General features: G+C 45.6%; 55 protein-coding genes and 3 pseudogenes. 29 read left to right on the top strand and 29 right to left on the bottom strand.

The genetic code is table 11. The features are described 5' to 3' along the window. Nucleotides 1-535: pseudogene (locus QUA99_RS20505) on the top strand (DUF262 domain-containing protein); the annotation flags it as partial. Further along, nucleotides 532-1,230, top strand: a complete 699-nt coding sequence (locus QUA99_RS20500) for an MAE_28990/MAE_18760 family HEPN-like nuclease (RefSeq protein ID WP_333240189.1) — start codon at nt 532-534, stop codon at nt 1,228-1,230. The pseudogene QUA99_RS20505 and the gene QUA99_RS20500, both read left to right, overlap by 4 nt. Here QUA99_RS20500 and QUA99_RS20495 read toward each other — a convergent pair. The 3 genes from QUA99_RS20495 to QUA99_RS20485 all read right to left on the bottom strand — a co-directional run bounded on the left by QUA99_RS20495 (nt 1,227) and on the right by QUA99_RS20485 (nt 5,138). Beyond that, nucleotides 1,227-2,267 (bottom strand): DNA cytosine methyltransferase, encoded by a 1,041-nt coding sequence (locus QUA99_RS20495; protein ID WP_333240187.1) that lies wholly within the window; start codon nt 2,265-2,267, stop codon nt 1,227-1,229. The genes QUA99_RS20500 and QUA99_RS20495 overlap by 4 nt on opposite strands. Before the next feature lie 253 nt (nt 2,268-2,520). Next, complete coding sequence (arsM, locus tag QUA99_RS20490) at nt 2,521-3,489, bottom strand: arsenosugar biosynthesis arsenite methyltransferase ArsM (protein WP_333240185.1); 969 nt, start codon at nt 3,487-3,489, stop codon at nt 2,521-2,523. Between the two features lie 83 nt (nt 3,490-3,572). Continuing rightward, nucleotides 3,573-5,138, bottom strand: coding sequence for a hypothetical protein (locus tag QUA99_RS20485; protein ID WP_333240183.1), 1,566 nt, complete (start codon nt 5,136-5,138; stop codon nt 3,573-3,575). 642 nt (nt 5,139-5,780) lie between these two features. Between QUA99_RS20485 and psaA the strand changes: the two genes are divergently transcribed. The 4 genes from psaA to QUA99_RS20465 all read left to right on the top strand — a co-directional run bounded on the left by psaA (nt 5,781) and on the right by QUA99_RS20465 (nt 12,476). Continuing rightward, entirely contained in the window at nt 5,781-8,075 is a 2,295-nt protein-coding gene (psaA, locus tag QUA99_RS20480) for a photosystem I core protein PsaA (protein WP_333240181.1), read from the top strand. 110 nt (nt 8,076-8,185) lie between these two features. After that, nucleotides 8,186-10,411, top strand: coding sequence for a photosystem I core protein PsaB (psaB, locus tag QUA99_RS20475; protein ID WP_333240179.1), 2,226 nt, complete (start codon nt 8,186-8,188; stop codon nt 10,409-10,411). Between the two features lie 168 nt (nt 10,412-10,579). Continuing rightward, nucleotides 10,580-11,938 carry an AAA family ATPase gene (locus QUA99_RS20470; protein ID WP_333240177.1) on the top strand — a complete coding sequence of 453 codons (1,359 nt, stop codon included), beginning with the start codon at nt 10,580-10,582 and terminating at the stop codon, nt 11,936-11,938. A gap of 1 nt (nt 11,939) precedes the next feature. Continuing rightward, a complete protein-coding gene (locus QUA99_RS20465; protein ID WP_333240175.1) occupies nt 11,940-12,476 on the top strand; it encodes a hypothetical protein in 537 nt (178 codons plus the stop codon). Between the two features lie 124 nt (nt 12,477-12,600). On the opposite strand, the gene QUA99_RS20460 is transcribed toward QUA99_RS20465, so the two are convergent. Next, on the bottom strand, nt 12,601-12,750 hold the full coding sequence (locus QUA99_RS20460; RefSeq protein WP_333240173.1) for a hypothetical protein: 150 nt from the start codon (nt 12,748-12,750) through the stop codon (nt 12,601-12,603). A gap of 359 nt (nt 12,751-13,109) precedes the next feature. On the opposite strand from QUA99_RS20460, the gene QUA99_RS20455 reads away from it, so the two are divergent. Both QUA99_RS20455 and QUA99_RS20450 read left to right on the top strand, forming a co-directional pair. Beyond that, nucleotides 13,110-13,649, top strand: coding sequence for a group 1 truncated hemoglobin (locus QUA99_RS20455; protein ID WP_333240171.1), 540 nt, complete (start codon nt 13,110-13,112; stop codon nt 13,647-13,649). Between the two features lies 1 nt (nt 13,650). Beyond that, entirely contained in the window at nt 13,651-13,992 is a 342-nt protein-coding gene (locus QUA99_RS20450; RefSeq protein ID WP_333240169.1) for a hypothetical protein, read from the top strand. A gap of 108 nt (nt 13,993-14,100) precedes the next feature. On the opposite strand, the gene QUA99_RS20445 is transcribed toward QUA99_RS20450, so the two are convergent. The 4 genes from QUA99_RS20445 to QUA99_RS20430 form a co-directional block, all read right to left on the bottom strand. After that, nucleotides 14,101-14,295 (bottom strand): hypothetical protein, encoded by a 195-nt coding sequence (locus QUA99_RS20445; RefSeq protein WP_333063872.1) that lies wholly within the window; start codon nt 14,293-14,295, stop codon nt 14,101-14,103. Between the two features lie 225 nt (nt 14,296-14,520). Then, the gene (locus tag QUA99_RS20440) at nt 14,521-14,733 is read right to left on the bottom strand and encodes a helix-turn-helix domain-containing protein (protein ID WP_006631308.1); all 213 of its coding nucleotides are present in this window, start codon (nt 14,731-14,733) and stop codon (nt 14,521-14,523) included. An 87-nt stretch (nt 14,734-14,820) separates the two neighbouring features. Further along, a complete protein-coding gene (locus QUA99_RS20435) occupies nt 14,821-15,033 on the bottom strand; it encodes a helix-turn-helix transcriptional regulator (protein WP_333240167.1) in 213 nt (70 codons plus the stop codon). Nucleotides 15,034-15,110: 77 nt separating this feature from the next. Then, complete coding sequence (locus QUA99_RS20430) at nt 15,111-15,329, bottom strand: helix-turn-helix transcriptional regulator (protein WP_333158825.1); 219 nt, start codon at nt 15,327-15,329, stop codon at nt 15,111-15,113. A 131-nt stretch (nt 15,330-15,460) separates the two neighbouring features. Here QUA99_RS20430 and QUA99_RS20425 point away from each other — a divergent pair, with 131 nt between their 5' ends. The 3 genes and pseudogenes from QUA99_RS20425 (at nt 15,461) to QUA99_RS20415 (ending at nt 16,467) form a co-directional block, all read left to right on the top strand. After that, entirely contained in the window at nt 15,461-15,931 is a 471-nt protein-coding gene (locus tag QUA99_RS20425; protein ID WP_333240165.1) for a hypothetical protein, read from the top strand. A 98-nt stretch (nt 15,932-16,029) separates the two neighbouring features. Continuing rightward, nucleotides 16,030-16,128, top strand: a pseudogene (locus tag QUA99_RS20420) (type II toxin-antitoxin system HicA family toxin); the annotation flags it as partial. 120 nt (nt 16,129-16,248) lie between these two features. After that, a complete protein-coding gene (locus tag QUA99_RS20415) occupies nt 16,249-16,467 on the top strand; it encodes a type II toxin-antitoxin system HicB family antitoxin (RefSeq protein WP_333240192.1) in 219 nt (72 codons plus the stop codon). Here the strand turns inward: QUA99_RS20415 and QUA99_RS20410 are convergent. The 8 genes from QUA99_RS20410 to QUA99_RS20375 form a co-directional block, all read right to left on the bottom strand. After that, nucleotides 16,464-16,670 carry a hypothetical protein gene (locus QUA99_RS20410; RefSeq protein ID WP_333240163.1) on the bottom strand — a complete coding sequence of 69 codons (207 nt, stop codon included), beginning with the start codon at nt 16,668-16,670 and terminating at the stop codon, nt 16,464-16,466. The genes QUA99_RS20415 and QUA99_RS20410 overlap by 4 nt on opposite strands. A gap of 285 nt (nt 16,671-16,955) precedes the next feature. Beyond that, entirely contained in the window at nt 16,956-18,278 is a 1,323-nt protein-coding gene (locus tag QUA99_RS20405) for a CO2 hydration protein (protein ID WP_333240161.1), read from the bottom strand. Between the two features lie 177 nt (nt 18,279-18,455). Then, nucleotides 18,456-20,009: an NADH-quinone oxidoreductase subunit M gene (locus QUA99_RS20400; protein WP_333240159.1), complete on the bottom strand. Its 1,554-nt coding sequence runs from the start codon at nt 20,007-20,009 to the stop codon at nt 18,456-18,458. Between the two features lie 107 nt (nt 20,010-20,116). After that, nucleotides 20,117-20,836 carry a carbonic anhydrase gene (locus tag QUA99_RS20395; RefSeq protein WP_333240157.1) on the bottom strand — a complete coding sequence of 240 codons (720 nt, stop codon included), beginning with the start codon at nt 20,834-20,836 and terminating at the stop codon, nt 20,117-20,119. A 104-nt stretch (nt 20,837-20,940) separates the two neighbouring features. Continuing rightward, nucleotides 20,941-22,800 carry an NAD(P)H-quinone oxidoreductase subunit F gene (locus tag QUA99_RS20390; RefSeq protein WP_333240155.1) on the bottom strand — a complete coding sequence of 620 codons (1,860 nt, stop codon included), beginning with the start codon at nt 22,798-22,800 and terminating at the stop codon, nt 20,941-20,943. A 462-nt stretch (nt 22,801-23,262) separates the two neighbouring features. Then, nucleotides 23,263-24,213: a glycosyltransferase gene (locus tag QUA99_RS20385; RefSeq protein ID WP_333240154.1), complete on the bottom strand. Its 951-nt coding sequence runs from the start codon at nt 24,211-24,213 to the stop codon at nt 23,263-23,265. A 499-nt stretch (nt 24,214-24,712) separates the two neighbouring features. Then, nucleotides 24,713-25,828 (bottom strand): phospho-N-acetylmuramoyl-pentapeptide-transferase, encoded by a 1,116-nt coding sequence (gene mraY / locus QUA99_RS20380; protein ID WP_333240153.1) that lies wholly within the window; start codon nt 25,826-25,828, stop codon nt 24,713-24,715. Between the two features lie 130 nt (nt 25,829-25,958). Continuing rightward, on the bottom strand, nt 25,959-26,198 hold the full coding sequence (locus QUA99_RS20375) for a DUF3134 domain-containing protein (protein WP_006631296.1): 240 nt from the start codon (nt 26,196-26,198) through the stop codon (nt 25,959-25,961). Between the two features lie 410 nt (nt 26,199-26,608). On the opposite strand from QUA99_RS20375, the gene QUA99_RS20370 reads away from it, so the two are divergent. Beyond that, nucleotides 26,609-28,285 (top strand): glycosyltransferase family 4 protein, encoded by a 1,677-nt coding sequence (locus QUA99_RS20370; protein ID WP_333240151.1) that lies wholly within the window; start codon nt 26,609-26,611, stop codon nt 28,283-28,285. Between the two features lie 135 nt (nt 28,286-28,420). Further along, complete coding sequence (locus QUA99_RS20365; RefSeq protein WP_333240149.1) at nt 28,421-29,005, top strand: PAP/fibrillin family protein; 585 nt, start codon at nt 28,421-28,423, stop codon at nt 29,003-29,005. 134 nt (nt 29,006-29,139) lie between these two features. Here the strand turns inward: QUA99_RS20365 and QUA99_RS20360 are convergent, their stop codons facing one another. Then, a complete protein-coding gene (locus QUA99_RS20360) occupies nt 29,140-29,379 on the bottom strand; it encodes a helix-turn-helix transcriptional regulator (RefSeq protein WP_333240147.1) in 240 nt (79 codons plus the stop codon). Between the two features lie 163 nt (nt 29,380-29,542). Here QUA99_RS20360 and QUA99_RS20355 point away from each other — a divergent pair, with 163 nt between their 5' ends. The 8 genes from QUA99_RS20355 (at nt 29,543) to QUA99_RS20320 (ending at nt 37,965) form a co-directional block, all read left to right on the top strand. Then, a complete protein-coding gene (locus QUA99_RS20355; protein ID WP_333240145.1) occupies nt 29,543-29,803 on the top strand; it encodes a hypothetical protein in 261 nt (86 codons plus the stop codon). A 230-nt stretch (nt 29,804-30,033) separates the two neighbouring features. Beyond that, nucleotides 30,034-30,702 carry a Uma2 family endonuclease gene (locus tag QUA99_RS20350; RefSeq protein ID WP_333240142.1) on the top strand — a complete coding sequence of 223 codons (669 nt, stop codon included), beginning with the start codon at nt 30,034-30,036 and terminating at the stop codon, nt 30,700-30,702. Between the two features lie 168 nt (nt 30,703-30,870). Further along, on the top strand, nt 30,871-31,173 hold the full coding sequence (locus QUA99_RS20345; protein WP_333240140.1) for a DUF433 domain-containing protein: 303 nt from the start codon (nt 30,871-30,873) through the stop codon (nt 31,171-31,173). Further along, the gene (locus QUA99_RS20340; RefSeq protein ID WP_333240138.1) at nt 31,170-31,298 is read left to right on the top strand and encodes a hypothetical protein; all 129 of its coding nucleotides are present in this window, start codon (nt 31,170-31,172) and stop codon (nt 31,296-31,298) included. Before QUA99_RS20345 ends, QUA99_RS20340 begins: the two co-directional genes overlap by 4 nt. A 102-nt stretch (nt 31,299-31,400) precedes the next feature. Beyond that, a complete protein-coding gene (locus QUA99_RS20335) occupies nt 31,401-31,535 on the top strand; it encodes a hypothetical protein (protein WP_333240136.1) in 135 nt (44 codons plus the stop codon). Nucleotides 31,536-31,696: 161 nt separating this feature from the next. Further along, nucleotides 31,697-32,512, top strand: coding sequence for a PD-(D/E)XK nuclease family protein (locus QUA99_RS20330; RefSeq protein ID WP_333240134.1), 816 nt, complete (start codon nt 31,697-31,699; stop codon nt 32,510-32,512). 118 nt (nt 32,513-32,630) lie between these two features. Beyond that, nucleotides 32,631-35,186, top strand: coding sequence for a DHH family phosphoesterase (locus tag QUA99_RS20325; protein WP_333240132.1), 2,556 nt, complete (start codon nt 32,631-32,633; stop codon nt 35,184-35,186). A 478-nt stretch (nt 35,187-35,664) separates the two neighbouring features. Further along, nucleotides 35,665-37,965: a serine/threonine phosphatase gene (locus QUA99_RS20320; RefSeq protein ID WP_333240130.1), complete on the top strand. Its 2,301-nt coding sequence runs from the start codon at nt 35,665-35,667 to the stop codon at nt 37,963-37,965. Here QUA99_RS20320 and QUA99_RS20315 read toward each other — a convergent pair. Next, the gene (locus tag QUA99_RS20315; protein ID WP_333240127.1) at nt 37,962-38,627 is read right to left on the bottom strand and encodes a PEP-CTERM sorting domain-containing protein; all 666 of its coding nucleotides are present in this window, start codon (nt 38,625-38,627) and stop codon (nt 37,962-37,964) included. The genes QUA99_RS20320 and QUA99_RS20315 overlap by 4 nt on opposite strands. A 558-nt stretch (nt 38,628-39,185) precedes the next feature. On the opposite strand from QUA99_RS20315, the gene QUA99_RS20310 reads away from it, so the two are divergent. After that, nucleotides 39,186-40,427, top strand: a complete 1,242-nt coding sequence (locus tag QUA99_RS20310; protein ID WP_333240125.1) for a protein kinase domain-containing protein — start codon at nt 39,186-39,188, stop codon at nt 40,425-40,427. Between the two features lie 157 nt (nt 40,428-40,584). Here the strand turns inward: QUA99_RS20310 and QUA99_RS20305 are convergent, their stop codons facing one another. After that, nucleotides 40,585-40,803, bottom strand: coding sequence for a DUF4327 family protein (locus QUA99_RS20305; RefSeq protein WP_006631282.1), 219 nt, complete (start codon nt 40,801-40,803; stop codon nt 40,585-40,587). 638 nt (nt 40,804-41,441) lie between these two features. Here QUA99_RS20305 and QUA99_RS20300 point away from each other — a divergent pair. Next, on the top strand, nt 41,442-42,422 hold the full coding sequence (locus QUA99_RS20300) for an aspartate carbamoyltransferase catalytic subunit (protein ID WP_333240123.1): 981 nt from the start codon (nt 41,442-41,444) through the stop codon (nt 42,420-42,422). A 137-nt stretch (nt 42,423-42,559) separates the two neighbouring features. Here QUA99_RS20300 and QUA99_RS20295 read toward each other — a convergent pair whose 3' ends face one another. Continuing rightward, nucleotides 42,560-42,937, bottom strand: a complete 378-nt coding sequence (locus QUA99_RS20295) for an SH3 domain-containing protein (RefSeq protein WP_333240121.1) — start codon at nt 42,935-42,937, stop codon at nt 42,560-42,562. A gap of 651 nt (nt 42,938-43,588) precedes the next feature. On the opposite strand from QUA99_RS20295, the gene QUA99_RS20290 reads away from it, so the two are divergent. From QUA99_RS20290 to QUA99_RS20275, 4 genes and pseudogenes are all read left to right on the top strand, one after another. Then, nucleotides 43,589-44,080 (top strand): molybdenum cofactor biosynthesis protein MoaE, encoded by a 492-nt coding sequence (locus tag QUA99_RS20290; RefSeq protein ID WP_333240120.1) that lies wholly within the window; start codon nt 43,589-43,591, stop codon nt 44,078-44,080. Nucleotides 44,081-44,188: 108 nt separating this feature from the next. After that, complete coding sequence (locus tag QUA99_RS20285) at nt 44,189-44,848, top strand: sigma-70 family RNA polymerase sigma factor (RefSeq protein WP_333240190.1); 660 nt, start codon at nt 44,189-44,191, stop codon at nt 44,846-44,848. A gap of 140 nt (nt 44,849-44,988) precedes the next feature. Continuing rightward, a complete protein-coding gene (locus QUA99_RS20280; RefSeq protein ID WP_333240118.1) occupies nt 44,989-45,576 on the top strand; it encodes a zf-HC2 domain-containing protein in 588 nt (195 codons plus the stop codon). 85 nt (nt 45,577-45,661) lie between these two features. After that, a pseudogene (locus tag QUA99_RS20275) lies at nt 45,662-45,829 on the top strand (winged helix-turn-helix domain-containing protein); the annotation flags it as partial. Nucleotides 45,830-45,849: 20 nt separating this feature from the next. On the opposite strand, the gene QUA99_RS20270 reads toward QUA99_RS20275, so the two are convergent. Continuing rightward, nucleotides 45,850-46,254, bottom strand: a complete 405-nt coding sequence (locus QUA99_RS20270) for a gamma-glutamylcyclotransferase (protein ID WP_333240116.1) — start codon at nt 46,252-46,254, stop codon at nt 45,850-45,852. Between the two features lie 123 nt (nt 46,255-46,377). Here QUA99_RS20270 and QUA99_RS20265 point away from each other — a divergent pair, with 123 nt between their 5' ends. Together QUA99_RS20265 and QUA99_RS20260 are read left to right on the top strand one after the other, a co-directional pair. Next, nucleotides 46,378-46,977 carry a glyoxalase-like domain protein gene (locus QUA99_RS20265; protein WP_333240114.1) on the top strand — a complete coding sequence of 200 codons (600 nt, stop codon included), beginning with the start codon at nt 46,378-46,380 and terminating at the stop codon, nt 46,975-46,977. Nucleotides 46,978-47,158: 181 nt separating this feature from the next. Continuing rightward, a complete protein-coding gene (locus QUA99_RS20260) occupies nt 47,159-47,974 on the top strand; it encodes a phytanoyl-CoA dioxygenase family protein (RefSeq protein ID WP_333240112.1) in 816 nt (271 codons plus the stop codon). Between the two features lie 110 nt (nt 47,975-48,084). Here the strand turns inward: QUA99_RS20260 and QUA99_RS20255 are convergent, their stop codons facing one another. From QUA99_RS20255 to QUA99_RS20220, 8 genes are all read right to left on the bottom strand, one after another. Beyond that, the gene (locus QUA99_RS20255) at nt 48,085-49,356 is read right to left on the bottom strand and encodes a bifunctional sterol desaturase/short chain dehydrogenase (RefSeq protein WP_333240110.1); all 1,272 of its coding nucleotides are present in this window, start codon (nt 49,354-49,356) and stop codon (nt 48,085-48,087) included. A gap of 73 nt (nt 49,357-49,429) precedes the next feature. Then, nucleotides 49,430-49,555: a hypothetical protein gene (locus QUA99_RS20250; RefSeq protein WP_333240108.1), complete on the bottom strand. Its 126-nt coding sequence runs from the start codon at nt 49,553-49,555 to the stop codon at nt 49,430-49,432. Nucleotides 49,556-49,565: 10 nt separating this feature from the next. Further along, complete coding sequence (locus QUA99_RS20245; RefSeq protein WP_333240106.1) at nt 49,566-49,886, bottom strand: transposase; 321 nt, start codon at nt 49,884-49,886, stop codon at nt 49,566-49,568. A 30-nt stretch (nt 49,887-49,916) separates the two neighbouring features. After that, entirely contained in the window at nt 49,917-50,639 is a 723-nt protein-coding gene (locus QUA99_RS20240; RefSeq protein WP_333240104.1) for an IS630 family transposase, read from the bottom strand. A 33-nt stretch (nt 50,640-50,672) separates the two neighbouring features. Beyond that, nucleotides 50,673-51,197 (bottom strand): restriction endonuclease subunit R, encoded by a 525-nt coding sequence (locus QUA99_RS20235; RefSeq protein ID WP_333240102.1) that lies wholly within the window; start codon nt 51,195-51,197, stop codon nt 50,673-50,675. Nucleotides 51,198-51,353: 156 nt separating this feature from the next. Beyond that, a complete protein-coding gene (locus QUA99_RS20230; protein ID WP_333240100.1) occupies nt 51,354-52,295 on the bottom strand; it encodes a hypothetical protein in 942 nt (313 codons plus the stop codon). Nucleotides 52,296-52,298: 3 nt separating this feature from the next. Then, nucleotides 52,299-53,447: a DUF3696 domain-containing protein gene (locus QUA99_RS20225; RefSeq protein ID WP_333240099.1), complete on the bottom strand. Its 1,149-nt coding sequence runs from the start codon at nt 53,445-53,447 to the stop codon at nt 52,299-52,301. After that, nucleotides 53,444-54,601 carry a DUF262 domain-containing protein gene (locus QUA99_RS20220; protein WP_333240097.1) on the bottom strand — a complete coding sequence of 386 codons (1,158 nt, stop codon included), beginning with the start codon at nt 54,599-54,601 and terminating at the stop codon, nt 53,444-53,446. The genes QUA99_RS20225 and QUA99_RS20220 overlap by 4 nt, the downstream gene beginning before the upstream one ends. Nucleotides 54,602-54,806: the final 205 nt, after the last annotated feature.

Raw genomic sequence — 54,806 nt, 5'->3', positions numbered from 1 at the left:
CATCAAAATCTCAAAAATCATTTTCGGGTTCCCTCTCGTATTTTTGCCCGTATCATACCGTAATTCAGCAACGCCATTTATTAAACTATGCCCCTTGTCGGAGGCACTTGTCCGCAAACGGGAACCCGAAGAATTTGTCCTTCGTTTTTTTGCATATTTAAATAATTATAAAAACTTTGACAAACGAGTTAATGAATTTCTTAATGAATATCTAGAAGCACATAACCATAATGGAATTGACCAAGATGGTATGCGCTCTGAATTTCATACAATGTTAGACTTTGTTGAAAAATACTTTTCCAATGGATTTAGCAAATCAAAAGGTCATGTTAAAACACCAAGAATTCGATTTGAGGCAATTTCTGTAGGTGTTGCACTTGCCTTAAGAGAAAAAAATGATCTTGTGCCAAAGTCAATGAAATGGCTTGACTCACCAGAATTCAAGGAATATACTACTTCTGACGCAAGTAACTCTAAACCTAAAGTAATTAAGCGGATTGAATATGTTCGCGATCGACTTCTCGGTAAAGCATGACTAGCACATTATTTCAGGACTTCAATGAACGTTCTAAAGAAGTGAGCAAATATTTTATGTTCTTGAAGAGTTTGGAACAGGGAACTACTAAATTAAGTATGCAAGGTCAGGGAGGAATTTCTAAAATTAAAGAAATTGATTCTGAGTTAATTAAGACGTTAAAAGCTAGTGGTTTTCTGTTGCTCTATAACCTAGTGGAATCAACAATGCGAAACGCGATCCAAGCAATATTTGATGAACTCCAAGGTCAAAGAGTTTCCTACGACCAAATTAGACCTGAACTTAAAAAAATAGTCCTCAAGAACTTAAAGAAGCGAGATCCTGACAAAATATTTTCAAGCATAACAGCTATTTCCATTGACATTATTATTGCTGGTTTTGATAAAGAAGATCTTTTTTCTGGAAACCTTGATGGTAGAAAAATACGAACTACGGCAACTGAGTATGGATTTTTACATAGAACTGACTCTGCCAAAACAGGTGACGGAATAGATTTGTTGATAATTAAGTCAAATAGAAATGATTTAGCACATGGCTTGAAATCTTTTGCAGAGGTAGGGAAAGATAAAACTGCAGATGAGTTATTAGAAATTAAGAATAAGACGGTCACATATTTAAGGCAAATACTGCAAAATATTAAACAATATTTATCAAATCAAGACTACTTGGATTCATCTACTTTCGGCACTCCTTAACTAAAGTCTTCAATATGATTTAGGATGCTTTTGGCAATAACTTGACCAAGTTTGACAGGCACAGCATTGCCAATCAATCGCCCTACTATATCGATCGCCACTGGTTTATCATAGGCTACAAACTGATAGGCTGGCGGAAAGGTTTGTAATAAAGCTGCTTCTCTCAGAGAGATAGCCCTATCTTGTTCGGGATGACCAAACCGACCATTACCAAAACCAAAACACTGCGTAGTGATAGTTGGACTAGGTTTATCCCATTCCATTCTACCATACACTGCTGGATAAGTTTTACCACTTGTTTTTAAGTGGCATTCTGCGATTAAGTTTTTAGGCCAATCTCGCCAAGTTCCTCCAGGTTTGGAAGCACGAATACGACGCTGATTTAATTCAGAAAGTTTACTACATCTATGTAGCCAATCTCTTGTAGAAGCTTGACCCGCAGAAAGGGGTTCAAGGTGTTCAATAGTTTCTCGTACTGTTTTGTAGAGTTCTGGCTGATGTGTCGCTGGAATTAAATTAATTTTGCCAAATTTTGAAGCAAGTAACACTAATCGCTTTCGAGATTGAGGTACTCCATAATCTAGACAGTTAACTTCATAAGATTCAAAGCAATAGTTTAACTTTTTCAACTGGTTAATAAATTCATAAAAAACTGAATGATGTTTTAACTGAAGTACATTTTCCATAGAAATAACATCTGGTTGGGATTCTTCAATCAGACGAGCAAAATCGCGGCATAGTTTCCACTTCAATTGTTGATCGTTGTAGCGTCTTGAATAACTTGAAAATGGTTGACAGGGAGCGCATCCTGCTAAAATGTTTATACTACTTGTAGAAAAATGTTCTCCCAACTCAGAACCGCTGATATTTGCGACATCTTGTAATATAAATTTTGCTTTGTTGTTGTGTTCGTATGGAAATTTACACGCGGGATCGATATCATATCCAGCTTTCACTGGAAGACCTGCTTGTTCAAACCCATGCGTTAGTCCTCCAGCACCACAAAATAAATCTACTGTAGAGATGCTTCTAGTCATTAACTCTCTCTTGTTAGGATACCCGACCCAACAGGGTAGTCTAGCGTATTTGACTACCAACTACAAGACAGCGAGTTAGCACATTGCTTTTACTGATTGTACCTCATGCGGTTGAAAACCTCTCTATACCAGACTGGCAAATATACCGGGCGCTCAGAAATCGCACAGTTTACGGGTACACAGACAAAACCCGCCTGCGCGGTTTCAAGCAGCTTCATTTGTGCAGGCGCGGTTTAAACCGCCGTTTTTTCACCTAACAGCAACCGCCGCCGTTATAATGCCAAGTCGAATCAGTAATCAACACCCGATCCGGCATCAATCCCCCCAAATTCCCAGCAGTTTTATCGCACACCGCTGCCGGAACGCCTCGCTGCAAAATGTGACCAGCCCCGTCATCAAACAGCTCTTCCATGCCCCTATAAATCGCCGTCTTGCCAGTGAAAATGCAAGCTCCGTCATCCGGTACATCCACTTTGAAAGACACCGAATCCAGGCTTTCTAACAGCAAATCTGCATCCAATTGATAATTGTGTTTGTCCAGCAATCGGTAAGGACGGCGCGCCCGCACTTCGACTTGTCCAAAACCAACGTCTACAAGGTGTTGAACGTATTCTGCGTATGTCAGAGCACCGGACAAACACAAGGCCCGCAAGCGTTCGTCTTGCTTCAAATGCTGCGGAATTGGCCGAGTTGCGATCGGATCGCTCATCAACAATCTGCCACCGGGTTTTAATACCCGATAAGTCTCTTTTAATGCTTTAGCTAAATCTGCGGGTTCAAAGATATTAAACAAGCAGTTTTGGGCGACAACATCTACAGAAGCATCCGGCACTGGCAACGCAAAAGCATCGCCTTCACAAATTTCTACAAAACTCGGATCAAACCAATCATTTTCGTGGGCGGCTATTTGCAAGTTTCGTGCAGCCGCGTCTCGCATTGCTGCAACGGGATCGACGGCAATAACCGCTCCTTTGTGTCTTGAAAAATATGCAAATTGTAGTGCTTCTAGGCCGCCGCCGACGCCTACATAAAGTACGAAGGGATTGCCCACGAGTTCGGCGGCGTGAACGGTTGTGCCACAGCCGTAATTCATTTCTTGCATTTGTTCGGGAATTTTTAATCCTGGCAATTGCAAGGGACTGCTTTGGACGCAGCAAAGTCCGATTTGGGGGGTTTCGGCAACATCGCTGTAGAATTTGGCGGCAGTTTCGAGATAGGTCATTTTCGATTGTCCTAATTTTTGATTTTTGACCGCAGATGGAGGACGGGCGGGACGCCCATGCCACGAAGCCCAGAAAGTTTTTGTTAGGTGGCAAATTCGACTTTTTGTTCGGATTTGGGCTGATTTTCTGGTTGGGAAACTGTTGTTTCGGGAGAGGCTAATTCGCTGGTTGGTTGGCTAGGAGTTTCAGTGGCAACTGGTGGCGTTGGCGGTAAAAGATTGGGAGACGGTTCTGGGCTCGTGGGAGCAATTACTTTTGGTACTGGAGCTTTTTCTGTTATTTCTGGCAGGGTTGGTGGCTCTGAAGGAGTAGCAGGTTCGACAACTTGACGCAAAAAGTTGCGGAACCGATTGTAGTATCCTTTATATTCCTGTTTTTTTGCTTCGGGAGATGCTGTTGCTTTTGGTTCTATTACTTGAACGGGTTCTACAATTTTCGGGGTTTCTAACTGTGGAGTTGCTGTCGGTGCGGGTTCTATTACTTGAACGGGTTCTACAATTTTCGGCGCTTCGAGTTGGGGGGTTGCTGTCGGTGTGGGTTCTATTACTTGAACTGGAGCAACTGCCGGAGCGACTGCTGGCTCTTCTAAGCTCGGTTGGGTAACTGGGGTTTCTGGAACCGCTGGTGGGGGTTGGACAACTGGTGTTTTTTCTAATGCAGGTGTCGGTTGTGGTTCGGGGGTTGGGGTTGGTTTGGGTTCGGGCGCCTGGTAAGCACGATCGACTATACCGCGAGTTTCTGCTACTGTTAGTTCGCCTCGCAGTAATTTTGAAAGAGTGTCTTGACCGAGCGGTTCGTAATTTATCAGTCTGACTGTATTATTAAAGGCGTTTTTGACGATATTTCCCCGTTCGTCAATTAATTCTAGCTGTACCCAGTTTTTCCCTGGTTTGAATCCTTTAAGATATATAGGTTGCCACTGGTCGATCGCAAAGCTTTCGCCGTTGACTGTGGCTCGAATTTTCCAATCGAGTATTTCATCTTGGGAATTTTCTTGCGCCACTTGGTGCTGGGGGGCATTTGTCAAGTAAAAGTCGAGCAGGATGGGTTCTGCGCCGTAGCTGCCTTGGGGGCTGTTGTACGTTAATAGGGGCAATGTTCGATCGGGATTATTGTCGTCTGTTTTGGTAAAAATGTGAAAGGTGGTTTGGGCTGCTGCACCTTCGTTTTTAAAGCTTTCTTCCCAAGGGCGAGCGGCAAACATTTGCAGGGTATGGGTTCCTGGTTCTAAACCCGACAGCGTTAAAGGTTGGTTGATGTCGTAAACTGCTGCATAAGGTTGGTTGTCTAATAAAACTTGCAGATGGGGGCCCAAGCCCAAGTTTGCATCTTTGAAAATGGGCAAGTCCTTAACTTGGAACTGAACAGACACATTTATATCCTGAAGCACTTCGTCAGGTTTTGGATTCAAAATACTAACTTGAGGCTGGTAGATTTTTAGAGCCTGACGCAGTTGTTGAATGGCTTCTGGGGGAGAAACCTCTGAAATTTTATTTACCTCGGCGGTAGCTGAGCCGCTCTTGTTCCCTGATTTGGGCAATTCGGGGTGGCCCGCGCCACAACTTGCTAAACCCAAAATTAATACTGCTGCTGCGAACAATGCCAGCAGCCTGCCCGCAACCGTTCTGTGCCAATTGATCCCAATCACGCAACCATACTCCTAGAAGCCTTCTCATAGGGAACTATAGCCCAAAAATGAATTTAGTATTGGGGAATTGCAGCTCATGAATTCCAAAAGCGGGTAGGAGCCAGGATTGAGGCAGCAGCGGGCAACCTATCGTCTCCGACTATTAATTCCCGCAGCCGTTTTCCACAACATATATCTACAAATGAGTATTCCTCAATTACTTGATCTTTGAGTTTTGTAAAGTTAATGGCAGTACCCCTTGACTTTTTCGAGGGACTGTGGAATTTAAAGGCGTTATTACATCAAGAATTGAGCCTTTTTTAAGTATTGTTAACAAGCGATTAATACTTCTCTAGCAAGCTTATAATTCATAAAACTCCCTCAAAAGGAGCAGCCGTATCAAGTCTGAATCAAGGAGGCGATGGGCTGCATATCTGGCGAGAAGAGTTGGCAGTACCCAGGCACATTGTTAGCGACACTGGGAAACTGGCTTCTTCAAAGAAGCAAAATGCTTGGGGAGACGATGCACCTGCGTCTAGCTCTGCAAAGAGTGAAGTGCAAGCAGTGTCGGCTTTCCCGAGAATCCCCCGCCTAATCAAGCACGGGGAGTGTCAGGTACATTATTCAGTTCTCGTTCCTTGTCTTACCGAGAGGAGAGTCTTCATGACCATTAGTCCTCCAGAGCGAGAGGTAAAAGCTAGGGTAGTAGTCGATAAGAATCCGGTTCCAACTTCTTTCGAGAAGTGGTCAAAACCCGGTCATTTCGATCGCACTCTAGCTAAGGGACCAAAAACCACCACTTGGATTTGGAACCTCCACGCTAACGCTCACGACTTTGACAGTCATACAAGTGACTTAGAAGACGTTTCGCGCAAAATCTTTAGCGCTCACTTCGGCCACTTGGCAGTAATCTTCGTATGGTTGAGTGGCGCATATTTCCACGGCGCTAAATTTTCCAATTACGAAGCTTGGCTGACAAATCCTACAGCCATCAAGCCCAGCGCTCAAGTGGTCTGGCCGATTTTTGGTCAAGAAATTTTAAATGCAGATGTAGGCGGCGGCTTTCACGGGATTCAGATCACCTCTGGTCTATTCCAACTGTGGCGCGCCAACGGCATCACTAACTCATACCAGCTATATTGCACTGCGATCGGCGCCCTGGTAATGGCAGCTTTGATGCTGTTTGCCGGTTGGTTCCACTATCACGTCCGCGCTCCGAAACTGGAATGGTTCCAGAACGTGGAATCGATGATGAACCACCACTTGGCAGGTTTGCTAGGCTGCGGTTGCTTGGGCTACGCCGGACAGCAGATTCACGTTTCGCTGCCGATCAACGCTTGCATGGACGCGATCGATGCAGGCGCACCTCTGACAGTCGGCGGTAAGCTGATCAAAACAGTTGCCGATATCCCGCTGCCACACGAGTGGATTTTGACACCGAGCTTGATGGCAGACATCTACCCAAGCTTCGCTAAAGGTCTAACGCCCTTCTTCACCCTCAACTGGGGCGCTTATGCCGACTTCCTGACCTTCAAAGGCGGTCTGAACCCCACCACAGGCGGTTTGTGGCTGACAGATACAGCGCACCACCACTTAGCGTTGGCAGTGCTGTTCATCGTCGCCGGTCACTTCTACCGCACTAACTGGGGCATCGGCCACAGCTTTAAAGAAGTTCTGGAAGCTCACAAAGGCCCCTTCACAGGCGAAGGCCACAAGGGGATGTACGAAATCTTCACGCAGTCTTGGCACTGCCAACTGTCGTGGAACTTGGCCTGGATGGGATCTCTGAGCATCATCGTGGCTCACCACATGTACTCGATGCCTCCGTATCCGTACATCGCGACTGACTATCCGACTCAGCTATCGCTGTTCACCCACCACATGTGGATTGGCGGATTCCTGATCGTCGGTGCAGCCGCTCACGCAGCAATCTTCATGGTGCGGGACTACGATCCGGCGCAGCACGTTAATAACTTGCTCGACCGCGTACTCCGTCACAGAGATGCAATCATCTCTCACCTAAACTGGGTTTGTATATTCTTGGGCTTCCACAGCTTCGGTTTGTACGTTCACAACGACACGATGCGGGCTTTCGGTCGTCCTCAAGATTTGTTCTCGGATACCGGGATTCAGTTGCGTCCGATATTTGCCCAGTGGGTGCAAAACATCCACGCCTTGGCTCCGGGCACAACAGCGCCTAATGCTACGGAAATCGTCAGCCACGCTTTTGGCGGCGGTGCAGTAGTAGTCGCCGGCAAAGTAGCAATGATGCCGATCGAGTTGGGTACGGCGGATTTCATGATCCACCACATCCACGCTTTCACCATTCACGTTACAGTCCTGATTCTCTTGAAGGGCGTGTTGTTTGCACGCAGTTCTCGCTTGATTCCTGACAAAGGCAACTTAGGCTTCCGGTTCCCTTGCGACGGCCCGGGCCGTGGCGGCACCTGCCAAGTTTCAGGTTGGGATCACGTGTTCCTAGGCTTGTTCTGGATGTACAACTCCATCTCGATCGTGATTTTCCACTTTAGTTGGAAAATGCAGTCGGACGTGTGGGGAACAGTATCGCCAGACGGCACAATTTCTCACATCACTGGCGGCAATTTCGCACAAAGTGCGCTCACGATTAACGGCTGGCTGCGGGACTTCCTTTGGGCGCAAGCTTCTCAGGTGATTCAGTCCTACGGTTCGGCACTGTCGGCCTACGGTCTGATGTTCCTAGCCGGACACTTCGTGTTCGCCTTCAGCTTGATGTTCCTGTTCAGCGGCCGCGGCTACTGGCAAGAACTTATTGAGTCGATTGTTTGGGCTCACAACAAGCTCAAGGTAGCTCCGTCGATTCAGCCTCGCGCTCTGAGCATTACTCAGGGTCGGGCTGTGGGTGTAGCTCACTACCTCCTGGGAGGAATTGTCACTACGTGGGCATTTTTCCTAGCGCGAATCATTTCGGTAGGGTAAACTACCCCTAGGTTTTGGATTCGGGATTTGGGAGGAATCTCAAACTCTGAATCCAAACTCCGAACCGAATCCCTTCAACTTTGTTCAGGATTCAGGATTAATCAAGGCTTATGGCAACGAAATTTCCAAAATTTAGCCAAGACCTTGCCCAAGACCCGACCACAAGGCGGATCTGGTACGGGATTGCCACAGCGCACGACTTTGAAAGCCACGATGGCATGACCGAAGAAAATCTTTACCAAAAGATTTTTGCTTCTCACTTCGGCCACCTAGCAATCATTTTCTTGTGGACTTCGGGCAGCCTGTTCCACGTAGCATGGCAAGGTAACTTTGAACAGTGGATTAAAGACCCCCTAAACGTCCGCCCGATCGCTCACGCGATTTGGGACCCGCAATTCGGCGCTCCGGCTGTAGAAGCTTTCACTCAAGGGGGCGCTTCTAACCCGGTGGATATCTCTTACTCCGGTGTCTACCATTGGTGGTTCACCCAAGGGATTCGGACAAACGCCGACCTGTATCAAGGAGCTATCTTCTTGCTACTACTGGCGGCTGTCTTCCTGTTCGCAGGTTGGTTGCACCTCCAGCCCAAGTACCGCCCCAGCTTGTCTTGGTTCAAAAATGCTGAATCTCGCCTCAACCACCACTTGGCTGGTTTGTTCGGTGTCAGCTCTTTGGCTTGGACTGGTCACATGGTTCACGTTGCTATCCCCGAATCTCGCGGACAGCACGTAGGTTGGGACAACTTCCTGTCTACCCCACCTCACCCGGCCGGTTTGGCTCCGTTTTTCACGGGTAACTGGGGCGTATACGCCGAGAACCCAGATGCAGCGAGCCATGTCTTCGGTACTTCCGAAGGCGCGGGAACCGCAATTCTGACTTTCTTGGGTGGCTTCCACCCTCAAACAGAATCCCTGTGGCTGACAGACATCGCTCACCACCACTTGGCGATCGCAGTTCTGTTTATCGTTGCCGGTCATATGTACCGGACTAACTTCGGTATCGGTCACAGCATCAAAGAAATGTGCGATGCTAAAGACTTCTTTGGCAAGAAAGTTGAAGGCCCTTTCAATATGCCTCACCAAGGCATTTACGAGACCTACAACAACTCGCTGCACTTCCAATTGGGCTGGCACCTCGCCGCTTTGGGCGTAATCACCTCCCTGGTAGCACAGCATATGTACGCGATGCCTCCCTACGCTTTTATAGGTAAGGACTTCACGACTCAGGCTGCGCTTTACACCCACCACCAGTACATTGCTGGATTCATCATGGTCGGCGCTTTCGCCCACGGAGCTATCTTCTTGGTGCGGGACTACGATCCTGAAGCAAACAAAGGCAACGTGCTCGATCGCGTGTTGCAGCACAAAGAAGCGATTATCTCTCACTTGAGCTGGGTGTCGCTGTTCTTGGGCTTCCACACTCTCGGCTTGTACGTTCACAATGACGTTGTAGTTGCTTTCGGAACTCCTGAAAAGCAAATCTTGATTGAACCAGTGTTCGCACAGTTCATCCAAGCTGCTCACGGAAAAGCTCTCTACGGCATGGACGTGCTGTTGTCTAACCCTGACAGCATTGCTTCTACCGCTTGGCCGAACTACGGTAACGTATGGCTCCCAGGCTGGTTGGACGCGATTAACAGCGGTACTAACTCTCTGTTCTTGGCGATCGGACCTGGCGATTTCTTGGTTCACCACGCGATCGCACTAGGCTTGCACACCACCACTTTGATCTTGGTCAAGGGCGCTCTGGATGCACGCGGTTCTAAGCTGATGCCGGACAAAAAAGACTTCGGTTATGCTTTCCCTTGCGACGGCCCCGGCCGTGGCGGTACTTGCGACATCTCTGCTTGGGACGCCATGTACCTGTCTGTATTCTGGATGTTGAACACCCTAGCTTGGGTAACGTTCTACTGGCACTGGAAGCACCTGGGCATCTGGCAAGGTAACGTGGCTCAGTTCAATGAGTCTTCTACCTACCTGATGGGCTGGTTCCGCGATTACCTCTGGCTGTATTCTTCTCAGTTGATCAACGGTTACAACCCGTATGGTACTAACAACCTGTCTATCTGGGCCTGGATATTCTTATTCGGACACCTGGTTTGGGCCACTGGTTTCATGTTCCTGATCTCTTGGAGAGGTTACTGGCAAGAGTTGATCGAGACCTTGGTTTGGGCTCACGAGCGCACTCCTTTGGCTAACTTGGTTCGCTGGAAAGACAAGCCTGTTGCTTTGTCCATCGTCCAAGGTCGTTTGGTTGGCTTAGTTCACTTTACTGTGGGCAACGTCTTCACTTACGCGGCCTTTGTAATTGCCTCGACAGCCGGGAAATTCGGGTAATTCTGAACTCTGGTTTCTAGGTAATTAAATGAAATCCCCTGCCTTCTGGCGGGGGATTTTTTTAGGTCTTTGGCTTAACTGAAGCTTTTAATCAGGAATCTGAGGGCGATCGCGCTGTGATCTAAACCTCATTTTGGGTAATAATAGAGAAAAGCCTCAGTCTTCAACATGGTTCAACTGTCTTCTGACTGGAATAATGAGGCTTATGTGTCTCTGCATCTGGTTCAGACAATGCTGGAAATGGCGGGTTTGCCTCGCAAGAGTAGTTATTCTCACTGGATTCCAGAGTTTAAGGTTAAAGTACCTAAACTGACTGCCAATAGTCAGTTAGTTTGGACTCAAAAAGAAGTTGATTTCTTAGTAGAAGACTTGAGTCGCTATATTAACTTTCTGGTTGAAATTAAGACGGCTAAAACTAGACTTGATGCGGCAGCTCGCATTCAGTTAGAAACGTATCTGAAATACTCTAATACAAGATTTGGGATACTGATTGATCCGTTTTCGGTGGAGATTTACGAATATACACAAGGGTTCGCGACTCTAAAGTGTAAGCACAATATAGAAAACCCAGAACAAGTTCAACCAGTAGCAAATTTCGTTAGAAATTTTTTGGATACAGTTAAAATGCGTACAATTGCAATTTACACAGCTAAGGGTGGAGTTGGCAAAACCACGTTAGTCGTTAACATCGCTTATGAATTAGCCAAAATAGGTAATAGAGTTTTAGTTGTTGACTTGGATGATCAAGCTAATGCTAGTTTATCTTTAGGAGTTAATAAAGCTGATGAGTTAGATAATGCTACAAATCTGAAAGAGTTTGTCCAAATTTTGGATTCCTTTAAAGATCGAAAAGAACTCATTAATTTTTTAGAAGACTATGATAAAGACGGTTTTAGCTATAAGGAATATATTCAACCTTCATCTTTAAATAAAATTCTCAATTTTGCTAATAGTACAAAGGGAAGAATAGATGTTCTCCCAAGCAGTTACAAAACAACAGACAGTAGCATCTTAAAATTAGGTGTTTTTTGGCAGAAAAAACTTGATAATGCCCTTTGGAAATCAGGTTTATCAAACGATTATGAGTATGTAATTATGGATACGCCACCTAGCTTGACTGCTGTTACTCAGAATGGTATCCTTGCTGCTCAGTATGTAATCATACCGTCACAGATGGAGTATCTCTCAGTATATGCAATTAGGATACCCATAAAAGATGCAAAAGAGATTCACGATAATACCGATGGTAGGAGAGGAAATATTTTAGGAATAATTCCTATGATGGTTGAAAATGTTAAGCTGCACACTACTATAAAAGCTTTAGTTTCTAAGGTATTTCGAGATATCCCTCTTCTTCCAGAGATAAAGCGAGCTACCGCTGTTGGTCAAGCTTCTCATGATCGCAAACCTCTTTCTTTATTTGCTGAGCAGAATAAAGGAGCGAGTAGTGTAGCAACACAATTTTCAACTTTGACCAAACAAATCGTCAGCCAAATAGATCACTTAGAAAGGAATAGCAGTAAGTAACATGGTCAACTTTTACAAAAAAATTGAGAGCCAACCTTCTTTTGTAGTCTTAAATCAGATAGAAATTGCTCAAGAAAAGTCAGGAACTTCAACCTCAATCATCAAAAAAGTTTCGCAATCTCTAACTGATTGGAACTTTAACCTGTCTCTGCCGATTGTTTGTCTCACCGATGAAGAAGATCACTACCATTTGTTAACTGGTTTACCCATCTATGAAGCAGCTAAGGCAGCTAATCTAGTCAGGCTGTGGGTGTTTGTGATTGCAGCCAAACAACCAGAAGCAGAAAAGGCTATTGAACAAGCTGTTTTGCAGTCAAAGCTGAACGAAAGAGTTGTTGAGCCTCAAGACGTTACAGATTTCTTGGATTTTATTAACAATCCAAAATCTGACCTTACCTCAATCCCTGGAGTTAAAGATGGATACGCAAAGCTGATCCGCGATAAGCGTGTTTACAGTTCTCTGGAAGATATGCAGAAAAAACTAGGTGCTAAGCGCGGCTTAAATTGGCTAAGAGCATACAAGCAATCAAGAAGCTAAGCTCGCCAGTTCTTGAAGTTTTGAGAAGTGAGATCGCCCCGAACGTCACTTCACCAAAAGGGCGATCGTCCTCATCGCCTCAAATCTCCCCATTCTCCTGCATCTGATGCACCCGATGGGCCAATTATTGCAAGCGCTTTTCGTCCAACTGGTCAATCGCCAGCATCCGGACATAGAAAATTTCCTTCAGCGTTAGTCGGGTTGCTAGCGCCTTTTTCTGCACAATTTCCTTGATGATGGGGCTCACCCCGAGGGCGGTACTGGTTCTGGTCACAAAACTAACCGGAGATTAACCACTTCGATCGAATCTTAGCACTTTGCACCCGAGCTTTTAGCTGTGGGGAAAAATGCTTAAGCGCGTCTTGACAAGAGGCAACACAATGTGAATGTGAAGTCAATCAGCAAATACTGACTTAATTAAGAAATATCAAGAAATATACCATAAGATAATTAGATGGTAAAGTTATCCAATTGATGTGACGAGCGATCGCTCTTTACCATCGCACGAATAGAAAGACTAAGTTTAGTTGAACTTAGACTTAGGCTTCCGGCTTCTTAAGCCTATGTATCTGTAAATGACTTATTGCTGAAGATTCAATTAACCCTATTACCATCACAAATGGAGATTTTTAAATGAAACTCAGTAAATCTTTGGCAACGTTATTGACATTAATTTGTATCACAGTCATAGTTGTGACCACTTTCAGATTAAGCCCTAGTTTCGCTCGTTCTACGCCGGTGATGTCAGCACAAGAATCAGCAGAAAAAGTAACTACAGATCTGATAGCACAAGGTTCTTCAGAAAGATCTCTCTACACTAGGTTAGGAGGCTACAACGCGATCGCAACAGTCATTGATGATGCAGCAAGTTTCATATTCAATGACCAACTAATTGGTAAATACTTTATTGGCTTGAGCACAAACTCAAAACAGAGGCTGCGTCAGTTGTTAGTGGATCAATTCTGCCAAGCAGCAGGGGGGCCTTGTGTTTATACAGGGCGGACTATGAAGCTTTCCCATAGTGGAATGGATGGAGGTCTGACGGACAGTGAATTTAATGCTTTTGCTAATGATATATCCCAAGCTCTCGATAAAAATAGGGTCAATCCACCAGATAAAGCCGAAGTGCTGGGATTTGTCAATAGTCTGAGAAGCAAGATTGTCGAAAAGTAATATGAAACACTCGAATCTCCTCCTGCTTTCGGTTGCATTTCTGCTACTGTCAGGAATGGTAACGGCCGAGGCAGCCCGTGCAAAACCATCAGAGCCAACCACCGAAATGAAAGTTCCAGTATCCTCAATGCCAAGGCAGTCTTCTGAGCGCTTTTCCATGCCTGCTATTTTTGCTCCACCCCATGCTCAATACAACGATCGACCTTTTTGTTTTTATCAGCGCTCTGATAGCACGATAGTTGATTTGAGCAGACTGTGTGGGGCTAAGAGCGTCGAAACGGGTACAAATACTAGATGGGAAAACGCTCCTGTTGAGGAGAAGAAGACCCCAATTTATTGGTAAAAAAATGAGAATTTGTTTCAGTAGACGAATTCCATAGGAGCGCCCTTGCCTTGGTTCCCCCGAAGTGTGTGAAGCGTAGCTATCCCGTAGGGAATCGCCCTTCTCCCCTCATATCTCCCCATTGACCTGCATCTGATGCACCTTGTCAGCCAATTCTTGCAGGCGCTTTTCGTCCAACTCATCAATCGCCAGCATCCCGACATAGATAATTTCCTTCAGCGTTAGTCGGGTTGCTAGCGCCTTTTTCTGCACAATTTCCTTGATGATGGGGCTCACCCCGATGGCGGTACTGGCTCTAGTCATCCAATTTTAGATTTTAAATTTTAGATTTTAGATTGATCCCACAGATGAATCCGAGGCCCCGAAACAAATTGCTTGATTGTCACAAAGGTAACGGGAGATTAACAACTTTGACTAAATCTTAGCACCTTTAAGCTGAGCTTTTAGCTGCGATGCAAAGTGCTTAAGCGCGTCTTGACAAGACGAAACGAAAGGGTTTATAGTGGAAATGTGGAAAAGCCGATCGACCTATTCCTCAATAATCTCCACCAAGTCCTCAATCATCACATCAAACGCCCGCGCTAACTTGTACAGGGCGGTAAAGTCAACCATTGATATTTCTGAACGACGAGCATAACTGGTTATGGTGCTGTAGATCACGCCCGATCGCTCAGCCACCTCCTTGAATGTCCAGCCCCTCTCGGCCGCTAACTCTCGCACTTTTACTCTGACTAAACCCATGCTTGACAAATAATGCAGTTGCGTTTTAAGATAATTGCATCTGAAAAAGCGATCGCCCCCGGTCTAGACAACTAAAAGCCGATCGACCTATTCCTCCAAAACCTCAACCAAATCCTCAATCATCGCATCAAAAGTCCGAGCTAACTTCCGCAGCAAAGTGAAGTCAACCGTTGTCAGCCCTGGACAGCGGGCATAATGCTTGACAGTGTTGTACACCGCGCCAGAACGTTCTGAAACTTCCTTTAATGTCCACCCTTTCTCGGCCGCTAGTTCTCTGACTTTAATTCTTACTAAACCCATGCTTGACAATTCATGCAATTGCGTAGTGTTTTTGTAAAGATAGATTATTTTGACCAAGAATACTTAGCGGCGATCGGCTACTCCTCTAAAATCTCCACCAAATCCTCAATCATAATATCGAAAATGCGAGCCAGCCTGTGCAAGTAGGCAAAATTAACGGTTGTCATGCCTTGACATTGGGCGTAGTTTCTAATGGTGCTGTAACCAACACCCGATCGATCTGAAACTTCCTTAAGTGTCCAGCCGTTCTGGTCTGCAAACTCCCGAATCCGCAACCTCACCAAGCCTTTGCTCATACTTACTTGACAAATGACAATCTGCTGTCGTTTAATATTAGATATCTGAAAAAGCGATCGCCTCACGTCTGGACAACTAAGGGCGATCGCCTTCAAAAATTAAATAGACAGTTACTAGCTGTCTACCAGCCATGATAGCATCATCCCAGCTAAAATCAAGCACCCTCACCTGCTCAAAAATTCTCCACAAATCGCCAATCCTGCATCCCCTGGCGAGATTTGTCACAGAAGAAACAGTTGCACTCCTGTTCAATATCTCAGCAGACGAGATTTACCGCATTGAATGCTGTCGCTACATGGTTTACGTGCACGCCAAAGGCATCAGCCGTTTTGTCAGCTACGCCGATTTTCCCCCTATTTTAGAAGTAAAGCCGATCGCACCTCAAGATTTTGGCAGATGGTACAAACGCTGGAAAAGCAAGCAAGCACCTGCATTTTGGACTAAATTCTACACCTACAAGTTCAAAAAAGCTGTTTCAGTTGACAGCTTGCTGGAGTGGGCCCAACTCCTAGCTACAGTTAAATCGGCAATTTCTGAGGCGGCGCTGCAACAGCTACGAGATGTCTATGCCCAAGAAAAAGATTTGATGGATAAATTTTAAAGCGCGATCGCCCCGACAACCAACTGCGAGAATGGGTCAAGGAAAAATTAAAATAAATGGCTAAGTGAGAAAATGGAGGTAGAAAATAGACAATCACCATGCCTAGAAAAATTCGCGAGTTAAAAGCTCAGATTACCCGTGAGGGCTTTATTTATTTGCCAAAACGCGGAAAAGGCAGCCATGAGAGATGGCAGCATCCTTTGATTGGGAAGACATTAACAATTCCAGGCAAAGACGGAGATGATGTGCCACGCTATGAGAGAGAAGCAGTTGTCAATATTGTTAGCCGAACTCGACGAGTTAAAGGAGGAAGATTCATGAATCGATACAGTACGATCGTCCAATGGTCTGACGAGGATCAACTTTTCCTCGTGACGATTCCAGAGTTTGCCAATCGCGTTGTCATGCCCTGTACCCACGGCCAAACCCGCGCAGAAGCCATTCGACATGGCGAAGAAGTGCTCGAAATGTATCTAGAAGCTTGGCAGGAAGAAGGTGAACCCATCCCCGCACCTAGCATTCTTCAAATCGCCTAGAACACCTCATCCTCGATTCCCAGCCACCATTCCCCAAGATTCATTAAATCTTGTTGAATGTCGGCGAGTTCTGTCACATACTCTTCAGCAGAAATATCCGATCGCCTTTCTTGCAATTTTTTGAGTCGCAGTTGCACCAAAAGCCAAGGTTTGGAAATCCCGTCAGTTGCTTCAATATATTTGGCTACGTCTTTGCTGTTCATAGTTATTGGTTATTAGTTATTTGTTATTTGTTTTCGTAATATCCTTTGCGGTTGTCTCCGAATGATTAAACCGCAGAGAACTCAGAGAAATCAGAGAAAAAGAAGAGAGAGATAAATGATTGCGATGCCAACTGCCTTAATATTATATCACTTTTGAAACGGCTTAAAAAAACTCTGATTTTTCCCAGTCGGTTTCAACCGACTCGCAGCTCTGAGCCAGGGGTTTAAACCCCTGGCTAACGGACTGGCGAACTTTTCAGCTAAGATGCCTCCCACAAACATCCTTTACCTGTAATCCGAAGTCTGAATATTCTTGAGCTTCGCCGCATATTTCATGCCGTACTCCGGGCGGCAGAAGCGATCGAGCTGAGCCTCAAAGAAAGCCCGATTAGCCTTCAAATGCTTTGGATTAGGGTCATCTAAAGGATACAAAAGAGCAGTCCGCAAAGCTTGAATTACCGCCGAAGTAACGCAGTACATCGATCGCTGAAATGTCACCCCAATTTGATTGAGGATATCGTCTTCGCCGCGACAGCGCTGTTTGTAGAAATCCATCAAATAAGGCGGCAGGAAATGCAGCATATCTTGTGCTAGCAAAGTTGGCGGAATGCCCGCCGTACCTACCAGGAATTTGTCTGCATACAAAACTCCGTAGTGGAAGTCTTTTTGGTCTTCAGGAACTTCCCTAGCTTGAGCGTTGTAAGATTTGGTTCCTCGGAACGGCGAAGTGCGGTAAAATATAGCTTCCACGTAAGGTAACGCTGCTTCGTAAAGCCAAGTAAAACCCTTAGATTTAGGGATGATTTCGTAGGTTTCGCCGTCGATTTGAACGTGGTGGTAAATCGGACGACCGGCGATCGCAAATATGCCATTTACTAGGAAATCCATCGCCTGCGGGACTGTGGTAATTTTACCTTCGTCGTAAAGGTCGGACGCTTCAAAAAACACCGGGGCCATTACTTCCCAGAATAAACCGAGATTGCTGTAATAAGACATTTGGCGGCACTGTTCTAAAAACATTTCTGGAAATGCTTTGTGAAGTGCCAGCATGAACGGGTCTTTTTTGAAGTAAGCTTTAATTGCCCGATCGGCATTAACCTTGTATTCGTCCGTGTCCAAATAAGGATCGAATTGATTGGTCTGCGCGTACAAGCGCCGGTGCCAAAGCATTGACCTCATGCACTCTTCCGCAAATTCCATGTTAATGCGATCGTGCCACAAATGGTGAAACAGCCGCGGCATTTTCCCAATTTCACCCTTCTTCATGAACTCCAAAAGTTCTGGGTGAGCACTTCCAGACCCGCGCCAGATCCGCAAATCTGCACCGTCGCCTGCATAGTGATTTTGTAAATCTAAATACTCTTGAGGTAAAAAGTATTTAAAGAAAGGAAGCGGGTGTAAAAATACCCGTTCGGCAATGTAAAGCAAATCCCGCCAGTAGAAATCCATCGGCACTGCGTAAGCTTTCCAAATAGCGATGATTTGCATCAGATTTTCCGGCGTATCTGGAATCATCGCTCCGCCAGCTTCTAGTCTGTGAATTACTTCAGCAAATTCGTGTTTGGAAGGAGGTAGTTTAGTTGCAGGTTTATTAGGGGTATGTACCATTGTTTTTTCCTTTGATTGAGTGAATCTCAGTATTTTGAGTTCTTGCAAAAAGCTGCGATTATTTAACTGGTTCTCCGGCTTTGCTTGAGAACCGATATCCATGCCAGAACCGGAAAATTGGAGGCAGAGTCTGAGGCTCTGTGTTACCAGGCTCTGCCTAATAGCGAGTAGATTCTCCTAGTCTGCGTCGGCGGATATCGTTTCTGTAGACGCAATTTTTATCGCCGAATGTTCAACGGGATAGGTAATAGCTATTTGGGTATTTCTATCCGCAGGCAGAGTAGCAACGATCGCATTTGTAGTAGATTCGCTCCACTTGAGCAGCCAAGCAGGTTGAATTCCCAGCACAAAAATGATGGCCGCCAAAACCAGCGCCGGCATATTTTCAGCAAACGTAACTGGAGGGTAGTAAGCCGTGGCATTATCCAATTTGCCAAAACAGGTGCGGTTGAGCAGAATCACAAAGTAAACTGCTGTTAAACCAGAAGCTAAAATGCAGAGTAAAGTGGGAATTGGAAAAATCGAGAAACTGCCTTGAAACACTAAAAATTCGGCAACAAAACCCACCAAACCCGGAATTCCGGCGCTTGCCATGCCGCCCAAAACTAAGAGGGAACTGGCAGTGGGTAAACCCCGCATCGGGTTCATCAAACCGTTGAGCACGTCCAAATCCCGGGTGCCAACTTTGGTTTCGATGATGCCTACCAAATAAAACAGCAAAGCTAAAATTAAGCCGTGGCTTACCATTTGCCCGACAGCGCCGATTAACGCGAGTTTCGTACCCGCGGCGCAGGCAACGAGAATGTAACCCATATGTCCGATCGAACTATAGGCTACCATGCGCTTGATGTCTTTTTGGGCGATCGCGCTCAAAGCCCCGTACATCACGCTCACAGTCCCGATAATCGCCAAACCGGGAGCTACAATCGACCAAGTTTCGGGAAACAACTGCAAGCAGAACCGCACTAAACCGTAAGTTCCCAACTTCGCCAAAATCCCTCCCAGCAGAATTGCTGTTGCTGGCGAAGCTTCGACGTAAGCATCAGGCAGCCAAGTATGCAGCGGCACTAAAGGAATTTTAATTCCCAACCCAATTAGCACAATTGTTAGCAGGATCAATTGCGTTCTCAAGGGCAATTCTTGAGTGTTAATCGCAGTGTAATCGAAATTTAAAGAGCCACTCAACCAAGCAACACCCAAAAATCCCGCTAAAACTAAAAATCCCGAAACAGCCGTGTAAATCAAAAACTTCATGGCAGCGTATTCTCGCTGCTTTCCGCCCCAAATCGCAATCAACAGGTAAAAAGGAATTAATTCTACTTCGTAAAACAGTACAAACAGCAGCAAATTTTGAGACATCAAAGCTCCGGCAATACCAGCATTGATCAGCAAAATCAAAGCATAGTAAAGCTGGGGTCGAGCCATCCCTTCGCCAGTGCCGTAAATGACTAATAGCGTCAGCAAAGCACTTAAAACCAGCAGCGGTAAGGACAAGCCGTCAATCCCCAAGTTGTAGCTCAAACCTAATTGTGGAATCCAAGGCAAATATTCTTGAAATTGCAGTCCCGAATTGGCTGTATCGAATTGAGTCAACAGCCAAATATTCAAAAGGAAAACAGCAGCAGCAAAAGCCGAGGCTATTGAACGCAGACGCATCCCATTGATGTTTCCGGGCAAAAACCCGACTACCGCAGCGCCCAACGCGGGCAACCAGAGCAAGGCACTAAGCATAATGTGTCAAGAGTGAAGAGTAAAGAATCTATTTTGCAGGATATTGTGTTTGATACTTTGAGAGTTTAGATATTAACATTTCCCCAAACTCTCAATTCAAAGTTACATCAAGAATCAGAAAGAATAGTGACTCTCCCCGTGTCTAAATCGTAGTATGCACCAACAACTTTCAGTTTGTTCTCCGCAATTAACTTAGAGATAACTGGAGATGCTTTCAACCTGTTAGCTTGCAGCACAACATTCGCTTTTGAGGCATTCTCTAGCCTGTCGCCCGTTTGGTTTTTCGAGCTTTCTACAGCAGGCTTGATTGCCTCGATCAAACTGCCAATTTGACCGGGAACTTGAGCTCCTTTGATTGTTGCGTCTACCGCACCGCACCTTTTATGCCCGACTACCACAAGCACTTTTGCTCCCAGTACCAGCGTGCCAAATTCCAGGCTGCCAATTTCTTCTGGAGTAGTAACATTTCCTGCCACGCGACACACAAATAAATCTCCCAATCCCTGATCGAAGATAATCTCGGAAGGAAAGCGGGAATCTGCACAGCCTAGAATAGCAGCAAAGGGTTTTTGAGCTATGGCAACTTCGAGGAGGCGGGGTAAGTCTTGGTGGGGACTTTGGCGTTTTTTGTCAACAAACCGCTGGTTTCCGTCCATTAACTGTTTCAAAGCTGCATCGGGAGTCAAGTCATTTTGAGCAATTACTGGTTCGGGTGCAGCCAAATCTGCGCCTGCTCGTGCTGCAAGTATTCCTGTACCAATGGCTCCGGCGACAAATTTGAGAGAATTGCGGCGGGAAAGATTGAATTGTCTATGCTTTTGGTTCATTGATTTTGCCTTGTTTGAGAAACTTTGAAATCTTCGTTCGAGAATTAATCATTAAAAGATTTTAGATTAAAAATGTCACCTAAAATCTTAAATATTAACTCTATTTACCCACCGATAATCAGCGACAGGCGAGCTAGCAAAGGCCAGCTTACCAGCAGTCCCAAAAGTGCAACTCCGAACAGAATTGTCAGGGCGTAAAACTGAGTTTGACCGTTAACGTTGTATTTGAGGCTCTGCCCGCCGAAAATGGTTGCAAAACCGATTAAGTTCGCGAATCCGTCAACAATATTGCGATCGACCCAAGAGATGACTTGAGCAACTAAACCGACGGCAAATACCACTGTCACCCGGTAAAGTTGGGCGGTGTAAAAGTCGTAGGCAAAAAAGTCTTGCAGGGCTTGAGAACCGATGCGCACTGGTTTTTCCCATTTCTCGTTCAGGTAAACAAACGCTCCGGCACCGATGCCGATCGCCGTTGACACAACGAGCAGTCCACTGGCGGTATAATTCAAACTCGTCCCAGGCAATAACTGCCACGCCGCCAGCAAGTGCGGAACGTGCAAAGTAAAGCCCATTAAAACAGTCATCGGCAAGATAAAAGGCCACTGAACTTCCGGCGAGCGTTCGGTCATTTGCTTTGGTTTGCCGCCAAAAACTAAACCGAAGACGCGCACCAACCCAAAAGCAGTGACGGCGTTTACAAACAAAACTATTCCAAACAGCAAAGGCTTAGCTTCCGAAAGCCCGGATGCTAATTTTTCTAAAGCCCAGAAACAGCCGAAGGGCGGCAGTCCCACCAATCCAGCGCTACCGACAATAAACGATATGGCCGATATCGGCCGCTTTCCCCACAAACCGCCGAGAGATCTGACATCCTGAGTGATGCTGTTCCAAACTACCGAACCGATGCTCATCACCAGCAAACCCATTGCCAAGCTGTAGGCAAATATTAATGTCAGGGCTGTCTGGGCTTGTCCGGTGCCGACGGCGATAAATACTAAGCCCATGTAAGAGCTGACTATATAGGAAAGCGTGCGCTTGATGTCAATTTGGGCGATCGCAATTAATGAAGCACCCACCGCCGTCGCAGCACCCACAGCAATAGTTGCCGTCACCCCAATCGGCGACAAAGCAATCACTGGCTGCAACTTAATCAATATCCAAGCACCAGTTTCGACAACTACGGTGTTCCGCAAAATCGTCGCCGGCAGCGGGCCTTCCATCGCCTCATCCAGCCACAGGTGCAAGGGAAACTGAGCGCACTTACCCATCGGGCCGGCAATCAAAGCTAAAGTCAACAGCGTCGCTACAGTGGGGTCAAGCTTTGCAGTCTGGGCCCACACAGCCAACTCGTCAAAATTCCAAGTTCCAGCCAGCGGCAGAATTGCGACTACTCCCATCAGCAGGAATAAGTCACCCACCCGCTTGGTTAAGAAAGCGTCGCGAGCTCCTGTCACCACCAAAGACTGATTGAACCACAGCCCGACTAGCAGGTAAGTTCCCAGAGTCAGGATTTCCAAAATTATGTAGCTGAAGAACAGGGAATTGCACAACACCAAGCCGCACATCCCCGCTTCAAATAGCCCCATCAGGGAAAATAACCTAGCCCAGCCCCAGTCCATTTCCATGTAACCGAAAGCATAAATCTGCGCCAGCAAGTTCAGTCCGGTAATCAAAACAGTCGCCCCGACTGTGACAGCAGAGATTTCAAGGGGAATGGTTAAGTCTAAACCTGCTACATTCAGCCAGGGAATCAACTCGTGTTGCGCCGGTTGGTTCCAGATAGCTGTCAGGGCGATGACGCCGTGTACGAAAGCGAACAAGGTTAATATGGCGTTCACGTAACCGGACGGTCTGGGCCCGGTGCGGCGGGTAACTGCCGGAAACCACAGCATTGACAGAACTCCGCCGATGAGTGGATAGCAAGGTATAAACCAAACTGTCTGGAGTAAGATTTGAGCCATTGGCATTACCTGTAAAGGTTACAAAGATTTAAAAATCTGAGAATAATTCCGATGCGCTGACGACAGCAGTGGAAAGCCCAAAGGCAGAAGTAAAGAAAATTCGGGGGTTTGCCTCTGAGTTCGTTCCCGTCGTCAAACCGAGCGCTTCTGAATCGACTTATTAATTTTATATTAAGGATTACGTTAATTTTTCAGATTTCTAATTCAGCATATCTATATGCACCAATAAACTGCACTTATAGGTATTTAGACGCGGGGATTGTATACAAAAGAATCATTGATTCGATCGCACATCTTGCACTATTTTGAGGAACAGGCTTTCGGGCCTGTGCCACAACAGTTCAATTTTTTTGTGGGGTACACCATTTGGAGGAACAGGCAAGATGCCTGTTCCACTCATAGTTCAATTTTTTTGTGGGGTGGGCATCCTGCCTGCCCGTGAAAGGCTTACGGTCTAAAATATTAAAATCGCTCAATGTCCCAAGCTGATTCTGGAAGTTTGGCTTGGCGCTGTCCCATCGCCCTTGCCCTAACACTCAAAAGACCGATCGGCGTATTGAACAAGTCTACCAGCTCGGCTCGGGCTAACGCACTTTTGGCAGCAGCCACAGGCAATTCTTTTAACAGCCATCTAGCCAGCCGATAAAAATATTCCGGTGCCGTCAATTCTCGCATCAAATCGACACCGTGGAGTTCGTGCAAGTATTTATTAGATTCGCCGTACCGATACCATTGACTTTGTAACTGTTTTATTGTAGAACGGTGGCGGTGTCGGACGATCGCATTTTGGGCAAAATGTAATTTATAGGATGTTTGCCGCAAAATCCGCCAACACAAGTCAGCATCGCCGCCGCTGGTGAGGTAAGGGCGAAATAATCCTATTTGCTGTAAAACTAGCCTGCGTACAGCTAAATTGGCTGTTTGACCGTAGGGACAAAAAGGGTGAGCGAGAGTATGTTTTTGAGATAAAGTATTTTCGCGGGCGCTGTGTTGTTCTAAAAGAGTTTTACCGGGCAATGCGAGTATTTCCCCGCAGGTAATTCCTATTTCTAAGTCAACAAATGGCTTAACTAAATTTTCCAGCCAGTCAGATTCCGGGCGACAGTCTGCATCGGCAAATGCAATGATTTCGCCTGTTGAGGCGCGAATTCCTTGATTGCGGGCGGCGTAAGAACTTTGAATCTGGTTTTCGGTGAGGTGGCGAATGTTGATATCTCTTTCCCGGCCCGAATCTGAGAATGTTTGGAGGATGGTTGAAGTGCGATCGCGGCTGTTGTTGTCTACTATGAGATATTCTACTCTGTGTGGCGGATAAGTTTGCGATCGCAGGCACTCAATTAAATCCGGCAAATCTGCCTCGCCGTTGTAAATGGGCACTACTACCGAAACTTCCGGTAAAAACATTTTAATCATTCAAAAACAACCGTCAACGATAGCATAACTAATATTGAGTCAGATTAAACGAAACGCGAAGGCGCTAAGGACGCGACAGGGTAAACGCATCTTGTCAATAAGCAGGGGTTTTAGCACAATAACTCGCCTTTATTGTTCCTTCTTGACAACAGCGGTTCTACATTTAGTGTTGAGAAAACCTTAACAACGCTAAATAGGGAAATTTAGAAATTAGATGCGTTTACCCTGGGACGCGAAGGAAGATAAATAAACAAATGTAGTTTTTTCTTCGCGCTATAAGCGTCTTCGAGGTTCTTCAAATAATTAAAAAGCGTTATTAAGTTCCATTGCATTTACTGGGATATCAATTCTCAAAATTATCAATTCGGAGCGTTAAACAGGCAAGATGCCTGTTCCACAAGAACTGAATGCAGTTGTGGAACAGGCATCTTGCCTGTTTCTTTGAAATAGTAGAAAATATCTCTTACATCCCCTGTGCAATCCGTCACCCAATCCGCTGTTAACTGTTGCTAGTCAACATCAGAATCATTAACACTAACACCCCGTTAGTTATATAAAAAATGCCAACAACCTGAGTTTCCAACCAGCCGCACAACTCTAAATGATGGTGCAGCGGAGCCATTCTTAACAGACGCTTGCCGATTCCATCCGGCCCTTTTGTAGCTTTGTAATAACCTACTTGAGCAATTACTGACAGCGTTTCTACAAAGAAAATCCCGCTGATAATTAATAATATCCAAAGGCTATTTGTTAATAAAGCTACCGCACCCAAGGCACCGCCCAAAGCTAAAGCACCTGTATCGCCCATAAACACGTTGGCTGGGTTGCGGTTGTGTGCTAAGAAACCGAGACAACTGCCACTGGTGCAGGCGCAAAATATCATTAATTCTGGCGAAGTTGAGGCTACAGATGCGCCCAATCCCAAAAGTGCGATCGCGCCCAAACCGCCCATCAATCCGTCAACACCATCGGTAAGATTAGTAGCATTGCTTTCGGCAACTAGCACAAAACCAGCCAGCGGCCAGAACAGCAAACCTAAGGGCAATACCCAACCGAAAGGCAAAGCAACATTCGTAGAAATAGCAGGTTTATGAAACATCAGCCACAGACAAAATAGACCAGCAAAACTTATTTGCAAAGCCAATTTCATCCTAGGAGAAATACCTTTGTTCGACTTGCGTCGCAGAATTTGCCAGTCGTCGAGCCAGCCAATGAAACCGTAAGCTAAAGTTAAAGCCGATACGGCAACAACATCTGAGTTAAACTTAGACCAAAGTAAAGCGACTGCGACCCCTGCAGGTACAAAAAAGATGCCTCCCATTGTCGGCGTTCCCGCTTTTTTCAAATGGGCTTGGGGGCCGTCTTCGCGAATTATTTGTCCTGCTTTTAGTTGCTGGAGTACGGGTACAACTGCATAGCCCAACCCCGACGCAACTAAAGCACAAACAATTAGCGGCATAAATAGCGATGCAGGTAAATTCAAAAATCTACCCGCTGCTAAATCTAAACCGATCGCTACAATGCCGAGCCCCAAACCCAGAAGCAGCAATAAATTCCTGCCTGTAAGTTTGAAAGGCATACTAAAAGGGATTTTCTCATCCACAAAGTTATCCATAACACTCCTCACCACACACTATTTGAGAATAAGCAACTGACAATTTGGGAATAGGGTGCGATACAGGAGATTGAGAAATCTCTTTGTTTTTCTTCCCTGTTTCCGGTTGATTCCTTCACCCTTGTACCACTTATTCTTCGCCTACACTCACATCCTCTTCTACTTCCTCTTCTAAATCATCGTAAGGACTGTCGTCAACTGCCATCAGTTCAGAAATTTCTTCTTCGTGTAGATAGTCTGGTTCTTGGACATCCCTTGCTAACAGGCGATTGTTAGATTCTAACCAGTCTAAAAGAGAAGATTGCTGCTTTAATGGAATTACATCCGCAGGCAAGTGGCGAGGTATTTGACGCAGAGATGGGTTGTACATGATTCTCGGTTTTTAAAGACAAAGACGCGATCGAGTAGAGGTAACGTTTTGCCGACGGACTGTTCCTTTGATGAAGCACTTGCAAATCGGGCATTTAGCAAGGCTAAAGCATTATACCACAAGCTCCGTTTGGTTCCGGATGGGATAAGATGGGAGACCGAAAAGGCGATCGCCCCCAAGCATGGGCCTCAGAATAACACTAAAATCCGCTCTTGCCAATCCTTTTTTAGCCGTAAATATTGTAATCTGAGACGATCGTCTTTAAGATGTCGCGACACGCGGCGATCGTTTTCTGCAAGCCTCGCTAACGGCAACCAGTTGATTGGCAACAGCATCCTATTTTTGGCTCAAAGCCTTGCCCAGAAAGCCCTCTGGCTTCTTCAGTCAACTCTTGCGCAATAAATCTCAGAATGGATACAACGGCAGCGGTTTTATACAACAAAGAGGGATACCACACCGGAGGGCAAAAACTTCTGGGGCGTCATTCAGCCGGAGAAGGATTTCTCAAAAGCTTAGTCCAACACGGAACCGCTGACTCTCTGTATTGTTGCGCCGATAGCGAAACAACCTTTAAGGAGTTTTGTTCGCACATCCAACCTTGGCTGCAAAAACCTCGGAAAGTCCGCTGGATTCCGACGGAACGACCGGATTTGCTATCTCAACCGGGCACAATTTACCGGCCAGATCCGGCCCTCTCGCAGATAGTTTGGGCGCGCAGATTTGTCGATCAGCGGGCCTACAGCGTTTGCGGCGTTACTCACACGATCGGTACAAAATACGTCATGGAGGCGATCGGCGATTTGATCGCCGCACCCATGCAGCCTTGGGACGCCCTGATCTGTACCTCTGCCGCCGTGAAAACAGCAGTAGAAGGAGTTCTGAGGGAGTGGTCAGAGTATTTAGCGCAGCGCAACGGCGGTCAACCGGAAATTTTGGTCAAATTGCCGATTATTCCCCTAGGAGTGGATTGCAGCGCGTTTCCGCAGGGTGTGGAAGCAGTTAACAGTCGCCGCCAACTGCGGCAAGAACTCGGCATTTCTCCCGGCGATATAGTTGTGTTATTTGTCGGTCGATTGACTTTTTCTGCCAAAGGTCATCCAGTACCGATGTACATCGCCCTAGAGGCCGCCGCACAACAGACAAAAGCCAAAATCCACTTAATTCAAGCCGGTTGGATCGAAGATCCGAGAGAAGAACCCGACTTTAAAAATAGCGCGCACATATTTTGTCCCTCCGTGAATGCTATTTTTTTAGATGGGAGACAGCCCGAAATTAGAATAAATATTTGGTCGGCCGCCGACATTTTCATTTCGCTGTCCGACAACATTCAAGAATCCTTCGGACTGACACCCGTAGAAGCCATGGCGAACGGACTGCCGGCCATAGTCTCCGATTGGAACGGATACAAAGAATCTGTACGCCACGAAATAGACGGCTTCCGCATTCCCACACTGATCCCGCCCCCAGAATCTTGTTTGGATTTAGCCCTAAATTATCTCGACGGCAGCTTAAATTGGCCGACTTACATGGGTCACACTTCCCTCGCCACAGCAGTTGACATTGATGCTTGCACCCGCGCTTTGTGTGAATTAATTGAAAACCCCGAATTGAGAAAGCGGATGGGCGAAAATGCCCGACAAAGGGCAAAAGAAATTTATGATTGGAAAGTAGTAATTGCTGCTTACGAACAGTTGTGGCGGGAATTAGCAGAAATTCGCGTTTCGGCATCCGAGTCTGCACCTTTAAAAGCCGGGAAGCCGCCTTATCCGTTGGGCGACGATCCGTTTCGGGTATTGGGTCATTATGCGAGTAGAACTTTAAGCAAGGAGATGACACTGAGTCTGGGTGCGATCGCCACACCAGAAATTTTACAGCAGATACAGACAATTTGGTTTACCAGCTTCGGTCAAGACAGAAGAATCTCTGTTAACATTCAGATGCAGATATTGGATGCAATTAAGCAAGAAGGTGCTGTCAGCGTGGGGGAAGTTATCAGACGCTACGTTAAAAACGAGCAAGAATTAGCCCACCTGTATCGGACTCTGCTTTATTTGCTGAAATTTGGTATCTTAGTGATTAGCCATTAATCAATGTAGGCGGCGCGCTGCGCACAGACCAACCCAATAATCAGCGCGCTAAAAACGACCGATCGCGTAATTTATAAATATTGAAGGCGCCATCAAGAAACATTTTTCCTGATTCATCCCTGTTCCTAAAAAATTATGCTTAAAAAATCTGAACTCTTAGAGATAATTGCTGGTAAAAATCGCGGTTTGCTGGCGACGGCTAGCGACAAACAAGCGATTTTAAGCGTGATCGCTCAATTGGAAGATTACAACCCCACACCACGCCCTGTGGAAGCCGCAGAGCTTTTAAATGGTGATTGGCGGTTATTGTACACTACCAGCCGCGAACTGCTGAATCTTGACGCTTTTCCCTTGGTGAAATTGGGTCAAATTTATCAATCTATCCGCGTCCAAGAATCTAAAGTTTACAACATTGCCGAACTTTACGGCTTGCCTTACTTAGAAGGAATTGTCAGCGTGGCGGCGAGATTTGAGGCGACTTCGGAACGTCGAGTGCAGATAAAATTTGAACGCTCTATTTTGGGATTGCGCCGATTGATTGACTATGAATCTCCAGTCAAGTTTATCAATGAGATAGAGTCGGGGAAAAAGTTCGCTGCTGTAGATTTCGGGCTGGATACTCGCGAACAACAGGGATGGCTCGATATCACTTATTTGGATAGCGATTTGCGGATTGGACGGGGGAATAAAGACAGTGTTTTTGTCTTGACAAAAGAGTGATTTTTTTATGTGTGATTAAGTGCGCTCGCCCCTTAACTCATACTCAATTTATCTTTTTTTTATCCGCGTTCATCTGCGGTTAAAAAATAAAAATCTATTACTTTTGCAAACAGTTTAAGACTTCACAAGTATTGTTACTCAATCGGTTTTTCCTGTTCTTTTTTTTCCGTCGGCATTGACTTTCTGACAGCTAGCACTAACTCCGCTTCGGTACATCGATACAAGTCCCGCATTCGGAATACTTGCCAAACTTCCATTTTTGGCAATGTTCGACCCTTTTCCCAGTTGCGAATTGAAGATTCCGCACATTCTAGTATATGTGCTACGTCTATAATTTTCAGCCCCGCACGTTCTCTTAAGGCTCTCAGATCCATAGCTGACCGAACCTTTTGAGGGACAAAACGTTAAGTTTTACCGTTAATAGTTGACGGACGCGACTTGTTTGATGTTTAATCATAGTAGTAGAGGCGTTAGTACATTCCCGCCAAGAAACTTACCAACGCCCTTTTCTGTACTCCTTACGAATACAACACGATTATGCCACAAAACGGTTATCAACAGGGATTCGCTGCGAATCCTCGGGCGATCGCGTACCAAAAACGCCTTTACCCTTGGGCGATCGCCAAACTCATGCCCAGTATGCAGCGGGCGATTGTGGGGCGATTTCGCAGTCGATCGGATGCTGACGGGCACTTGCTATGTCTGCGTCAACTCATGCCTCAAGCAACGCTTGTCGTAGTCTTTGACTTGCAACCAGACTTAGAAGTACCAATGGCGGCGCCCACAGCAATGCGATAAGCACAAGGATTGCGATCGCCATTTGTAGGGGCGGTGCCCCCGTGCCCGCCCCTTCGTCTGACTGCAAGTCGATCTTTCTTGTATTTTCCTGCTTCCTTTTTAAGAATGACTCAGACTCGATAATTCATCCGTGTATCCGTCTCCTCATCCGTGTAGTGCCTTCCTTCTTCCTTCGGCTATAAATAGCGACTTAAGTTAGGATAAAAATATCCTCAATTTGCTTTTAAATCATGACTTCTACAACTGCCAAATTCATCGTGTCTCAAGTGGGCGAAATTCCCCAATGGCAAGCCGCGACATGGGAAGATTATGTAGCTGCTTGCGAAGATCCGTCTTTGGAGGAAGCCAGAATATTTTTTTATGAAGGATATCTTTGGATAGACATGGGTAATGAAGGGCCTCAGCACGCCAGATTTAACAACCTCTTGACGCTGGTATTTTACGCCTGGTTTGTCAGCAAAGGAGGACAAGCTTTCGATGATTTGGGTGGATGTGTAATTGAGAAGCCAAAGGTGGGAGGAGGTGCGCCCGATCGCATTTTATATGTCGGCGGAGAGTTCATCCAGTGGCAAAAAGGGGAACCGCGCCGACTTAATCTAAATAAATCGCGAATTCCCGATTTAGTGATAGAAACTTCAGATACTACTTTGGCCAGCGATTTAGATGAAAAAAAGCGGTTGTATGCTGCTTTGGGAATTCCTGAGTATTGGGTAGTAGATATTAAGGGCGAGAGAGTTTTGGCATTTCGCTTGCAGGAAAACGGGAAATATCAGGAATGCGAAATTTCCGGTGCCCTTGAAGGATTGCCAATTACTTTACTGTCAGAGACTTTAAAACTTTTGGGTGAGGGAAATGGCACGGCGGCGATGTGGTTTGCTCAACAAATTGGGAAGTTGTAGAGAAGTTGGCCAAAAGTGCGTGAAGCGTAGCTATACCGCAGGGAATCGCTCTTAATTTTTCTCAATTCTTTACGCAATTATCGCTTAAATAAAACCGTCAGAGGCATAAATAGTTACACATTTTCAGAATAAATCTATATAATCAAGTTAACTGACTTGAGAAAATGTATGGCAACAACTGTAGTAGACATCGGGACTTTAATTATCCGCGATCGCAACCTTCGAGGCGGCCGTCCGATTATTGCTGAAACTGGTACTTCTGTCCGCCGCATCGCCGTTTTGTACAAGCAGGGTAACAGTGCGGAAGAAATTGCTAGGCTGATGACTCACTTATCGATCGCACAAGTTTATGCAGCTTTAACGTATTATCATGCTAATCGAGAAGAGATTGATACAGATTTAGCTGAGGAACAAGAAGCTTACGAGCAGTTAGCAGAGTTACATTACAAAAACCTCAAGACAAATCCATGAGCATTATTCTACTGCTGCTAGACGAAGATGCGATGAATTCGGCTCTGCTTGATGCTCTACGACTGCGCGGTGTTGATGTTATTTCTGTTGCAGAAATAGGAATGCTGTCTCGCAGCGATGAATAAATTTTGTATTGGGCTTATGAAAATCATCGAGTAACATATAGCTTTAATACTAGGGATTTTTATCGATTGCATACTAATTTTAGCACGCAAGGGGAAGAACATATGGGGATAATTTTGGGACAGCAGAATTATTCAGTTGGGGAACAATTGCGTCGCTTGCTAAAAATTATAGCTAGTAAATCCGCAGAGGAAATGTACAATCAAGTCGAGTTTTTAAGTGCTTGGAGTGAAGGATAAGCGATCGCACTTGGAGAAAAGGGCGATCTCACTCTCCTCCAAAAACGCGATCGCCCTAATTTATCTGCGTTTATCTCCGTCCATCTGCCGACATCTGCGGTTAAAAAAATATCGATACCCCTTACAATCATAACAAATCTAAAATAGAAAATCATAAAAAAATGCTCCGACTCTCCCAAACCCAACTCAAAATCCTCGAAGAATGCCCCCGCAAATTCCAACACAGCTACCTCGAACTACTCGCCACCACCGCCTCCCCAGAACATAAAGAAAAACTCACATGGGGAAGCCACTTTCACCTATTAATGCAGCAGCGAGAACTCGGACTTCCCATTGAATTTATCATCCAACAAGACCCTGAACTGGGACGCTGTGTGGCAGCATTTATCAACACCGCACCCGAACTTTTCGCTAATTCAGAAAATAGCGCTCAAATTTTCCGCCAAGCCGAACACCCCCGCACCCTAATTTTCCAAGACTACCTGTTCACCGTTATCTATGACTTGTTAATAGCCGAACCAAACGCCGCCCAAATTCTCGACTGGAAAACCTATCCGCGCCCTCAAAAATCAAAATGGATAGCCGAAAGTTGGCAAACTCGCCTCTATTTATACGTCTTAGTAGAAACCAGCGACTATTCCCCCGAACAAGTTTCCATGACATACTGGTTCGTACAGTTGCAAGGAGAAGAACCGCCGCAAAAACTCACATTTTATTACAACCAAACAGAACACGATCGCACAAAACAAGATTTAACCCACCTATTGCAGCAGCTAACCGACTGGCGACAGCGCTATACCGAAGGCGGCGAATTCTTACCTCAAGTAGAAATTAGTTCCAATCTTTGCGATTCCTGTCAATTTGCCACTCGCTGCAACCGCACAACAGACACAAAAACTCCCTCACCAGATATTCTCCCAGAAACTCCCACAGATTGGCTACCAAATCTTGCTATAATTGACGAAATATTTATTTAATTCAAATCTTGTACTATGCAACTATTAGTCGCCCGGTGGGGGCGGGTTTATAGATATTGTGAATGTGAATGAAAGATTGTTGGTGAACCCGCCCCTACAGGAATTAATGAAATAACTTATGACAGAACTACTTCAAAATTTGCCAAATCAACCCCTATCCCAGCCCCCAGCTTGGCTGATCCAAGCTGTCAGGAACCATGCACCAGAACTCCCCGGAAACTATGCCGCCGCACTTCTGTGGTATAGAGGAATTCACAACCCAGAACAAATACCCGGTTTTTTAAATCCCAAACTTTACCAACCAGCAAGTCCCTTTGAATTCGGACTAGAAATGACCTGGGCGATAGAAAGAATCCAGCAAGCACGAAACAGCGGCGAAAAAGTCGCAATTTGGGGAGACTTCGACGCCGACGGCATTACCTCAACCTCCGTACTTTGGGACGGGCTGGGAGAATTTTTTGCTCAAAATGACAAACTAACTTATTACATTCCCAACCGCTTAACCGAATCTCATGGACTCAATATCGCGGGAATAGATGCCTTAGCCAAATCGGGAATTAGCTTAATTATTACCTGTGATACCGGAAGTACAAACATCGCCGAAATCGAATATGCGACTAGCTTAAATATCGATACAATTATTACCGACCATCATACATTACCAGACGATCGCCCGCCAGCTACAGCCATTATCAATCCCCGCTACTTCCCCCCAAACCACCAACTATTTAACCTTTCAGGAGTGGGAGTAGCTTACAAATTAATTGAAGCATTATATGACACATTACCGGATATTCCGCAGCGCCCGATCGCAGATTTATTAGAATTAGTAGCGATCGGCTTAATTGCCGATTTAGTCCAACTCACAGGAGACAGCCGCTACCTAGCACAACTCGGAATCGAACAACTGCAAAAACAACTCACAAATCCCACCCGCCCGGGAGTTGCAAAATTGCTCGAACTGTGCAAGAGATCGGGCGATCGCCCAACCGACATTTCCTTCGGCCTCGGCCCCCGAATCAACGCCGTCAGCCGCATTCAAGGCGACGCCAGCTTCTGCGTAGAACTCCTCACCAGCCGCGACAAAAAACGCTGCGAAGAACTAGCAAATTTAACCGAAATTGCCAACACCAGACGTAAATCTTTACAAAAAGATGTTGCCAAAGATGCCGCCAACAAACTAGCCAAACTCGACCTTTCAACTACTAGCGTCATTGTCCTCAGCGACCCGCAATGGCCCGTAGGAGTATTAGGATTAGTAGCGGGACAAATCGCCCAAGAATACGGTCGCCCCGTGATTTTATTCAGCACAGAAGGAAGCGAAGAAATTAACGAAAATTCCCCGGAAAAGCAATTTACCTCCTTCTTAGATTCAGAATTACCAACACTTTCTCCATCCAAAATTGCCAGAGGTTCCGCCCGTTCCGCCAATCAAATCGACCTTTACCAATTAGTCAAAGAGCAAGCGCATTTATTGCACCGATTTGGCGGTCATCCTTTCGCCGCCGGATTGAGTCTCCCCGTTGAAAATATCCCCCTATTTACCGATGCGGTAAATCAGCAACTGCGACAACAATACAGCACCGATAGTTTAAAAGCAGCGCCCGTTCAAGCCGACTTAAAAATTACTGTCTCCGAATTAGGCAAGGACTTATTTCAAGAATTAAAATTGCTCGAACCCTGCGGTATGGGCAACCCCGCACCCAAATTGCTGATTGAAAACTGCTGGTTTGAAAATCTGTGGAATCAAAAAATCAAGGATTTGAAAGGGCAAAAAGTAGAATATCTTAAAACAGAATTTACAATTAGGGATGAATCTACCGATATGGGATTTCCCGGCATTTGGTGGGGACACAATCAAAACGAAGCTCCCCAAGGCCGCTGCGATGTCACCGTTGAACTCGATTTTAATACTTACAAATCGCGCTATGAAGTGCGCCTCGTATCAGTGCAAGAACGCACGGAAGACAACCAAATAAATTCCCAGACTCAAATAGATTGGATTGTAGACTGGCGCAATAGAAATAATGATGAAGAGTTATTAGGCGCTAGCACAAACTTAGAATCTCAAATGCCGATCGACAATCTAGTTTACAATTCCGAAATGGTCGATCGACAAAACTCGATCGTCCTCAAAGAATGCCCCGCAAGCTGGGACGAACTGCGGATCTGGTTTCGGCAAGCACAGCACACTCAGAAAAAACTCGCGATCGCCTACACATTACCTCCACTCGTGCCCCCACAGCAAATCTGCCAACAGCTAATCGGCATCGCCAAATACCTCAGCCGCACCAAAAAACCCGTCACCAGACAGCAACTCCGCCAAAAACTCGGCATCAGCGACACATCCCTGCAACTGGGGTTCAAAACCCTAACATATCTCGGTTTCAAAATCAATTATCGCGATCGAGCTTTCCACATCACCAGACAACCCGAAACCGCACAGCAGCAAGACGCGCCCGATCGAATTCCCCAGCCCTTATTAGATAGCCAATCCCTTCAATTTTCAGTGCCAAATTCCCCCATTGCCGCCCGTTTTGCAGCGCAATTCCTAGCAGCAGTCTCCGAAGAACAATTCCGGCGGAAATATTTCTGTGAAGTACCTCTGTCAACCATTCAATCGATCGCCCGAGAGACCGTTTTCCAAGAAGATTCTACAGAAAATCCGTTCTAACGGATATCTAGCACCATTCTTAAGAACAGGCAAGATGCCTGTTCCACAACAGATGAATTTCTTGTGGGGTGGGCTTCTAGCCCGCCCTGAAAGAATTATTGAGAATGGTGCAACATATGAGTTCTAACTGATATCTACCATAATTGTTAAGAACACGCAGGATGACAGTTCCACTCATGAGATAACTTTTATTGTAGGGCCCGCGCTCGCTCCCGCTGGTGGGGCGGGCTTCTTGGCTTGTGAAGCGAGAGAGGTTTTTGTAGATCTGGCTTAAGACGGCCTATTCCTGACACGGAGGCAATATCTCTGTTCTAAGAAATATCTTACTTCTGAATTCATCCCGATAAAATAAGGCATAGGGCAATGGGAGTCATCCGTTGCGAGTCAGGCCCAAAACTCATAACTCATAACTCACAGGCCAAAACCCACAACTCCCCCACCGCCAAACTCGATCGCAAATCTCCAATTTAAAACCCCTATGCTTCTGTGTCCCCGCTGCCAATTTGAAAATCCCAATCCAAACAAGTTTTGTCAACAATGCGGAAATTCCCTAATTTACAAACCTTGCCACGAATGCGGTGCCCAAGTCGCTTTTAGCGCCGCATTATGTCAGAATTGCGGCGTCGCAACAGGTCAAGTGTGGCGGGCTATTATCTGCGGTCGATCAAATTTTCCAGCAGTCGAGCCAGACGAATCCACCCTACCCCCACCCGAGTTTCGGCAAAAACCAGACATAGTTCCAGAAACCGCATCGCCCCAAAACTCTCCTGAACAAATCGCAGACGCGATTAAAACAGAAATAACCACCCCAGCCGAACCCCGAACAGCCGTCGAACCAACTTCTCCACAGCCAAGCGACGGCGAATTCAGCAGCCGAGAAATAGACGCTGTGGCCGCCGTAGGGGCGATCGCACCAGCCTCCTTTCAAACAACCGAAAAAATCTCTAATACAGCACCAGAGGGCGAAATAACCCCATCTGAACGCAATTTTACAACCGCACCACAGCCCAAACAAATCCAGGAAGCAACAGAGGACTCCGACAGCCCCAACAGAGCTGACATCTCCCCTCAATCTCCAGAATTCCCCGTGCCCAATTCAGAATATGTCATCCCTTCCCAGCCAGCAGGAGCTTATTTAGACACTCAGCAGCGCTACCAACTCCTAGAAACCGTGCCGCCGAGAAAACGCTCAGACACAGTAGCAGTCACAGTATTGGACTGTCAGCCGCTGGAAATGTCACCCCTCAAAGCCCTGCTAGCAGCCAACTCGGCCAGCGTCGCCAAACGAACCTCCCCTTACACCGGCGCCATCCAAGGCGGAGAAAATTCGACCAATTCCGCCTTAGCAGAGCTTTGCCAAGGCATAGCTGAACCTTATTTGGCACTCCGGTGGCAATTTTCTCAAAACCTGCCAGTAATTCACGATAGTTGGTCAGACAACGAACAGGCAGTGCTGCTGCTAGAAGACTGCTCCCAATGGCCGCTGCTGCTGGAACGGTGGAGTCAACCCGAAACTTCCACCCAGCAAATTTTATACTGGCTGCACGAAATGACAGAACTCTGGGCTGCCCTAGAACCCTGGCGCTGTCGGCAAAGCTTGTTGGAACTGACAAATTTGCGAGTCAACCCCGACTCTTCCTTTTCCTTAGCTTCTTTGCGGCTGCAATACCTCTATCCCGAACCCGCCGGCTCAAACCTGCAACTGGTAGATTTGGGGCAACTGTGGCAGGTGATATTTAGCCAGTCCGATCGTCGCACTCAGTTTGACCCATTGCTCGACCTGCTGCAACAAATGTACAGAGGCGAGATTAACACAATCGAAGAATTACGATCGCGCCTAGAAACTGTTCCCCTCGAACTCCAACCCGCACCTTCACCAACCTCAACCCCCGAGCGCGAGCATTGCGGCCCAGACGAGTCCCTCCCCGACGTTGACGAGGTCTTAACCCAGCCGATGCCGCTCCAGATTTACAGCTTAGAAGACGCAGGCCTCACCGATGTCGGCCGCACGCGCGACCACAACGAAGACTTCTTCAGCATCTGGACTCAGCTCAACAAACTCGAAAGCTCCTTCGGTCGCATCTTTCAAACCAAAGGGCTTTACATTCTCTGCGACGGCATGGGCGGACACGACAGGGGAGAAGTAGCCAGTCAACTAGCCGCTGAAACCCTCAGAGAATTTTTTCAAACCAGTTGGGAAAATCAACTACCTCCGGCAGACACCATCCGCGAGGGAGTGCTGCTAGCCAACAAAGCCATCTTTGAAATCAATCAAAAAGACGGACGCTCCGGCAGCGCCCGCATGGGTACAACTCTAGTCGCCGTGTTAGTTCAAGACACCAAATTCGCCGTTGCCCACGTCGGCGACAGTCGCCTCTACCGACTGAGAAAGGGACAAACCCTAGAAAAAATTACCTCAGACCACGAAGTAGGCCAGCGCGAAATTAAGCGCGGGGTTGACCCGGAAACTGCTTATGCCCGTCCCGACGCCTATCAACTAACTCAAGCCATCGGTCCGCGAGACGGTAATTTTCTCAAGCCTGAGGTGCAGTTTTTAGACTTGTGCGAAGATACTTTATTGATTTTGGCTTCCGACGGCCTGACAGATAATGATTTGTTGGAAACTCACTGGCAGAACACTCTCGAACCCCTGTTTAATCCCCAAGCCGATCTCGACCAGGGAGTTGCCCAGTTGATTGAACTGGGCAACAAACGCAACGGTCACGACAATATCACGGCAATTATCATTCGGGCGCAGGTAGGCGCATTTCGATTTTAGAATTTGGATGCTGCAAACTTTCTCTTGGCCGCCCCCAAGCCAGCGGCCGCCAGAGTTAAACCTGCGATTGTTGCAGGTTCGGGAACAGCCTCTGAGTTTTCAGGGCATGGTTGGACTTCTTGTGCTATCACATATCCGCCGTTTGTCGGTAGTCCGTTGGATTGCCCGTAAGCTGATTGTCTCCAACTCATTCTGTTTCCCTCTGTACCCGAACTATTGCCAAATATTCCCAAAGCTGGCAAAGTGCGATAATTACCAAAATCCCATTGCTCTGCTAATCTAGGGATAATATTAGCGCCCGGATAAGCATTATAGACAACTCGTGTTTTGATGGGATCGAGCGGCGCCCACAGCAAAGGAGAAAGCAATTCACCCCTGCCCCCTGCTGTGGCTTGAGACAAATTCCACGACTTCCCCAATATGGTTGCAGAAAAGCTTGTGAGCGCAAACCATTGATCTGTAGCTTTAATTTCTAGAGGCGGCAATGAGAAGCCAGACAAAATAGTATCTTGATAAGGAGTCGAGTCATCATAGCTGAAAGCTCCTTCGCCTACTAGAGAGTCAGTCGAATCAAAAAAACTTAAACTAAAATTAAGTGAGGCAGCTTGTGCTGAGTTTGCCCCAGTCAAGACCAATCCTACAACAGCGACGGTCGCAGCCATAGAAAATTTACGCAAAAGTTTAGCCATTGTGAACGTATTCTTTGTGTTCTAAACTGTTTGATCGTTTTGACTTTTAAAGTCCCGGTACTTATCAGTAATATTACAGATAAATACAAAAAAAAACACGAGACTAAAATATTACACAATCTTTAATAAAAATCAGGATATTATAAAGATTTGATGAAACTAACGGCTGAAACTAATCGGGGAATAACCGCGTTTGTTGTGAGTTGTTTATTGTTAAGAATCAACACTTCGGAAAGTTTTTGATTGCCCACGGTAGAATATGGGTTTCAGGGCGCTCCTCTCGAAGGGCAACGCTTGGCGAGGGACAGGATCTGCCAACGGAAAATCAAGGGTTTCAGACTAGGAACTCCAAAGAGTCCGGACTATTGAAGAATTAAAAATTAAAAATTAAAACTCCCGATCGCTTATGAATTCTTAATTTTTAATTCTTAATATTTAAATTTTAATTGCTTGATGCCCCATGCTCTAAACCTATAAATTCCCGATCGCCCGCCACTACGCAATCATGGAGATTAATCACATAAATCGAAAATGCTGCTGACCCTTTTAGATCCCGAACAACAGAAACCCCTCCAACAGTGGAGTTTCGAGAGCGAGTCCATTGTGCGCATCGGCCGCTCTCCTGAAAATCACGTTGTCATCCCCAATGCTTTAGTGTCGCGGCAGCATCTGGAATTGCAAAGAGTTAATAGCGGCACCCACCATCAGTGGTACTTAGTCAATTCGGGAACAAATGGCACTTTGGTTAACGGTATTCTCATGTCTCAGGGTTGGATATTCAACGGTGCCCTGATCCAGTTGGCGCGGGGCGGGCCAATTCTGCATTTCCAAGTTATTAATATTCAACTCGGGGGCAAGATTGAGGCGAACCCCACCGTCAATCTCGCCGCCCCGCGCTGTAGCCACGCGGGAAACCCGCCGGGGAATGTATTCTGCATTCACTGCGGTGAACCAATTAAAGTCGAGCGCACAGTCCGTCACTACCAAGTGCTGCGAACTTTGGGCCAAGGGGGTATGGGGACAACGACTTTAGCCTGGGATCGAGATAAAGCGAAAGCTCAACAACCCGGAAGTTCCCCTGCTGCTTCTCTGGTAGTCCTCAAGGAAATGAATGCTGATATGGCTCAAATAGTCAAAGCTCAAGAACTTTTTGAACGTGAAGCTAAAACTCTCAAGGCCCTCCACCATCCGGGAATTCCTCAGTTTTTTGACTTTTTTGTGGAAGGGGGGAAAAAATACTTGGTGATGGAAATGCTCCACGGCGAGGATTTAGAAAAACGCATCTACAACCGCGGGCCTGTTGCTCCCCAACAGGCAATAGAGTGGATGATCCAAACCTGTGAGGTTTTGGACTACATTCACTCTCAAAAACCCCCGATCGTCCACCGGGATATTAAACCTGCTAATTTGTTGGTGCGCCACCGGGACAATGGCATTACACTGCTGGATTTTGGTGCCGTTAAAGAAATCGGCACTCCTCCAGGGACTCGCATCGGCGTTGAAGGCTACACCGCACCAGAACAAGACCGGGGACAGCCTCTCCCTCAGTCGGATTTATATGCTATTGGACCTACTTTGATTTTTTTGCTGACGGCCCAAAGCCCTCAAAAGTTTTACGGGAAAATAGCTCGAGGTTACGGGTTTAAGCTCGAAAATATTCCGACCATCGCCCCGAAGCTGCGGGAAACCATTTTGCGAACTACGGCAGCTAAGCCTGGGGATCGCTTTCAAACTGCTCAACAATTAGCTCGAGCTTTAGCAGCTTCGCTTTAACAGAAGTTAGAAGTCAACAGTCAAAAGTCATGAGGAAGACGGCAAAGGGAAGAGGGAAGAGTGAAGAGGGAAGAAGGTAGCAACGGAAATTTATCGATCGAATTTACCCAATTGCCTCGGAATTTCTATCCGACACCCAAGTCCTCCGTCTCCTCTGTTATTCCTCGTCCCAAGCTTCTACAGCTATCAACTCGCTCACCGGGTCTTGCATAGAAAAATCAAACTCTAGGAGTTGCTGTTTCCAGTAAGGCCATTCGTCGCCGTAAAGCAGAGCAATTTTCCAAATGCTGTCTGTCGGTTTGATAATGTCAGACGTGACGAGAGAATGCACCTGACGCTGGAACTTAACCATCGGCTGTATAACCTGCTGGCTCATAATACCTCTTGAATTGTTTAAATCTTGTGTAATTACCACTTCCCAGCTCACACTTTTTACCGCAGTTTCGCCAAGAACAGTCTCGCCAAGATACGTGTAGATTTTTGTCGGGAAGCTACATATTCAACTTGTATCTTAACATAGTTCGTTTTGACAAGGGGCTATAAGCAGGACTGAAGAGTCAAGACCGACTTCAAAGAATTAATCATCTTTAGAATGTCCCGCTATATGCTGTCGATCGGCACTGGGAGGTTTGCCTCCTCGACTGTTTTCACATAGTGGCAGATGCAAGGGCTGCGGATGGCTTGTTTTTGACAAGGCTGAGTTGGCGTGCGAGAAACTGCAACTAATGCTTTTTCGCTGCTACAGCCTAATTTCCGCTTTCCTGCGGGTAAACCGCACCTGTTTTACCTTCGACGCTGGGTTCGCTGTGAGAGTGGGTCATAGCTACATAAGCTGATTATAACTCTACTGACGGCAAAAGCGATCGAAAATTGTTGGATACTGTTGATCGCAATCCCTAAATGTCGATCGAAGATTCAAAGGCGACAGCAGAGCGGGCGTACAAGCAAGTTCCAAACCCATCGTCCGTCCTGATTGAGTCAATCTAAAATCTCAAATCTCAAATCTAAAATTGTATGACTTGGACAAGGCGACACATTCTCACTCTGGCTGATTTTACCTCGGACGAATACGATACGGTGCTGCAAACAGCAGCCAGTTTTCGGGAGGTGCTCGGCCGCCGCACGAAGAAAGTGCCGGCCCTGCAGGGTCAAGTGGTCGCGAATTTGTTTTTTGAACCTTCTACCCGGACTCGCAATAGTTTTGAGTTGGCGGCGAAGCGTCTGTCGGCGGATACGCTAAATTTTACCCCGGGAAGTTCTTCTCTGACAAAAGGGGAGACTATTCTGGATACGGCTAAGACTTATCTGGCGATGGGAACGGATTTAATGGTGATCCGGCACGAACAAGCTGGAGTTCCCAGCACAATTGCTTCGGAAATGGATCGCTTGGGTTCGAGAGTTAGCGTTCTGAATGCTGGAGACGGCCAGCACGAACACCCATCGCAAGGTTTGCTAGACTTATTTACTATTTGTGCTCTGTTAGATACCGAACGTCCGCAGCTGGAACTTTTAGCGGGCAAAAAAATTGCTGTGGTGGGGGATATCTTGCATTCGCGGGTGGCTAGGTCTAATATTTGGAGTCTAACGGCTTCTGGGGCAGAGGTTCATTTGGCCGGGCCGCCAACTTTGCTGCCGCTGTTGTTTGCTGAGTGTGGCGATGGTAGGGAAGGGAAATTATTTTTGCACTGGCAGCTTGAACCTGCTTTGGCCGATGCTGATTTTGTGATGACTTTGCGGCTGCAAAAGGAACGGATGAGCGACCATTTGCTGCCGAGTTTACGAGAGTACCATTCTTTGTACGGGATTACGCGCGATCGGCTCAAACTCTGCAAGCCGGATGTGAAGGTGTTGCACCCGGGTCCGGTTAACCGCGGCGTGGAAATTAGTTCGGATTTGATGGACGATGCCCAGTTTAGCCTGATTTCTCAGCAAGTTACCAGCGGCGTGGCGGTGCGGATGGCATTACTTTATCTGATCGGCGGCGGTAAAGTTTAGGCTGTTAGTTGTTAGTCATGAATTTCGGATATTCGATTATTTTCAGGATCGATCGCCTCTTTACAATAATCGTTACCCAGTATGGCCGGGTAACGATTAAAACTCTTTCTAGAAATGTAAAGCGATCTAGTTAAGAGTTAGGAAAGCCAGGAAGTAGACACCCAGCCGCCGCCTTTGAGTTGGGCCCAGCCGTTTCTGTAACGACCGGTCAATTTCACATTGTCTCCATTGTACAACTTGCCGATGACATGAGAACAGCCATTGGGGCGGTGGCGGATATTGAGTCGGCCGCCGTTGGTTGCAACTTCGGCGTAGCTGTTATGGCTGCGATGACCACAGCGTTGTCTGTAGCAACCGGCCTGCGCTTCACCGGGGGTACCCAGAACAGATAGAGCTACTGCAATACCTGCAACGCCTACCCATGCAGAATTAGGAATTTTCAAGCCCAGTTCGTCTAACGACTTGACTTGGAGTTCGGACTCTGGAGATTCATAAGCAACAAAAGAGTGGCTCAATGCTAGTGCTTCCATAGTTTCCTCGTGATTGTTGTTAACATTTGTTGGTGCAGACTCAGGTCAAAACCTCAATTAACAGCCCAAACCATTAACTTATGTTTCAGAAAAGGCACAAGAGGGCGTTACGGTCTTGTTGTGCCGAGTAGTCGCCAATTTTCCTGAATCCTGCACAGGTATATCATGTCATCTAAGTAGCTTTCCGGAACAAAAAAATAAATAAAGTTTACATCTGCTGCTAAAGATTTGCGCGACGCGGATTAAGTAGGAGGGCAGAATTAAACTTAACTGTGTCATTCAAAAGGGAACAAAGTTATGGATTGGGGTTGGAACTTGCTTGTACTGAGTTGCGAATGACACTACTTATTGTTGTGCTTATTTATTGAGTTGCTACAGCAATACCGGCAGTTAATTTAGATAAAAAAAGCATCCGGCTCGTATTCAAGCACGGTCTTAATTTGGTTTTGGTGAGTCATATTGTAGCCGATCGCACTGGTGCAGAAGTTCGGGGCGATGGCGTCGGGCCCTCCCCCGTGCTACGAGATTTGGATCGAGATTGACCTGCCTGTGTTCCCGAAAAGAATGCAACACAAATCCATGGCGACTTGATTTGTGTCAAGATCGATTAACATATCCAGCAACACTTCTTTGGCAATGAACTCATTCGCTGCACTTTCGATCGGCACAATTCCTCAACGCCATGAATCAGACAGCTTCGCCATTACGATAGCGCCGTTGTCTGTAGGGGAAATATACGCTTTGGCAGATGACCCCGCGAACGGAGCCGTGGTAATGATGAGCGGTACAGTCCGCAACCAAACTGACGGTCAAGCTGTAGTTTCCCTAGAATATCAAGCTTACGAACCGATGGCCGTGCGAGTATTCCAGCAAATCGCTACTGAAATCCGCCGCCAGTGGGCCGATGTCAATCGGGTAGCCATTCACCACCGCGTCGGACACTTGCAGGTGGGAGAAATCAGCGTACTGGTGGCTGTTGGCTGTCCCCACCGGGACTCGGCATTTGCAGCTTGCCAGTACGCGATAGATACGCTCAAACACAATGTACCGATTTGGAAAAAGGAACATTGGGCCGACGGTTCTAGCAGTTGGGTTAGTATTGGAGCGTGCGAGCTTGTCGGGCATTAGTCAAGGGATTTAAGATTTTAGATTTAAGATTTTTAGATTGAAGAGGGGAACTTGTTAGGATCTGCAAGCGTCAAAAACTGTGGAATGTTCGATGAGCCAATTCCACCGATGAGCGACTTTATTTCCGTGTCCTGGTCTGCGGTTGTGGCGACCGTTCAAAGAGTGCAATTGCCAGCCGAAAAACTCTCTAATTATGACTTGGTGTTGCGGTGTCAGGAAGGAAATCGACCTGAAAGCAATGCCTTTTCAGAACTGTTGAAGCGGTATCAGTCCCACGTAGACAGGGTTCTCTATCACTTGGCCCCTGACTGGCAGGATCGAGCCGACTTGGCTCAGGAAGTCTGGATTCGAGTCTACCGCAATATTAACCGCTTGCAAGAGCCTGTTAAATTTCGGGGCTGGCTGAGCCGCATCGCGACTAATTTGTTTTACGATGAGTTGCGGAAGCGCAAGCGGGTGCGAACTCCGCTTTCTCTGGACGTACCCCGTGCTCTGGAAGATGGGGAGATTGATTGGGAAATTCCGGCCGACAGTCCGGGGCCTGATGAAGATTTGACGACTAGAGAATTTTACGACCAGTTGCGGGTGGCGATCGCAGATTTGCCCGAAGTATTCCGCACGACAATTGTTTTGAGAGAAATTGAAGGTTTAGCCTATGAGGAAATAGCCGAAATGACTGGAGTTTCTCTGGGAACTGTAAAGTCGAGAATTGCTAGAGCTCGCCAAAGATTGCAGTTGGAATTGCAAAAATATCTCGATGGTAATTAGCAAGAGTGTTTTTAGAGGCGGGTCAAGAAGATTGGGTGATGTTTGCTGTCACGTCAAAACTTCTATTTTAAAATATAAAAAAGCAGTAAATCATTCTAATCGCAACTGCGTTCTTCCCCCAATTAAAGCAATTTTGAAATATGAATTATAACTTTGAATCGGATAAAAATCAGAATCAGCAAGGTATCGGGGATTCACTCGCTGAAACTCAAGCTAACAAAAATTATCCCCAGGGGAATGTAACTACTATGATGCGCGATCGCTTTGAATTGCTGAGTGCCTACCTCGACGGCGAAGTGACGGCGGCAGAACGCCGGCAAGTGGAGGACTGGCTGACAAATGACCCCACTACGAAGCGTTTGTACTCGCGACTGCTGATGATGCAGCATAGTTTTCAGACAATGCCAGTGCCTCCTGCGGAACAATCTGCACAGGAGTTGGCGACGAAGGTTTTGCAGCGGGTGGAACGCAAGACAAAACGAAATTTGGTTTGGCGTGGAGGGGCAATCGCAGCTTTGTTGATTGCGGTGGTGTCTGCTGTCGGTGGCGGCCGCCAATGGTTTGCGCCCCAGTTTGCTCGATCGCCCGTTCCTGCTGAATCTGACGGTTTGATTGTGGCTTTGAACGAGCCTCTGGTAGAGATTGTTAATCCCAACGATTTGATGCTTGGGGTGAATGCACCGATCGTGGATATTCCCAAAGTTGGTGTAGCAACCCCTCAAAAGTAATTGCCAAAGGCGCAGTAGGATTGCGGTTTTGAACAATAACGAAAGTAGCTGAGCTGCCTAAAAAAGGTGGCTCGACGACACAGGAGAAAAGCAACTTGTTACCGTACATATCGGTCAGATTCGCAAGAAAATGATTCAAGTTGATGCTACTAGATCGCAGTTTATTAAAACTATTCGGGGTTACGGTTACAGGTTCGAGCCGCCCGTTAGCGAAGCCCTCGAAGAGGATCGCACTGCAATGGCAAGTTCCTAAGCTCATCGGCATTAACCACCTTATTTGGTGAAAAACCGATTTTCCCACCTGCCGTGGGGCAGCCAGAGGCCTCCTAGGGAACGAACGCGATCGGGTAACATGAAGTATGCCCAAGCCGTCCCTAGAGGTTTGAGATGTCGATCGAAGATTTCGATTTCCTGTCGCTGATATTCGTTTTGTGCCGGTTCCTGCAGCGGATGATAATCTTCAAGTCGGTCTAAATCGTCCAAAATAGCCGAGTTTGCGAAACAAAGGAGAAAACCGCAGACTGTGCCATCTCCGGCCACCATCGCAGGATAGCCGATCGGCAGCGCAAAAAGTTGACCGCGGGCGATCGCGGGGCAAGCATCCACAACTTTTCCTTCGCAGTAGCGGAGGTAGTTGGACTCCCCGGGTTTGAGAGTGCCGTAGACAAAGACTTTCATCGGGTAGGGCTTAACCGCTAGTTTTTGCTAACATAGATGGACGCTAAGCTAATAGTTTAAGTCTCGCGGGCGATCGCGACTGCAATCTTGATAAATTTCGTTGTTTACCCTTTCTTATAATTCATGACTCTAGCAGTTAGTATTATGGCTCTTGCACTTCACCCTTTGCACCTGAGTTCTTTCTTGCCATCCCTGCCCCTGGACAGCTTGTTTTCGACTCAAGGGATTATGGTAATGCTGCTGGCCGCCTATGCGGGGGCGATGTGGATGTTTCTCACCAGTGCTCCGAAGGTACACACGGTGATGGTATCGGATCTCGGACAAGCGAGGGAGTTCTATGAAGGTATGCTAAACCTGCCAGTAGCAGAAGTGCCGCTGCACTACTACTACAATTACGAGCAAACTTTGGGGACAACAGGTATCGATCCGCTGTATTTGTCGCCGAATGTCGGGAGGGCAACGACCTCTCAAACAATGGGGAGTCCCGAGGGTTTGTGGTATCAGTTGATGAAAAATACCCAACTGCACATTATTAGCGGGGCCGGTGTAGGGGAAAAAAATCGCCAGCGTCACGTTTGTTTCGATCGCGAATGTTTGGATCAGCTATTGATGAGGGTACAAACTCGCGGCATTAGTTATAAAATTCGCCGGGAAAAGCCGCTGAATTTTTTGGTCAAGGATTACGACGGTCGCGTGATTGAAATGGCTGAGGTTAGTAATTAAGCTGACAGGCAAAAAAATTTAGATATAAAAATCCAGTTTCTCCAAGAAACCGGATTTCTAAAGTTACAAGTTTGCAGTCATGTTTGCTTTGACTTCTTCGTCTCCGTTGCAACTTAACTAAATCTTTAATTTCTACCAAACATTGTCTAAAACCGAGAACTGGATTCAAGAGGTAAAGCAGATGGGAGAAACCCAATTAATCGATCAGTTTAATCAAGATGGATATGTTAAGCTCCGGGGTTTTTTTTCAGAAGCCGAGATGAGAACACTGATCGAGGATATTAAAGAAGCCGATCCGAAGCACATTGACAATAATCTGAATAAAGGAAGCTTAACTTTTCACAGTCAGCTATTCCAATACAGTGAAAAAATCCAAAACTTCATCTCTCAACCCCGACTGGTGGAACTGCTTACACAATTCATTGGTCCAAATTTCTGGGTGCGGTGGGATCAGGCAGTAGCCAAAGGACCGGGAGCAGAAACCTTTCCTTGGCATCAGGACAATGGCTACAGCAACCTTAAGGATAATCACTACCAACTGTGGATTGCACTTACCAGAATGACCCCCGAAAATGGTGGGCTGTGGTTACAACCGGGCAGTCACAAAAAACGGCTGCCGCACAAATTTGAAGGTAACTATGCTGTGTATGATGGAACTCCTGACAGTCCACTCTTCATTGAAGCAGAAGCGGGGGATCTTGTTTTGTTTTCCTCGCTGACACTTCACAGTACCACACCTAATGTTTCGCAGGAAACCCGCTGGGCTTATGTGATTGAATATATGTCCCTCAATCACGTCGATCCTTCTCTCAAACCACCCTATTTTGTGGTTGCCCGTAACGGTAAGTCCCAGCCAGAGTTTGTTAATCTTCATACAGGTTTCCTGAACCCTTGGAATCATTTGAAATACCTTGGTTATCGCTGGGATCTCAATCAACTGTTGCCAAGCAGGCTGAAACTACTTCTAAAGAGAGCAGAATTGCTAGGAAAGAAGTAATACCAATTCTCACTGTACGTTCACTAGGTGAAGCCCGAATGTACTGCGTAAGTCATGCGTACTTCACCTAGAACCCTAGAAGCATTAGGTTGATTTAACGGGATTTGATATTACTTAGTTCTTACTTCAACGTCCGATCGCTCTAATTCTAGATCTGTCAAAGAGACTGCTTTCCGGCTGAAAATTTGGAAGTAGAGAGAAACAAAAAACTCTTTGACTGGAAAAACTATAAAAGTCAAAGGATTAATTGTGACGATGATATTGCGCGAATCGGCTTTAGCTTGTTTGACAATTTGCTGTGCTACCCAATCTGGCGACATAATGCCGATCGGGTTTAAGTTGCTTTTAAACGGCCCTAAAATGAGTTTGCGAACGATGCAGGGCGCGTCTAGCCGCCGCAGAGTGACTAAATCTCCTAGGGCGCGTTTGCTGAGTTCGTACAGGGGACTGACAGCGGGAATTACTTCTGCTTCGGAAGTGTTGATCCAGACTTCTTTGCAAGCGATGTTTTCGTTAGTGCGGACTGTTAAGAAAAAGAGTTCCATCAGCCGCCACGCGGAAAAAGTGTTAATTTCGTAGGAGTTGGCGATCGCCTCTCCTGTTCTTTCTCCGTGTACGTTAATCCCGTGATTGATGACGAGAATATCAATTTTTTCTAAAAATAGGGCTAAGTCTGCCTCTTGGCCAGCTTGCCAAGTTACGGTTTTTACAGGCAAATTTTCGCCGTCTAAATTCAAAGTAATTTCCTCATTTCCAGAGGTGAGGGCGATCGCTTTTGCACCAGCTTTGTGCAGGTGTTTGAGAAGCGAACGTCCTAAAGTTCCCGATGCACCGGTGACGGCTACAGTTTTGCCTTTGAGAGAAAGTGCTGTACCCATAAGTTTATCTATTAAGGTGAAAGTACCGCAATAGTAAGCATTTTGATTGTCGAAATGATGCCGCCAGTGATAAGGTTTATTAACTAACCACTTGCCAGGGGGAGTCAGGAAGTCTCCCGGTTGGTGGGTGATGTCGGTTAATTCGTCTGCGCCTTTGATGCCGCACCCGCGGGCGATCGCGCTCAACAAAAAGCCTAAAGTATAAATACAACCCGCTGCTGCGCCCCAGTGATATTCCGGCAGCCCAAAATAAGCTACAACCCACAGCAACAAGCCTAAAACCATCATCGCCGCAGCTTCGGGCACGTCGTGACGCCAGTGTGCTTGCTTGTAAATTGTCTCGCTGACGGGGGTCAAATTCGGGCGGAAAACGCGGTGATGCCAAGCGTGTAGCTTGTACAGCGGCGGCAAATAATGGGAGGCTACGTGATAAAAGTCTCGGATTATTTCTGCCCAGCAGACAGAAGCTATTGCCAAACCGCCGACTATCCAGTAATTTATCATGCTCGCACCAGTTTGAAATTTGAGATATTAGATATTGTCTGCTTTGAAAGATAACTCAAAATGGCTTTTATTGCTAGTCTGGCAGTTGACTCAGGCGTTTTAAAATCTGCAAAACGCGGTACAATTCATTGCCGGGATTGGAAATAACAAATTCAGCCGATCGGGCATACTGGGGAGTTTCGCCTCTAACTAATACCAATTTTCAAAAATCATGCAACAGTAGCTAGGGCTGACAAAATGTAATCCCATCCAGTTATAGATGCTATTGTGTCTGTAGAAAATTCTTTAATATAAGCGCCAACTTTTTCTTTGAGACCATCTAAATCATCATAAATGTCCCAACTCAGTTCTTGTTTAATGTGTTGCCATACTCTTTCAATTGGATTCAATTCAGGGCTGTATGGTGGTTGGAATATCAAGATAACATTCTCTGGTATTTTTAGCTTAATACCATGATGAAATCTCCCATTATCTAATTGGATAATATTTAAATGCTCCGGATATTGTTCTGCTAACCCGTCTAAAAACATTTGAAAGCATAGACCATCTAAATGTGAGAACTATAACCAAAAACTTTCTCCGGTTTTCGGGGCAACTGCCCCATATAAATAGAAGGCTTTAAAATTCCATTGAACTTTACCTTTTGGCTTAACTCCCAAAGCTGTAATTCTTTTTCTTTCAATCGTTTTTAAGCCAATTCTAGTTTCATCCTGACACCAATATTTGACCCCATTTTTGGCGGGATTAGGAGTCGTAGACTCCAACCACCAAGCCATTTTAAGTAATTCATGGAGTGTATTTTTGAAGTTGATAGCTGCTTGCTCATCTTTTTTTATACTGGAACGTCTTGGTACTTTAAGTTTAGCTTTCATTCGACAGTGTAATTGTTTGTATAATGTGTGATAATTAATTGATACTTTATAGTTGTCTTCCACCCATTTTGCAACTTGTTTATAACTCTTGAATTCACAGGACTCATCACTTAACTTCTTTGACAATCCAGCTATTACGACCGAGGAAATTACTCGCGGTCTACCCGTTGAGTACCCGATTTCTAACAATCCTGATAGACCGCCAATACTATATTTTTTTAACCATCTATGTACAGTAACTCTATGTACTCCTAAACGTTCAGCTACATCTGTCAGACTTAGACTATAGCCAGCTTTCAAGCAATAAAGTGCTTGGATTTTTTGTCGATTAATTACAGTTCGTTGTTGTGACAAAATTATTTTCAACTCCTTGACTGTGGCATCAATTCTTTCTTGATAGTTGACCTTCATAAAATATCCCTTATTTTTCTAGCATTGTAGCACTTATTTGGCAAACTGGTATAACTTGACAAAATTGAAGTTAGCACCTGTGGCAATCATGCCAAAAGTAGGAGTTTCTGGGTTGGGATCTGCCAGCATATATGTCAGGAGTTGGGCAAGTGCTTCGTCAGTTGAAAACGAAAATTGTTTGGATTCAATTACTGTCACCCACAAGTTGGCTTTCATAATTAGGATATCTATTCTGCCTTCGATGATTCTGCCTTCGTCTTCCTCTTGAATTGCGATCGACTTTTCGGCTTTGACTTGAAAAGGAGACTCGTACAGACCGGCAATAAACAAAATGGGGCTGATGATTGTTAGCTTGACTGCATTTTCCAATACAGGCGGGGTGTCTACCAGGTTGAAGTATATGTCTTGGACGCGATCGAGCAATTGTTTTTCTGAGTCTGTTACTTCAGGTAAGTTTTCTTGCCATTCTCGGAAAAATTCGCTGTTGCGAACTCGCTGCAAGCCGAAGTTATCGATTAGATACCGGAGGTTGATATCTCTTGTTTGTAGTTTTTGCATTATGATTAATAAAGGTTTTTATGGTTATTAATAAATTTAGCATAATTGGGATTTTTAACCGCCGATGAATGCAAATTAACGCAGATGAAATTCCGAGTAAGTTAATTTTGGTGAGATGTCTGTTTATGGGGATTTGCTAGCACAATTCGCTGTCAATCATTCTATTTTGGGGCCAATATACCCAATGATTATCTTTCCGGGGCCTAATTCTGTGCAGAAATGGAGTCGCCAAGCTCCCGGTGTCATGCGGATGTGCAAACTGAAAATACGCTTTTTCCCGTCAAGACACTGAATATTTAGTTGCTCTCTAAGCTGCTTAAGTCTTGACTCACTCTCTGGAGATACCTTACTAGGAAGATTATCCAAATTTAGCGCTCCGTCTGTCCAGCTTTTAGATAATTCATCAAGCTCAAATAACTTTCTGACAACTTGTCGTAACATTTTCGGATCGACAAGGCTTTCTATCTGTTGGCTGACGCGATCGCAAAATTCCAGGCTGGAAAATAACTCAGCTCGACGTTTCCAAAGCTCCCAACCGTCAACCACCGCTGTTTGCTGACGTTTCTTAATCCAATCAGCGTGTTCGAGAACGTGGTTTTTCTGACTAGCATGAAGAACCTCTACACTTTCTTCTATTAGCTCTCCATTCTCATCAATTTGTATCAAATCTAAGTTGATACGACTAGCATTCCACAGCAATTCTGAATGCAGACTAATGACTAATGTTTCAAGGTAGTAAGCAACTTTAAAGCTTTCGGATTGAAGACCCTGTAAACTCAACTCACAACCAGGGTCTTCAACTTTTATTTTAATCTCTATATCTGGAATATCAACGGATAAAGGAGTCTTAGTTGCAAGCGTTCTCAGAAAAGTCCGCTCGTCTTTATTAACTTCACGATCGTTAAGCCAACGAGAAAGAGGATAGTTTTCTGCCAGTATGATAGCCAAAAAATTTTCTTTAGTACGCATTGCCTTCAATCCACAGCCTTTAGCTGCAACCATCGTCCTAATCAATTCTGCCATCCATTGTCGTGCCGTAGAAATATCAGGAGCCAGAGTTCGCGCCGACAGTTCATTAAACACCATCTCCAAATCCATCGCTTATTCTCCTTCCACCGCCGGTTCCAACAAAATCTCCAAGCTATTATCCCACTCATCAAAAAAACCATACGGCCATCGATCAATTCGTCCGTTGCGATCGATTTTTGGCGATATTACCTCAGTCACAGCTTGTCCTTCTTTATTTTGACGCTGGAAGTAATGCAACTGAACATCCTTCGGGTCAATTTTGCCCCCGTGAACCGCAAGGCGAATCCCATTTAAAACATGATCGCTGTGAGTTTCTATCACAACTTGAACCCCACCGCTCGCTGCCAAAGCTAACAATTGACCCATTTTAACTTGTCCTTTTGGATGGAGATGCGCTTCAGGATTTTCAATTATAATTATTGTACCTGGTGTTGAGGCAAGTACCGCCACAACGATCGGCAAAGTGTAGCTAATTCCAAATCCCACATTAGTTGCCCGATAAGGATTACTATCTCCATAGGAGTATTGAAAACTCATCAAATCGACATCGGGCTTAGCGTCAATTTTGAGGCGCGTACCTGGGCTCACTTCTCCCATCCATGCCTCCACTTGATCGATCAAATCCATTGACTTGACCAAAGTTTCATCTCTTTCTGCTTTTAATTTTACTTTAGGATGACCCAAATTTTTGTTAGGAATAACTTCACGCTTATTAACAGAAATAAAATGTGCCGTATATTCACCTTTAGTACCAAGTTGACCGAGCTGTCGTACTTGGTAGTCAGACATTTCATTAAATGAGCGCGGCCCTATACGTTCAGCATTAAGGTAGTGAAAATTATTGTTAAAAAGAGTTGAACTATACACATCATAATCGACGGCTTTTAAGGTGATATTCATCACATCTACCTCTTTGTCATATTTAAAGCGCCATACCCCATTCAGGTTATTTTCCCACACTATATCAAAACCAATTAAGTCTTCTTGAGCACCCTCAAAGAGTGCATCTTGAGCTGTACCAATACTCACCAAATCACCATTAAGTGCCAAGCCTTTTTCTGGCAATAAACCTTGTTGATAAGATTGGCGCAGCAGCAGTAAAGATTGCAATACAGAAGATTTGCCCGTGCTATTTAAACCAGAAAACAAAGTTAGCTTTCTGAACTCAAATAATTGATCGGCAAATGGCTTGAAATTGAGTAAGCGTAGCGAAGTAATCATGCCAGTACCTCCTGAATTATTTTTTCAACTATCGTAAATCTGTACTCGATTTTATCCGCAGCCTGAGATATAGATTTCTGAAAATCTTCATCGTTATCTACATAGTAAGTAAATCTTTCAATTAATTTTTGCTGGCGCTCTTTCAATAGTTTAATGTGTTCGTTACTAAGTAGACTGAGATTAACTGACCAACTTTCAAATAAAGCTTTATTAATTGGATGAAGTTTCTTCTGGTTTTGAGAAATCTTACGGAAAGCCTTTTTCCCAAAAATTTCAAGTGCTGCCAGCATGGATTTTTTGAAATTAATTTCAATATTTTTTAATTGTTCTTCAGGGAGACTGTTAACTTTAGCCAAAGCTCGACTTAGAAATGAGTTTCTCTTGTCATCTTTATAGTCTTTGTAAGAGGTAAGTGTAAATGCTAAAAAGCCAAGAATAAATTCTCGATCGTCCATACGCATTTTACGTAATTTACTGAGATTGGTAACTTGCTGAAATTCAGGAGACGTAGCAAGTTGAGCTAAAAATTTTGTCGCCTTCCCAGGGTTCAAAGCATGACGCAGTTCTTGGGGAGACATTGGTAGTCCCCCTGTATTAATCCGTTTAAAAATATTATATTTAACTTCAGGAGGTGTACCTTTTTCGATCAAATAGACTGTTACCTGAGTCTCTTCTATTCGCCGTTGGTATCGGCGCTCTATTTGAGCGTAGGTTTTGCCTTCCAAATTGCTTAAGTATTCTAAACCGCATAGCTTGAGTTTTTTATCACTCATAAATTCTTTAAGAGCAGATAGTCGTTGCAATCCATCGACAACCAACCATTTATCTTCATCAGTTCCATCTATATAAAAAGCTGGTAATGGAATCCGAATTAGAATCGACTCAATCAGTCTACTTTTAGCCTCATCTTTCCAGATATTTGCATGACGCTGAAAATCGGGTGCTAAATCAAGAGCTTCTTCATCAATTCTTCTTAAAAGTTGCTCGATTGTTGGTTCTCTGGTGAAAATATTAATTTTCTCAGGATCGTATATTAATTTGTCGGTTTCATAGGCTTCATCACCGTTATCTTCTTCCTCCTGCATTAAATTTAGTTCATCAAGCATAGAATCTTGGTTGGACAATTCCTCTTCTATTTCTTGCTGACCTACCATAGGAAATACTCCTCTGTGTTAACCTTGATATGAATATTTTAGCAAATAAAAGCTTTTCTTCTCAAGGAAAATCACCAAAAATCTCCTGATTGCTTACAGCTATGCCTAAAATTAGATAAAATTCCAGATAAGCTGCTACGCAGCTAAACCGGATAAAATAGCATTGCCTTTATTTTTGATTTTTCGCTCCCATTTAATAACCATT

This window comes from Microcoleus sp. F10-B2, assembly GCF_036704965.1.
In the GTDB taxonomy this organism is placed as follows: Bacteria; Cyanobacteriota; Cyanobacteriia; order Cyanobacteriales; family Microcoleaceae; genus Microcoleus.
The sequence above is the reverse complement of the archived record's forward strand: the minus strand, read 5'-3'. Positions and strand labels throughout refer to the sequence as shown.

Coding starts and splice junctions, on each gene's coding strand:
- QUA99_RS20500 (WP_333240189.1), top strand. CDS start 532: ATGACTAGCACATTATTTCAGGACTTCAATGAACGTTCTAAAGAAGTG.
- QUA99_RS20495 (WP_333240187.1), bottom strand. CDS start 2,267: ATGACTAGAAGCATCTCTACAGTAGATTTATTTTGTGGTGCTGGAGGA.
- arsM (WP_333240185.1), bottom strand. CDS start 3,489: ATGACCTATCTCGAAACTGCCGCCAAATTCTACAGCGATGTTGCCGAA.
- psaA (WP_333240181.1), top strand. CDS start 5,781: ATGACCATTAGTCCTCCAGAGCGAGAGGTAAAAGCTAGGGTAGTAGTC.
- psaB (WP_333240179.1), top strand. CDS start 8,186: ATGGCAACGAAATTTCCAAAATTTAGCCAAGACCTTGCCCAAGACCCG.
- QUA99_RS20470 (WP_333240177.1), top strand. CDS start 10,580: ATGGTTCAACTGTCTTCTGACTGGAATAATGAGGCTTATGTGTCTCTG.
- QUA99_RS20465 (WP_333240175.1), top strand. CDS start 11,940: ATGGTCAACTTTTACAAAAAAATTGAGAGCCAACCTTCTTTTGTAGTC.
- QUA99_RS20455 (WP_333240171.1), top strand. CDS start 13,110: ATGAAACTCAGTAAATCTTTGGCAACGTTATTGACATTAATTTGTATC.
- QUA99_RS20450 (WP_333240169.1), top strand. CDS start 13,651: ATGAAACACTCGAATCTCCTCCTGCTTTCGGTTGCATTTCTGCTACTG.
- QUA99_RS20445 (WP_333063872.1), bottom strand. CDS start 14,295: ATGACTAGAGCCAGTACCGCCATCGGGGTGAGCCCCATCATCAAGGAA.
- QUA99_RS20440 (WP_006631308.1), bottom strand. CDS start 14,733: ATGGGTTTAGTCAGAGTAAAAGTGCGAGAGTTAGCGGCCGAGAGGGGC.
- QUA99_RS20435 (WP_333240167.1), bottom strand. CDS start 15,033: ATGGGTTTAGTAAGAATTAAAGTCAGAGAACTAGCGGCCGAGAAAGGG.
- QUA99_RS20430 (WP_333158825.1), bottom strand. CDS start 15,329: ATGAGCAAAGGCTTGGTGAGGTTGCGGATTCGGGAGTTTGCAGACCAG.
- QUA99_RS20425 (WP_333240165.1), top strand. CDS start 15,461: ATGATAGCATCATCCCAGCTAAAATCAAGCACCCTCACCTGCTCAAAA.
- QUA99_RS20415 (WP_333240192.1), top strand. CDS start 16,249: ATGAATCGATACAGTACGATCGTCCAATGGTCTGACGAGGATCAACTT.
- QUA99_RS20410 (WP_333240163.1), bottom strand. CDS start 16,670: ATGAACAGCAAAGACGTAGCCAAATATATTGAAGCAACTGACGGGATT.
- QUA99_RS20405 (WP_333240161.1), bottom strand. CDS start 18,278: ATGGTACATACCCCTAATAAACCTGCAACTAAACTACCTCCTTCCAAA.
- QUA99_RS20400 (WP_333240159.1), bottom strand. CDS start 20,009: ATGCTTAGTGCCTTGCTCTGGTTGCCCGCGTTGGGCGCTGCGGTAGTC.
- QUA99_RS20395 (WP_333240157.1), bottom strand. CDS start 20,836: ATGAACCAAAAGCATAGACAATTCAATCTTTCCCGCCGCAATTCTCTC.
- QUA99_RS20390 (WP_333240155.1), bottom strand. CDS start 22,800: ATGGCTCAAATCTTACTCCAGACAGTTTGGTTTATACCTTGCTATCCA.
- QUA99_RS20385 (WP_333240154.1), bottom strand. CDS start 24,213: ATGATTAAAATGTTTTTACCGGAAGTTTCGGTAGTAGTGCCCATTTAC.
- mraY (WP_333240153.1), bottom strand. CDS start 25,828: ATGGATAACTTTGTGGATGAGAAAATCCCTTTTAGTATGCCTTTCAAA.
- QUA99_RS20375 (WP_006631296.1), bottom strand. CDS start 26,198: ATGTACAACCCATCTCTGCGTCAAATACCTCGCCACTTGCCTGCGGAT.
- QUA99_RS20370 (WP_333240151.1), top strand. CDS start 26,609: ATGGATACAACGGCAGCGGTTTTATACAACAAAGAGGGATACCACACC.
- QUA99_RS20365 (WP_333240149.1), top strand. CDS start 28,421: ATGCTTAAAAAATCTGAACTCTTAGAGATAATTGCTGGTAAAAATCGC.
- QUA99_RS20360 (WP_333240147.1), bottom strand. CDS start 29,379: ATGGATCTGAGAGCCTTAAGAGAACGTGCGGGGCTGAAAATTATAGAC.
- QUA99_RS20355 (WP_333240145.1), top strand. CDS start 29,543: ATGCCACAAAACGGTTATCAACAGGGATTCGCTGCGAATCCTCGGGCG.
- QUA99_RS20350 (WP_333240142.1), top strand. CDS start 30,034: ATGACTTCTACAACTGCCAAATTCATCGTGTCTCAAGTGGGCGAAATT.
- QUA99_RS20345 (WP_333240140.1), top strand. CDS start 30,871: ATGGCAACAACTGTAGTAGACATCGGGACTTTAATTATCCGCGATCGC.
- QUA99_RS20340 (WP_333240138.1), top strand. CDS start 31,170: ATGAGCATTATTCTACTGCTGCTAGACGAAGATGCGATGAATTCGGCT.
- QUA99_RS20335 (WP_333240136.1), top strand. CDS start 31,401: ATGGGGATAATTTTGGGACAGCAGAATTATTCAGTTGGGGAACAATTG.
- QUA99_RS20330 (WP_333240134.1), top strand. CDS start 31,697: ATGCTCCGACTCTCCCAAACCCAACTCAAAATCCTCGAAGAATGCCCC.
- QUA99_RS20325 (WP_333240132.1), top strand. CDS start 32,631: ATGACAGAACTACTTCAAAATTTGCCAAATCAACCCCTATCCCAGCCC.
- QUA99_RS20320 (WP_333240130.1), top strand. CDS start 35,665: ATGCTTCTGTGTCCCCGCTGCCAATTTGAAAATCCCAATCCAAACAAG.
- QUA99_RS20315 (WP_333240127.1), bottom strand. CDS start 38,627: ATGGCTGCGACCGTCGCTGTTGTAGGATTGGTCTTGACTGGGGCAAAC.
- QUA99_RS20310 (WP_333240125.1), top strand. CDS start 39,186: ATGCTGCTGACCCTTTTAGATCCCGAACAACAGAAACCCCTCCAACAG.
- QUA99_RS20305 (WP_006631282.1), bottom strand. CDS start 40,803: ATGAGCCAGCAGGTTATACAGCCGATGGTTAAGTTCCAGCGTCAGGTG.
- QUA99_RS20300 (WP_333240123.1), top strand. CDS start 41,442: ATGACTTGGACAAGGCGACACATTCTCACTCTGGCTGATTTTACCTCG.
- QUA99_RS20290 (WP_333240120.1), top strand. CDS start 43,589: ATGAACTCATTCGCTGCACTTTCGATCGGCACAATTCCTCAACGCCAT.
- QUA99_RS20285 (WP_333240190.1), top strand. CDS start 44,189: ATGAGCGACTTTATTTCCGTGTCCTGGTCTGCGGTTGTGGCGACCGTT.
- QUA99_RS20280 (WP_333240118.1), top strand. CDS start 44,989: ATGAATTATAACTTTGAATCGGATAAAAATCAGAATCAGCAAGGTATC.
- QUA99_RS20270 (WP_333240116.1), bottom strand. CDS start 46,254: ATGAAAGTCTTTGTCTACGGCACTCTCAAACCCGGGGAGTCCAACTAC.
- QUA99_RS20265 (WP_333240114.1), top strand. CDS start 46,378: ATGACTCTAGCAGTTAGTATTATGGCTCTTGCACTTCACCCTTTGCAC.
- QUA99_RS20260 (WP_333240112.1), top strand. CDS start 47,159: ATGGGAGAAACCCAATTAATCGATCAGTTTAATCAAGATGGATATGTT.
- QUA99_RS20255 (WP_333240110.1), bottom strand. CDS start 49,356: ATGATAAATTACTGGATAGTCGGCGGTTTGGCAATAGCTTCTGTCTGC.
- QUA99_RS20245 (WP_333240106.1), bottom strand. CDS start 49,886: ATGTTTTTAGACGGGTTAGCAGAACAATATCCGGAGCATTTAAATATT.
- QUA99_RS20240 (WP_333240104.1), bottom strand. CDS start 50,639: ATGAAGGTCAACTATCAAGAAAGAATTGATGCCACAGTCAAGGAGTTG.
- QUA99_RS20235 (WP_333240102.1), bottom strand. CDS start 51,197: ATGCAAAAACTACAAACAAGAGATATCAACCTCCGGTATCTAATCGAT.
- QUA99_RS20230 (WP_333240100.1), bottom strand. CDS start 52,295: ATGGATTTGGAGATGGTGTTTAATGAACTGTCGGCGCGAACTCTGGCT.
- QUA99_RS20225 (WP_333240099.1), bottom strand. CDS start 53,447: ATGATTACTTCGCTACGCTTACTCAATTTCAAGCCATTTGCCGATCAA.
- QUA99_RS20220 (WP_333240097.1), bottom strand. CDS start 54,601: ATGGTAGGTCAGCAAGAAATAGAAGAGGAATTGTCCAACCAAGATTCT.